General features: G+C 43.6%; 42 protein-coding genes and 1 tRNA gene. 9 read left to right on the forward strand and 34 right to left on the reverse strand.

Translation table 11 applies throughout. The features are described 5' to 3' along the window. Window positions 1-155: 155 nt before the first annotated feature. The 23 genes from rlmH to J2S25_RS16535 form a co-directional block, all read right to left on the reverse strand. Entirely contained in the window at window positions 156-635 is a 480-nt protein-coding gene (gene rlmH, locus J2S25_RS16425; protein WP_307192418.1) for a 23S rRNA (pseudouridine(1915)-N(3))-methyltransferase RlmH, read from the reverse strand. Window positions 636-735: 100 nt separating this feature from the next. After that, window positions 736-897, reverse strand: coding sequence for a CxxH/CxxC protein (locus J2S25_RS16430; protein ID WP_307192419.1), 162 nt, complete (start codon window positions 895-897; stop codon window positions 736-738). Between the two features lie 126 nt (window positions 898-1,023). After that, the gene (locus J2S25_RS16435; RefSeq protein ID WP_307192420.1) at window positions 1,024-2,256 is read right to left on the reverse strand and encodes a S1C family serine protease; all 1,233 of its coding nucleotides are present in this window, start codon (window positions 2,254-2,256) and stop codon (window positions 1,024-1,026) included. A 163-nt stretch (window positions 2,257-2,419) separates the two neighbouring features. Further along, window positions 2,420-3,214 (reverse strand): exodeoxyribonuclease YycJ, encoded by a 795-nt coding sequence (yycJ, locus tag J2S25_RS16440; RefSeq protein WP_307192421.1) that lies wholly within the window; start codon window positions 3,212-3,214, stop codon window positions 2,420-2,422. Between the two features lie 6 nt (window positions 3,215-3,220). Next, entirely contained in the window at window positions 3,221-4,015 is a 795-nt protein-coding gene (locus J2S25_RS16445; protein WP_307192422.1) for a two-component system regulatory protein YycI, read from the reverse strand. After that, window positions 4,002-5,315 carry a YycH family regulatory protein gene (locus J2S25_RS16450; protein WP_307192423.1) on the reverse strand — a complete coding sequence of 438 codons (1,314 nt, stop codon included), beginning with the start codon at window positions 5,313-5,315 and terminating at the stop codon, window positions 4,002-4,004. Before J2S25_RS16450 ends, J2S25_RS16445 begins: the two co-directional genes overlap by 14 nt. Continuing rightward, complete coding sequence (gene walK, locus J2S25_RS16455) at window positions 5,312-7,141, reverse strand: cell wall metabolism sensor histidine kinase WalK (protein ID WP_307192424.1); 1,830 nt, start codon at window positions 7,139-7,141, stop codon at window positions 5,312-5,314. The genes J2S25_RS16450 and walK overlap by 4 nt, the downstream gene beginning before the upstream one ends. Before the next feature lie 8 nt (window positions 7,142-7,149). Then, on the reverse strand, window positions 7,150-7,860 hold the full coding sequence (gene yycF, locus J2S25_RS16460; protein ID WP_044392015.1) for a response regulator YycF: 711 nt from the start codon (window positions 7,858-7,860) through the stop codon (window positions 7,150-7,152). Between the two features lie 205 nt (window positions 7,861-8,065). Continuing rightward, window positions 8,066-9,556 (reverse strand): M23 family metallopeptidase, encoded by a 1,491-nt coding sequence (locus tag J2S25_RS16465; RefSeq protein WP_307192425.1) that lies wholly within the window; start codon window positions 9,554-9,556, stop codon window positions 8,066-8,068. 383 nt (window positions 9,557-9,939) lie between these two features. After that, window positions 9,940-10,012, reverse strand: a tRNA-Phe gene (locus J2S25_RS16470). Then, window positions 9,978-10,178 (reverse strand): hypothetical protein, encoded by a 201-nt coding sequence (locus tag J2S25_RS16475; RefSeq protein WP_307192426.1) that lies wholly within the window; start codon window positions 10,176-10,178, stop codon window positions 9,978-9,980. Before J2S25_RS16475 ends, J2S25_RS16470 begins: the two co-directional genes overlap by 35 nt. 44 nt (window positions 10,179-10,222) lie before the next feature. Next, complete coding sequence (locus J2S25_RS16480; protein WP_044392017.1) at window positions 10,223-11,512, reverse strand: adenylosuccinate synthase; 1,290 nt, start codon at window positions 11,510-11,512, stop codon at window positions 10,223-10,225. Between the two features lie 188 nt (window positions 11,513-11,700). Next, entirely contained in the window at window positions 11,701-13,068 is a 1,368-nt protein-coding gene (dnaB, locus tag J2S25_RS16485) for a replicative DNA helicase (RefSeq protein ID WP_044392018.1), read from the reverse strand. A 112-nt stretch (window positions 13,069-13,180) separates the two neighbouring features. Then, window positions 13,181-13,630, reverse strand: a complete 450-nt coding sequence (gene rplI / locus J2S25_RS16490; protein ID WP_307192427.1) for a 50S ribosomal protein L9 — start codon at window positions 13,628-13,630, stop codon at window positions 13,181-13,183. After that, window positions 13,627-15,600, reverse strand: a complete 1,974-nt coding sequence (locus tag J2S25_RS16495) for a DHH family phosphoesterase (RefSeq protein WP_307192428.1) — start codon at window positions 15,598-15,600, stop codon at window positions 13,627-13,629. The genes rplI and J2S25_RS16495 overlap by 4 nt, the downstream gene beginning before the upstream one ends. A gap of 30 nt (window positions 15,601-15,630) precedes the next feature. Next, a complete protein-coding gene (locus J2S25_RS16500; RefSeq protein WP_307192429.1) occupies window positions 15,631-16,572 on the reverse strand; it encodes a YybS family protein in 942 nt (313 codons plus the stop codon). A gap of 212 nt (window positions 16,573-16,784) precedes the next feature. Beyond that, a complete protein-coding gene (rpsR, locus tag J2S25_RS16505; protein ID WP_044392053.1) occupies window positions 16,785-17,021 on the reverse strand; it encodes a 30S ribosomal protein S18 in 237 nt (78 codons plus the stop codon). Window positions 17,022-17,075: 54 nt separating this feature from the next. Continuing rightward, entirely contained in the window at window positions 17,076-17,567 is a 492-nt protein-coding gene (gene ssb, locus J2S25_RS16510; RefSeq protein ID WP_044392022.1) for a single-stranded DNA-binding protein, read from the reverse strand. 77 nt (window positions 17,568-17,644) lie between these two features. Further along, window positions 17,645-17,932, reverse strand: coding sequence for a 30S ribosomal protein S6 (rpsF, locus tag J2S25_RS16515; protein WP_044392023.1), 288 nt, complete (start codon window positions 17,930-17,932; stop codon window positions 17,645-17,647). A 184-nt stretch (window positions 17,933-18,116) separates the two neighbouring features. Further along, complete coding sequence (gene ychF / locus J2S25_RS16520) at window positions 18,117-19,217, reverse strand: redox-regulated ATPase YchF (protein WP_307192430.1); 1,101 nt, start codon at window positions 19,215-19,217, stop codon at window positions 18,117-18,119. Between the two features lie 375 nt (window positions 19,218-19,592). Beyond that, on the reverse strand, window positions 19,593-21,593 hold the full coding sequence (locus J2S25_RS16525) for a molybdopterin-dependent oxidoreductase (protein ID WP_307192431.1): 2,001 nt from the start codon (window positions 21,591-21,593) through the stop codon (window positions 19,593-19,595). 14 nt (window positions 21,594-21,607) lie between these two features. Continuing rightward, window positions 21,608-21,817 carry a DUF951 domain-containing protein gene (locus J2S25_RS16530; RefSeq protein ID WP_044392026.1) on the reverse strand — a complete coding sequence of 70 codons (210 nt, stop codon included), beginning with the start codon at window positions 21,815-21,817 and terminating at the stop codon, window positions 21,608-21,610. Window positions 21,818-21,834: 17 nt separating this feature from the next. Continuing rightward, window positions 21,835-22,743, reverse strand: a complete 909-nt coding sequence (locus J2S25_RS16535) for a mechanosensitive ion channel family protein (RefSeq protein WP_044392028.1) — start codon at window positions 22,741-22,743, stop codon at window positions 21,835-21,837. A gap of 221 nt (window positions 22,744-22,964) precedes the next feature. Here J2S25_RS16535 and yyaC point away from each other — a divergent pair, with 221 nt between their 5' ends. Then, the gene (gene yyaC / locus J2S25_RS16540; protein WP_044392029.1) at window positions 22,965-23,597 is read left to right on the forward strand and encodes a spore protease YyaC; all 633 of its coding nucleotides are present in this window, start codon (window positions 22,965-22,967) and stop codon (window positions 23,595-23,597) included. A gap of 43 nt (window positions 23,598-23,640) precedes the next feature. Here yyaC and J2S25_RS16545 read toward each other — a convergent pair whose 3' ends face one another. The 11 genes from J2S25_RS16545 to rpmH all read right to left on the reverse strand — a co-directional run bounded on the left by J2S25_RS16545 (window position 23,641) and on the right by rpmH (window position 34,017). Beyond that, on the reverse strand, window positions 23,641-24,351 hold the full coding sequence (locus tag J2S25_RS16545) for a DUF554 domain-containing protein (protein ID WP_307192432.1): 711 nt from the start codon (window positions 24,349-24,351) through the stop codon (window positions 23,641-23,643). 76 nt (window positions 24,352-24,427) lie between these two features. Continuing rightward, window positions 24,428-25,276 (reverse strand): ParB/RepB/Spo0J family partition protein, encoded by an 849-nt coding sequence (locus tag J2S25_RS16550; protein WP_044392033.1) that lies wholly within the window; start codon window positions 25,274-25,276, stop codon window positions 24,428-24,430. After that, window positions 25,269-26,030 carry a ParA family protein gene (locus J2S25_RS16555; RefSeq protein WP_307192433.1) on the reverse strand — a complete coding sequence of 254 codons (762 nt, stop codon included), beginning with the start codon at window positions 26,028-26,030 and terminating at the stop codon, window positions 25,269-25,271. The genes J2S25_RS16550 and J2S25_RS16555 overlap by 8 nt, the downstream gene beginning before the upstream one ends. Before the next feature lie 235 nt (window positions 26,031-26,265). Then, window positions 26,266-27,162 carry a nucleoid occlusion protein gene (gene noc / locus J2S25_RS16560; protein ID WP_307192434.1) on the reverse strand — a complete coding sequence of 299 codons (897 nt, stop codon included), beginning with the start codon at window positions 27,160-27,162 and terminating at the stop codon, window positions 26,266-26,268. 189 nt (window positions 27,163-27,351) lie between these two features. Then, the gene (gene rsmG, locus J2S25_RS16565) at window positions 27,352-28,068 is read right to left on the reverse strand and encodes a 16S rRNA (guanine(527)-N(7))-methyltransferase RsmG (protein ID WP_307192435.1); all 717 of its coding nucleotides are present in this window, start codon (window positions 28,066-28,068) and stop codon (window positions 27,352-27,354) included. Window positions 28,069-28,090: 22 nt separating this feature from the next. Continuing rightward, window positions 28,091-29,974, reverse strand: coding sequence for a tRNA uridine-5-carboxymethylaminomethyl(34) synthesis enzyme MnmG (gene mnmG / locus J2S25_RS16570; protein WP_307192436.1), 1,884 nt, complete (start codon window positions 29,972-29,974; stop codon window positions 28,091-28,093). A 35-nt stretch (window positions 29,975-30,009) separates the two neighbouring features. Continuing rightward, window positions 30,010-31,395 (reverse strand): tRNA uridine-5-carboxymethylaminomethyl(34) synthesis GTPase MnmE, encoded by a 1,386-nt coding sequence (gene mnmE / locus J2S25_RS16575; RefSeq protein ID WP_307192437.1) that lies wholly within the window; start codon window positions 31,393-31,395, stop codon window positions 30,010-30,012. Between the two features lie 420 nt (window positions 31,396-31,815). Further along, window positions 31,816-32,436 carry an RNA-binding cell elongation regulator Jag/EloR gene (jag, locus tag J2S25_RS16580; protein ID WP_044392042.1) on the reverse strand — a complete coding sequence of 207 codons (621 nt, stop codon included), beginning with the start codon at window positions 32,434-32,436 and terminating at the stop codon, window positions 31,816-31,818. Then, a complete protein-coding gene (gene spoIIIJ / locus J2S25_RS16585; RefSeq protein ID WP_307192438.1) occupies window positions 32,433-33,209 on the reverse strand; it encodes a YidC family membrane integrase SpoIIIJ in 777 nt (258 codons plus the stop codon). Before spoIIIJ ends, jag begins: the two co-directional genes overlap by 4 nt. Window positions 33,210-33,371: 162 nt before the next feature. Beyond that, a complete protein-coding gene (gene rnpA / locus J2S25_RS16590; RefSeq protein ID WP_044392044.1) occupies window positions 33,372-33,734 on the reverse strand; it encodes a ribonuclease P protein component in 363 nt (120 codons plus the stop codon). Window positions 33,735-33,882: 148 nt separating this feature from the next. Then, the gene (gene rpmH, locus J2S25_RS16595; RefSeq protein WP_013059930.1) at window positions 33,883-34,017 is read right to left on the reverse strand and encodes a 50S ribosomal protein L34; all 135 of its coding nucleotides are present in this window, start codon (window positions 34,015-34,017) and stop codon (window positions 33,883-33,885) included. 694 nt (window positions 34,018-34,711) lie between these two features. On the opposite strand from rpmH, the gene dnaA reads away from it, so the two are divergent. The 8 genes from dnaA to J2S25_RS16635 all read left to right on the forward strand — a co-directional run bounded on the left by dnaA (window position 34,712) and on the right by J2S25_RS16635 (window position 45,061). Beyond that, window positions 34,712-36,058, forward strand: a complete 1,347-nt coding sequence (gene dnaA / locus J2S25_RS16600; RefSeq protein ID WP_307192439.1) for a chromosomal replication initiator protein DnaA — start codon at window positions 34,712-34,714, stop codon at window positions 36,056-36,058. Between the two features lie 180 nt (window positions 36,059-36,238). Then, window positions 36,239-37,375, forward strand: a complete 1,137-nt coding sequence (gene dnaN / locus J2S25_RS16605; RefSeq protein ID WP_307192440.1) for a DNA polymerase III subunit beta — start codon at window positions 36,239-36,241, stop codon at window positions 37,373-37,375. Window positions 37,376-37,573: 198 nt separating this feature from the next. Beyond that, window positions 37,574-37,789: a S4 domain-containing protein YaaA gene (yaaA, locus tag J2S25_RS16610; protein ID WP_044392048.1), complete on the forward strand. Its 216-nt coding sequence runs from the start codon at window positions 37,574-37,576 to the stop codon at window positions 37,787-37,789. Window positions 37,790-37,808: 19 nt separating this feature from the next. Further along, window positions 37,809-38,927 (forward strand): DNA replication/repair protein RecF, encoded by a 1,119-nt coding sequence (gene recF / locus J2S25_RS16615; protein ID WP_307192441.1) that lies wholly within the window; start codon window positions 37,809-37,811, stop codon window positions 38,925-38,927. Window positions 38,928-38,938: 11 nt separating this feature from the next. Continuing rightward, window positions 38,939-39,187, forward strand: coding sequence for an extracellular matrix regulator RemB (gene remB, locus J2S25_RS16620; RefSeq protein ID WP_307192442.1), 249 nt, complete (start codon window positions 38,939-38,941; stop codon window positions 39,185-39,187). A 145-nt stretch (window positions 39,188-39,332) separates the two neighbouring features. Then, entirely contained in the window at window positions 39,333-41,264 is a 1,932-nt protein-coding gene (gyrB, locus tag J2S25_RS16625; RefSeq protein ID WP_431305963.1) for a DNA topoisomerase (ATP-hydrolyzing) subunit B, read from the forward strand. 84 nt (window positions 41,265-41,348) lie between these two features. After that, window positions 41,349-43,892 carry a DNA gyrase subunit A gene (gyrA, locus tag J2S25_RS16630; protein WP_307192443.1) on the forward strand — a complete coding sequence of 848 codons (2,544 nt, stop codon included), beginning with the start codon at window positions 41,349-41,351 and terminating at the stop codon, window positions 43,890-43,892. Window positions 43,893-43,984: 92 nt separating this feature from the next. Continuing rightward, entirely contained in the window at window positions 43,985-45,061 is a 1,077-nt protein-coding gene (locus J2S25_RS16635) for an HD-GYP domain-containing protein (protein ID WP_198528166.1), read from the forward strand. Window positions 45,062-45,395 lie beyond the last annotated feature (334 nt).

Genomic DNA, 45,395 nt, shown 5'->3' on the forward strand with positions numbered 1-45,395 from the left:
CAGGGACTTCTTGATGAATTTGACATCATTGAGTGTTTTGAACAACCAGGTGCTCAGATCCGCATAGGAGAAGTAACTAAACGTCAAAAGGCACTTTACGAGAATATCGGCATTTCGCCACCAACCTCGTTACAGTAGCTTCGGGAATGCAGGATTTACTTATGATACGGTTCACCCCGATTTATCCTAAAAGCCCGATAAATTTGTTCTATGAGGATCAAGCGCATTAGTTGGTGCGGGAATGTCATTTTTGAGAAGGATAGTTGTTCATCTGCTCTTTTTAAAACTTCTTCGCTGAGTCCTAGTGATCCGCCGATGATAAAGGCAATTTTGCTTTTTCCGTAGGTGGCTAGCTTATCGAGATTGTCTGCGAGTTCTTCGGATGATCTTTGTTTGCCGTTGATGGCCAGGGCGATGACGTGGGTATCTTGGCCAATTTTGGCTAGGATTCGCTCGCCTTCTTTTTGCTTGACTTGGTTTTTTTCGATTTCGCTTAATTCTTCGGGTGCCTTTTCGTCTGGGAGTTCGATCACTTCTACTTTTGCGTAGCTTCCAAGCCGCTTTATGTATTCCGCGATTCCTTGTTTGAGATATTTTTCTTTCAGTTTTCCTACCGTTATGATTGAGATATTCACAGGCATCCTCACTTTACAAACAGTTTACAAACAGTTTACAAACAATCTATTAACAATAGTTATCCACATATTCACAGCACTATCCACATTTAGTAGGAGATCATTCGTTCGCCACAATATATATTGCAGGTTGTCCACAGTATCCACAGGGAAACATTGACTTATCAACAGCCTCCAGTTTCGTTAATCGGGGTGCTAATTCAAATTCATCTACTGCTTCATCCAGTGCTAACTCGACATGATCCGCGCAGCAATACTTCATATTCCTCATCCTTTCCGTTTATTTTCTCTATCCTTATCATTTGTTAATTCTGATTTTTAATGATCGACAAAGACTATTTTAGCACAAAAACAGGAAGCGTCTGCCTCCTGTTTATCATCACAACAGCTATAATGTTTCTCCACCCAGCTTCATAGTTGTTTCTTGCAGCTTGCCATTTCGGTAGTATTTAACCTGCATATCGTCGCCGACCTTCTTTTTGTTATACAGATGCTTGCGCAAATCGACAACGTCGCGGATTTCTTCTCCATCCATTTCAATGATGACGTCCAATTCCTTCATACCTGCCTTGTCTGCCGGAGAATTCGGCTCTACGGCTCTGATCGCGACGCCAAAATTGACTTCCTTAGGAAGCTTCAAAGTGTTCTGTTGGTGATAGGCTGAAATTTCATTAACAGAGGCGAGTTCGACGCCCATGAATGGCCTTTTCACTTCCCCGGTCTTCTCAAGGTCATCAATGATAGGAGCTGCATAATTGATGGGAATGGACAATCCAATTCCTTCTACAGCACTCTGGGCAATTTTCATCGAGTTAATTCCAATTACCTGACCCTCAATATTGATTAAAGCACCACCACTATTGCCCGGATTGATGGCTGCATCTGTCTGGAGCACCTCAGCTTGCCAGTCAGGTGTTCCGTCCTGATTTACATCCACTGGGATGGCTCGTTCCAATCCGGAGATAATTCCTTGGGTAACCGATCCTGAGAAGGTAAGTCCAAGCGGGTTTCCGATTGCAATCACTGGTTCACCAGGCTTTAGCTTTTCGGAATTCCCAAACTCAGCTACGACCTTGATTTGCTCAGCTGGCACCTCCAACACCGCCAGATCCGTCCAAATATCGCTTCCTAAAAGTTTTGCCGGGATTTTTGTCCCGTCGCTAAGGCTGACCTCAAGCTCTGAAGCATCTGCCACAACATGGTGATTCGTGACTATATAGGCTTTATCTCCGGCCTTTTTGTAAACAACACCCGATCCTGTTCCGCCTGACTCCTGTGCTTGTCCCCAGAAGCTCGTACTTTCTTGGATATTCGTAATCCCGACAACCGCATCCCCGGCCTTGTCAACCGCATCGGTAATTTTGGTCGTAACATCGATCGAAACTGTTTTTTTCGCGGTGATGTCTTCATTATTGTCCTGCGGCTGTTCTATTACAGCTGATTGATTATTTGGTTCAATTTTATAGGGCAGCACATCCAAATTCGATAACAAGGGGATGGAGAAAATCACCATTAACGCCCCAATCACTGCGCCTGCGAGGCTAGCCCAGAAGAAGCCGCCTTTCCTGCTGTTTTGCGGTTTATACCGACCTTGATAATCTTGATCATCGTAATATCCCATAGTTCACCAACCCTTTCATTAACCAATAGCTACAATTGTTTTGTATACCATATATTATACAACCAGACAGGATAATTTCTAAAAATAAGCTCTTTTTTACAATCGAAAAAGGAGTATGGTTGTACCTTACTCCTTTCCCTGAAAATCTATTTTTCTAAACGCGTTAAATGGCGGTCAAAGGGGTTGGAGTTTTTGGATCCGTGTCCATCAAATCGAACTGTTCTCCTACCATGATTCCCTGGCCCTCCAATGTTTGCGTGACTGCCATTCTTGCAAGGTCCTTCATATTGTTATCCTTGCTCAAATGGGCAAGGTAAATCCGTTTGGTTTGATCTCCTGCGACTTCGCTCATTGCCACTGCAGCATCCTCGTTTGAGACATGGCCGTAATCGCTTAAGATACGGCGTTTCACGCTCCACGGATATCTACCCATCCTCAGCATCTGCACGTCATGATTGCTTTCAAATACGTACGCGTCCGCATTTGAAATGATTCCCTTCATCCTGTCACTGACGTAACCTGTGTCCGTTACAAGCGCCAGTTTTTTCCCTTCTTTATGGAATACATAAAACATCGGCTCAGCAGCGTCATGTGAAACGCCGAAGGATTCAATATCCAATCCGCCAAAGGTTTTCACCGTCTCCATCGCAAAAGAAAACTTTTGGTCTAACGGAATTTCGCCAATTAATCCGTCCATTGCTTTCCATGTCTTTTCATTCGCATAGATTGGCAGTTTATATTTACGGGCAACGATTCCTATGCCTTTTATATGATCGCTATGTTCATGCGTCACTAATATTCCAGAGAGGTCTTTCATTTCACGGCCGATTTCTTTGAATAAACCCTCCATCTGTTTGCCGCTCAATCCGGCATCCACTAAAAAGGATTGGCCCTCCGTCTCCACATAGATCGCATTTCCCGTACTCCCGCTGGCGAGAACACTAAAATGCAAACTCATTTCTCTTCACTCCGTTGTATTATTTTCTCCGTCTGTCAACGGGATGACCCGACCTTCGAATGCATGTACAAACATGTTTTCCTTGCCATTGACTTCAATCCTCCACGTTGGTGTCACCACATGGGAAGCTGTCAGGGAAACGAGTGTGGAATACCCCAACTCAAAGTCTGTAATTTTACTCTTTGGTTTTAATAACCCTTTTTTATAGAGCGTGTCCACAGCCCTGAGCGGAGGAAGCAATTCCTCTGCCTCGGAAAGCTCGTCCACGATCTCCAAATATGTCTGTCGGTACGAAGTCACTTCCTGGTCTTCATTTAAAAAGAAGGTCAACTTTGCATTACTGTTATAGTAAAACGTTTTATTTTCGTATTCCTGATAATACGTAATGGTCCCAGCTTCATCGTTTTTACTCCAGAACTTATACTGGTCTCCCGCAAAAATATTCGCCTTCAGAAAGGCAGAAAGATCAGCAGGCTCGAAGTTGCCCGTTAATTGCAACCGCTTATCGAGTTTAGCCTCAATCGATGTGCCATCCCCAAGACTGATGGACTGTCCCTTGAACTTTTCCATGTCTTCAGCGGTGAATACCTTTGCTCTTACACTAAGGTATTGTTCTTTATTTTTTGCCTCAGGAACTTCCACATAGCTGATATCATCATTCTTCAGTTTTTCTTCCAGTGTCGTTTCCTTTGGAATTTCATATTGGGCAGCATCCCTCGTATTGATGAACTGGTATACGAGGTATACATCGAGGACGAGGAAAGTCAGAATAAAGATTGTCTTGATTCTACTCCAATCCATTATTCAATTCCTCCTCCCAGATCAGCTGACGCCACTCCTGGTCGTACAGGTAAAACCAGCCTGGCTCCAGCAAGATCACTGAATTCTCTGTTCCTTGAGTCAGATAATATCCCGGCATCATATTTTCCAGAAGTTCCGGTTTGAAATCCTTTTTATGCTGCAAATATTCCACCGCCTCTTGTCCCGAAGGCAATGTCTTTGTTTCCACATCCGGATTCAATGGAAGCTCCAGATGAAATCCTGGCCGTACATAGCGGCTGATTTCTGACTGCCGCCATTGCTGATAAATTTCAGACATCCCCATTTGGTTAAATACGGGGTATCCTTCCTTGCTGTAAAGACGGAAAAGGACATTCTGATTAAAATCATCCTTATACACGTATCGGTACGATTCCGTCCAGCCGCCATGCCCATTGACAAATTCAATGCTCTTTTGCAGGACATTTGTGGTTCCAATGACCGAATCCCGATTGCGGACCGGATTTACATAATTGATCATATTTGTTTCTGTATCCACGATCATTTTGCTTGCATCATCGGTATACTCCTCAACCCCTTCTCCTACACTGCGCTGCACAAAGCTTGGATCCGTGAACAGCGCATCCTTAAACTGGTCTGAATCTAACGGATTTTGATAATAGGTATGCATGACCATGTCGACTTTTTCGGTTGGCAGATAGATTTTCTTAGTATCAGAAACAGGATATAGGAAATAGGGAGTCAGTTTTTTAGCAGAATCATAGTATTTGTCCGTAAAATCATTGATATAGGTTGGACTGACATTGCTGACATAGACTTCCTGGTTTTTTTGCGAGTAAAAATAAACAATGCCCTCCTGCTTTTGCTGTGTCTCCGAATTGATGATGATCCGGTCGAAATCAAATTTCGGAATATCCTTTTCGCTAATATTCAATACCCTTTTATAAAGATCAATCGGCACTTCATCCGGGAAAATTATTTCCGTGTTGTGTCCTTGGTTGATTTCCTCGGTAAAATCGGCGACCCGGCCAGGATACTTTCCGACATCAAAGTACTTCCATTTGGTGATGACCCCAATAATCCCATCGATATAGGCATTATCCACCGACCCAAATTGCTTGCCGTCTACTTGATAAATGATCTGATGCGGCTTGACGATCTTCTTGAGATCCTTCTGGGTTGCAATATTTACTTCTTCCACCGTTTTGTGATTAGTAACTAATTCATAGTCCGGCTGGTAGGTCCATATATTCCAGGTTAAAATCCCACTCAATACTACCAGAAAGGTTAACATACCAGATTTTATATTTTCATATGTCATGACCAATCATCCTCTGCATTTCGGTCATAAGGTAGAGTGAATTGAACGGTTGTTCCCTTGCCTTCCACACTTTCCGCCCAAATTCTTCCCCCATGGGCATTGACCATTTCTTTGGCAATCGCCAGTCCAAGTCCGGTTCCGCCAAGTTTTCGCGTTCTGGCTTTATCGACGCGGTAGAAACGGTCAAAAATTTTCTCGAGATTATCCTTAGGAATCCCGACACCTTCATCTGAGATACTTGCAACAATCTGCTCCTCCAATTCCTTCACCTCGAAAGTAATCGTCCCGCCTTCAGGTGAATATTTCATTGCATTGGAGATGATATTATCCAGCACTTGAGTGATTTTGTCTTCGTCTATTTCTACAAAAATAGCACCGCTAGGTATGTTTCTTTTGAAAGATACATTTTGTTCCTTCGTCATTTCAAACCGGTCAATGATCCGGTTAAAAAACACCGGGAAGTCAACCCATTCTTTAGTAAGACGGTAATCCACACTGTCCAGCTTAGACAGCTGCAGCAAATCGTTGACAAGCCGGATCATTCGCTCCGTTTCTCCTCTGGTTGTCTCCAGGAAGTTAGGGGCAATTTCTTCATCGCGCCAGGCGCCATCCGCCAAGGCTTCCAGATAACTGCGCATTGTAGTCAACGGGGTGCGTAATTCATGGGATACATTTGCTACGAATTCGCGTCTTTCCATATCAATTTTTTCCTGTTCGGTAATATCATAAAGGACCGCAATTAATCCATTTACAAAGCCGCTCTCCTTCTGGATAACCGAAAAATTCGCACGGAGGATGAACGGCTTGCTTTTCGTACTGTAATCCAAAATGATGGATTCCTTCTCCTGCAGCAGATCCTCAAAGCTATAGTTTTCATCTAGACCAAGAATCGAAACCAATGGTTGTGAAAGGACTGTTTCACGTGAAACACCTAGCATTTGTGCAGCTGGATCATTGATCAGGATGATTCGCCCTTTCCGATCGGTTGAAAGGACACCATCCGTCATATAGGAAATAACGGAGCTGAGCTTTCTTTTCTCCCCTTCAGTAGTTGCCTGTGCTTCCTGCAGCTTTTTCGTCAGGTTGTTAAAAGTGATCGCCAGCTGACCAATTTCATCATAGCCATACACTTTTACCTTTCTGGAAAAATTGCCGCGCGTCATCGCCAGCGCCTGTTTGCGCATATCGGAAATCGGCCTGGTAATCGTCTGTGCTAGCAGCACACCTAAAATAGCTGTAAAAATAAGGGCAATAGCTGTCCCTGTAGCAAGGATTTTATTAATGTCATTCATTTGGTTAAAAATGTCATCAATTCTAGCTACAAGATAGACAGCGCCGATCGCTTCACTGTTATGCATGATTGGAGTAGACAGCACCCAAACTCTTTTCCCTGTTTTCGGATCCAGTTGGATGACGTCTTCATCTGCTTCAAAGATGATCGACCGTTTTATGTTTACATCAGGAGTTCTCTGCCCTACCAACCCGCTATTGCTAGAGCTGGATGTTCCCAATATTTTAAAACTGCTTCCATCAATCACGCGAATTTCCGAGATATCGGACGCCTTGTTATAGTCTTGCAATACCTGTCTAATTGCTTCCTCTTTCGTCGGGTCTTCCTTCCCGCGTTCCTTGACCATTTCTTCCTGAATATCATACACCAGCAGGTCCACACGGGATTTCACGGAATCTTGGTAATTGGTCATTAGTGTCGTCTCAAGCTGTCGGACAAAGTAAACACCAATAATCTGCATCGCTACGAGAATAAGCAGCACATATATAAGCACAAATTTCAGGTGGATCGAGCGAAAAAAGCCTACTTTTTTCATCCCTATTCTTACTCCTGCTCAGAGTTTCTTAAATAATAGCCAACTCCTCGTCTGGTCACGATCCACATCGGATGACTAGGATTATCTTCGATTTTTTCGCGAAGTCGTCTAACAGTTACATCCACTGTCCGCACATCTCCGTAATAATCATAGCCCCAAACGGTTTGCAGCAAATGCTCTCTCGTCATGACTTGTCCAATATGCTTGGCAAGATAATGGAGCAATTCAAATTCACGGTGTGTCAATTCAATTGTTTCTCCCCGCTTCGAGACAACATAAGCATCGGGATGGATGGTCAAAGAACCGACGCTAATTTCATTTGATTCTTCCTGCTCATTTTCTTTTACGGCATTCGCTTGATGGCGGCGCAGGTTTGCTTTTACCCTGGCAATCAATTCCCTCGTGCTGAACGGCTTCGTAACATAATCATCTGCACCAAGCTCTAAGCCGAGAACTTTATCGATTTCGGAATCCTTAGCCGTCAGCATGATGATCGGCATTTCAAATTTCTTGCGGACTTCACGGCAGACTTCCATGCCATCAAGCATCGGAAGCATAATATCAAGCAGAATCAAATCAGGCTGAATCTCCTCTACCATCTCCACTGCTTGATTCCCATCGTATGCACAGTAAACATCATAACCCTCTTTTTTTAAATTGAACTGCAGGATGTCTGCAATTGGCTTCTCATCATCAACAACCAGAATTTTCTTCTCCATACGACATTCTCCTTTTTCCACCAAATTATCATTCTTATATAAAAGCGCTTCTCTTTTTTTAAAATTGTTATCTTTTCTATTTTACTGTAAATCAGCGAAAAACGATATTTTTTCTATTATACGATTTTTCTGCTTCTCTTCCCAATCGCACCAATCTTCCCCAAAAAAAAAGTCTCTAGATTTGGCTAGAGACTTTTTTAAAATTTTAATTTCGATTTACTTTGGATAACGGGTCAATGATCTTCCCGTTTTGATGTACTTCAAAATGAAGATGGATACCAGTTGAATTGCCTGTTCTGCCCATGACCCCGATTTTCGAACCGCGCGAAACTGTCTGGCCTACATTTACCGAGATCGATGCAAGGTGAGCATACAAGGTGCGATAGCCGTTATTATGATCGACGATGATTTTATTGCCATATCCATCGCCGCTATTGCCAGCATAAACGACTGTTCCATTATCTGCTGCCTTAATGGTGTAATTGCTAGGCCTAGCGATATCAATTCCTTTGTGCAGCCTGCTCCATCGGTAGCCTTGACGGCTAGAAATATAACCACCATTTGTCGGCCATGCAAAAGTTCCATCTCCACGAGAAGGGATAACCTTCGTTCCCTTCCTAATGATTTCAGTCACAGGTTCCTCAAGGACTGTTTCTTTGAGGACTTCCTTCTTGATTGTCTTGCCATTTTGTTCTGTCAGCGAGTAGGTCATACCCTTGATTCCCACCTTGCCCTCCTGCTTCTTCTTCGTGTCACCCTTAGGCATGGTAGGATCTTCTATGACCTCTTTTTTAAAAGCTATTTCTTCCTTAGCATATACTTGACGATGGACGACAACATCAACGAAAGGCTTTAAAACTGTTACATTTATTTCTTGACCAGGCTTGAGAATGGAATTTTCGTTCAACCCTTTATTTAAGGAAAGCAATTGGGCAAGCTTTAGATTATGGTCACTTGCAATGGTTCCCAATACATCTCCTTCTTGAACCTGATACTTCTGTTCTTTAAGCGTCCCTTTTTTAAGAAGTTCAACAGCTTTCTCGATAGGGAGGATCTTCTCAGGAGCAATTTTTTCTGCTGACTGTGAAACTTCCTTAGAGAAATTAACGTCTACTATACGAGTTTCCTTTTCTTTTCCATCGGGTAATGGGAGAGTAGGAGCAGTTTCTCTGCTCTTTACTGCTGCTAATTCTTCTTCCGTAATGTATTCAAGCAGTAAAGTATCGAGAACTTTTTCAGCTGCTGCCTTGTCTTTTAAATAAGCAACTGGTTTGTTATCGATCATGACAGCCGAAGCTTCGGCCTGGACATGGATCTGATTCTTAAGTTCTGTGACTACGTCATTTGTGTTGGTATTCGTGTCAGAACTAAACACCTGCTCAGGAATATACGAGACATTCATCCCTAGATCGACTACCAGGTTCGCATAATTCTTCTTAGCAGCTGCTAATTCGGCTTCTACCAAGTTTTCGACTTGAGTTTTGTCTGCTACCATTCCTACAAAGCTATCATTTACATACACATAAAATATGGTCTTTGTTGTTAATTTCGTTTCTGCCGCGTGTGCTGCATTTCCCGCACTAAATGACAATGCAGCTATAGTAACCCCAGCCATGATCGACTTTTTTATTGCCGGCTTCATCCCATTAGATGTTTTGCCGGCAAGATTGGACAGCCTATGTTTTAAATTTCTCATCCTGATCCTCCTACAACGGTCAAACACTATTAATCTAGTTCTATATAACTATTTTCTGATAATTGCACCTTTATACTTTACCATATTATGTATCGCTAGAGTGACAAGTCTTCAATATGTAACAAAATTGTATAATAGCTGACATTTTATTACGTTTTTTGTCAGACAAATTCCATTCGATATCGATCTATTTTCCTATTTTCTAGTCGAATAACAAGCCGGAAATCTAGCGATAACAATATATCCCCCTACTTCTGGGTAATAATCCATGCAGCCACCTATTCAATCCATCATAGCCAAGTTAAAAATAAGAAAATTACAGAGTTTATTACAAATAGATTACAAAAAAGAGAGCATGTCATTAGACACGCTCCCTTTTTTAATGGCTCAGGACGGAATCGAACCGCCGACACAAGGATTTTCAGTCCTTTGCTCTACCGACTGAGCTACTGAGCCAAAATTTATTAAAATCATCGTTTTTTGTCGAATAAGTGACAACATTGCTTATAATACCATAGCAGTTTGTCGCTTGTACATATTTTTTTGCTAAAAGTTGCATTTTTTTGTACCAAATCAGCTTGCTGGCCATGCTGCGACTAGGATTTAGCTGTACTTCGTTCACAAATAAGCCCCCGACTGCATGGCCAGGGGCTGTATCTCGTTAAATTAAGATCTCCAAGGGCTACGCACAGTATTTGTCTGGGTGCGGTCTGGGCCGACGGAAAAGATAGATAGCGGAATCCCAGTCAGCTGAGAGATTCGTTCAAGATAATGCCTTGCATTTTCCGGGAGTTCATCGAGTGATTTCACACTAGTGATGTCTTCAGTCCAGCCCGGAAGTTCTTCATAGACAGGATCACACTCAGCAAGTGCTTTTAGGCTTGCAGGAAATTCTTCGATCAATTCCCCTTTATAACGATAAGCTACACAAATTTTCAGCGTTTCAATTCCAGTCAGAACATCGATGGAGTTTAAAGATAAATCTGTTATTCCGCTGACACGGCGAGCGTGGCGGACGACGACACTGTCAAACCAGCCAACACGGCGCGGTCGTCCAGTAGTTGTTCCGTATTCACGGCCTACTTCTCGAATCCGATTCCCAATTTCATTGTCCAGTTCGGTTGGGAAAGGGCCATCGCCAACGCGCGTCGTATATGCCTTTGACACCCCAACAATATGGGTGATTTTCGTTGGTCCCACTCCAGACCCAATTGTCACACCGCCAGCAACGGGATTGGAAGATGTAACGAAAGGATAGGTACCCTGGTCGATATCAAGCATTACCCCCTGTGCACCTTCAAACAGCACTCGGCGGCCTTCATCCAAGGCGTCATTTAACACGACAGATGTGTCGACAACATAATGCTTTATTTGCTGGCCATATTCGTAATACTCTTCCAGAATGTCTTCCAGCTTGAAGCCTTCCGTTTCATAAATGCGTTCAAACAGGCGATTTTTTTCTTCAAGATTTCGGGTAAGTTTTTCTTCGAATACTTCACGGTCTAACAAGTCAGCAATCCTGATTCCGATACGGGCAGCCTTGTCCATATAAGCTGGGCCAATTCCTTTTTTTGTAGTGCCGATCTTATTGGCACCCTTGCTTGCCTCTTCCACTTCATCCAGCTTCAAATGGTAAGGCAGAATAACATGGGCACGATTGCTGATCCGGAGATTGTCAGTGGACACTGCTTTCTCGTGAAGATAGGCAAGTTCCTGAACTAGTGCTTTCGGATCGACAACCATTCCGTTCCCGATCACGCTGATTTTCTCTTTATAAAAAATTCCGGATGGAATCAAATGCAGCTTATATGTTTCCCCATTGAACTTGATCGTATGGCCTGCGTTGTTTCCTCCCTGGTAACGGGCAATTACTTCGGCATTTTCTGAAAGGAAATCTGTGATTTTTCCCTTTCCTTCATCTCCCCATTGTGTTCCAACTACTACTACTGATGTCATATAAAAAGCACCTCCAAAGGTAATATGGTATTTTCGGTTTCAAACATATAAAGTTTACCAGTAATTCCGGGAAAAAGTCAATAAAACACGAACATTAATTTTAAACTATCTTTCATTTGTTCGTATAAATTTTTACCTAAGTAAAATCTCCATCTAAAAAAAGAGAATCAACCAAATCTGGTCCATTCTCATTTTCCCCCTGGGGGAGCATACGATTCGTCATATCGGTTCTCTATATTGACGAATTTATTATATTCTTTTACAAAGGCGAGCTTTACCGTTCCAACTGGGCCGTTACGCTGCTTGGCAATAATGATTTCAATAATATTCTTATCCTCAGATTCTTTGTCATAGTAATCATCCCGATACAGAAAGGCAACGATATCGGCATCCTGCTCAATCGATCCGGATTCACGAATATCGGACATCATCGGCCGCTTGTCCTGGCGTTGTTCCACGCCACGGGACAGCTGAGACAACGCGATCACAGGTACTTGTAGTTCGCGGGCAAGCTGCTTGAGGGAACGGGAGATTTCCGATACTTCCTGCTGGCGGTTTTCGCCGGCTCGACCGCTGCCAAGGATCAGTTGCAGGTAATCGATCAGGATCATGCCAAGTCCCTGCTCTTGCTTAAGACGGCGGCATTTAGAACGGATATCCGCAATTCTGAGTGATGGACTGTCATCAATGAAAATCCCTACATTCGACAGACTGCCCATTGCCATCGTCAGCTTGCCCCAATCTTCATCATTCAGGGAACCGGTCCGCAGCCTCTGCGCATCAATATTTCCTTCCGCACAAAGTACACGCATGACAAGCTGTTCCGCCCCCATCTCCAAACTAAAAATTGCCACATTCTCGCCTGTTTTTTTGGCAACATTCTGGGCAACATTCAGGGCGAACGCCGTCTTCCCGACAGAAGGACGAGCACCGACGATGATTAGGTCATTCCGCTGAAAACCAGCGGTCATTCGATCAAGCTCCGTAAAACCCGTTTCCAGACCGGTGATATCCCCTTTGCGATTATGCATTTCTTCGATATTATCGTACGTTCTGACTAGGACATCTTTTATATTGTGAAAGGAGCCTCCGCCCTTGCGCTGGGCAACCTCCATAATGTTCTTTTCCGCTTCGGCCAACAAGGCTTCGACTTCATCTTCCCGCATATAGCCATCTTCGGCAATCCCTGAAGCGGTACGAATCAGCCTTCTCAACAGCGATTTTTCTTCTACGATTCTAGCATAATACTCTATGTTTGCTGCCGTCGGGACGGATGCCGCCAATTCACTGAGATAGCTTACCCCTCCGACATCCTCAATCAATTTGGAAGATGCTAGGTTTTCCGTAACAGTTACGAGGTCGATTGCTTTTCCTTTATCGTTTAAATCCAGCATGACGCTGAATATTTTCTGGTGTGCCACTCGGTAAAAATCTTCGGGTAACAGCATTTCTGAAGCAAGAGTTAAAGCTGATGGCTCTAAAAAGATTGCACCAATTACGGCTTGTTCCGCTTCTATATTTTGCGGCGGAAGTCGATCCGCGAATAATTCACTCATCTGCCAGCCCCCTTACAAATTACTCAAACGGAAAAAAGTGATCAGCAAAACCGATCACCTATTTCTGTAACTATATTAGTTTATCATGTTTCGGTCGATATGGAACTGTCAATTATTTTCCTTCTGTTACATGGACATTCAATGTTGCTTGAACTTCCTTGTGAAGCTTTACAGGAACCTTTGTATAACCAAGTGTGCGGATGGCATCCTGCATTTCCATTTTACGTTTATCAAGCTTAATGCTGTGGGCCTTTTGCAATTCATCAGCAATTTGCTTGTTTGTAATGGAGCCGAAAAGACGGCCGTCTTCGCCAGACTTCGCCGTTAGTTCAACCGTTACTTTTTCCAGCTTTTCCTTCAATTCCTTCGCATCCTCAAGCTCCTGCTGCGCCTGCTTCTCTTCTTTCTTCGCTTGGGCGTTAAGGGAACTCATAGCAGCCTGATTGGCTTCGACAGCCAGTCCCTGCTTGATTAGGAAGTTATGAGCATAGCCGTCCGCCACGTTTTTGATTTCGCCTTTTTTCCCTTTTCCTTTCACGTCTTTCAAAAATATTACTTTCATTCTTTTTGTCCCCCTTCTAAATAATCATCTATCGCATGTTGTAAAAGTGATTCTGCCTCGTCGGTTGAAAGATCTGCTAATTGCGTAGCAGCATTGCTCAAATGCCCGCCGCCATCCAGACTTTCCATGATAATCTGGACATTGACTTCCCCTAATGATCTGGCGCTGATGCCAATCGTGTCTTCGACTCTGCGGGATAAAACGAAGGACGCCTGTACCCCCTCCATCGTCAAAAGGATGTCTGCTGCTTGGGCAATTAGAACATGATCAGATCGAATATCATCTGAGCCTTTTGCAATCACAATTCCATCACGGTAAAAATAAACATTTTCAATAATTCTTGCTCTTTTAATATAAGTACGGATATCTTCTTTTAAAAACTTTTGCACGAGAATCGTATCTGCTCCATGGCTGCGCAAATAGGAAGCAGCATCAAATGTCCGCGCTCCCGTCCTTAAGGTGAAGCTTTTCGTATCTACGATAATCCCAGCCAGCAAAGCCGTTGCTTCAAGCATCTGGATTCTTCCATTCTTCGGCTGGTATTCAAGCAATTCTGTAACGAGCTCTGCTGTCGAGGAAGCATAAGGCTCCATGTAGACAAGCAGCGGATTTTTGATGAACTCCTCGCCCCTGCGATGGTGGTCGATGACAATGACATTCTCTATCTGGTTCAATAGCTTCTCATCTATCACCATTGACGGCTTATGAGTATCGACAACGACAAGCAATGTGTCATCCGTGACGATTTCATATGCCTGTTCCGGCGAGATGAAACGAGAGTAAAGCTCCTCGTTCTGTTTAATCTCATCCATCAGGCGCTGGACCCCTGTATCCATTTCATTTTTATTATAAATGATAAACCCTTCATGGTTGTTCATTTGTGCTACTTTAAGAATCCCAATTGCCGAACCAATTGCATCCATATCTGGATTCTTGTGGCCCATTATCAAGACTTTGTCGCTTTCGATAACCAATTCCTTCAGCGCATGGGAAATGACTCGTGCCCTTACCCTCGTGCGCTTCTCAACTGGATTGGTCTTGCCTCCATAAAATTTGACCTTCCCATTAGGTTGTTTAATTGCCACCTGGTCTCCGCCACGACCTAGAGCTAGGTCTAAACTGGATTGTGCCTGTGAACCAAGTTCAGGAAGGGAGGAATAGCCAGTGCCGACACCAATACTAAGGGTTAACGGAACATTTTGCTTTGCTGTCGTCTCCCTTACCTCATCCAGGATGGTGAATTTGCCCTTTTCCAACAGCCGGAGGATATGTTCATTAAACACGGCAATAAAACGCTCCGACGAAACCCTTTTGAGAAAAACACCATTATTGGTCGCCCACTTATTTAAAATAGAGGTAACCACGCTGTTTAGACTGCTTTTTGTCTGATCATCCATCCCCTGGGTCACTTCATCATAATTATCTAAATAGATAATCGAAATGACCGTCCGCTCATCATGATACAGTTTTTCGATTTCTGCCTGTTCGGTCACATCAAAAAAATAGAGCAGCCGTTCCTCCGGCTTATGAATGATCTTGAATTTCCGATCATGCAGGGAGATGATCTCCGTTTCCACCTCTTGCTTAATCAAGGGAATAACGGCATCTGCTACATCATACAAGGACTTTCCGACTAGCGAATCTTCGTGGAAACAAGAAGCGATGAAAGGATTGGTCCACTCGATATAATAGTCATCATTAATCAGCATAATCCCAATCGGCATTTCCATCAAAGCTTCTTCGCCGACTTTTTTGACGCGGTAAGATAGGGTAGAAATATATTCCTCTGTTTCTTCCTTTATTTTATGGTTCACTTGAAAAATCAAATATACAAACAGGCCAGTGAGAATGAACCCTGCAGCCCCTATAATCCAGTTATAGAAAGACAGAAATCCAATTAGCACCAGTGTTACGGCCATCAATCCATACAATGGATAACGTATTTGCCGCCTCTCTAAATAAGAAGGCATGTGCTCAGCTCCTAAAGCGTTAGTTTCTGATTACTTCTTCTCTCCTAGACGTTTTCTTAAATCAAAACCTAAGTCCATTATACCTAATATCCTCACAATATAAAGAACAAACGGAAGGAGGAACACAAGGACAACTACGATAATCGGAACGGCTCTCGGATACCCTTTTATCTGTGTGAAATAAAAAATGAAGGCAATCCCCTGAAGGACCATCAGCATTTGCAAAATGAACGTTAGATTGGAAATCACCCAGAACCAATAGCTTCCTTGTACAGGCTGCATTACCAGTGCAACGATCATCGTAATCAAATAATACCATAGAATACTTTTTGGAAGATTTAACTCCCGTAACGGCCGCCATCCGGGCACCTTAATGCCAAACCGTTTCATGAACGGAAAGGAAGCAAGCTGCAGCAGAAATACGATTAAAAAGGAGGACAGCACGAACATGCTTGGCATAAGTACTTCTATCATATCAACCATTGAGTCGAATTGGTTTATCAGTTTCTCATCTGGTGTCTGATTCATTTGTTCCAGCATTTTCACCGCCTGGTCCACAGACGAACGGAATACTGTCACCATTTCATCAATAAAATTTATATTAAATAAAACAATCGACAAAGCATATTGTGCTACTAAATTGACAAGAAACACAATGGATCCAGCGATATAAACAGCAAATCTGCTTTTCCCTTCCCTCACCAAGTACCCCATGACGGCGCCTGTCGTACCATATGCCAACGCGAGCGGGATCGCCAGAAACGAACCAAGAATCATCGATAGCAAAACAGCCGCAAGCGTAAAGACAGCCGTGCTTTTCCAGTCATGCTTTGATGCGAACATCAGAAACGGCAAGGCAAGAAAGAAATTGACGATCATCCCCAAGCCAGGAATATACAAAGTAATTAACAACAAAACAGCAAAAATTGCTAACAGGATGGCTCCCTCTGTCAGCTTGTATGTATTTTTCATGTTTCACCTCATCTAATTAAGAAAAGCATTCTAGTCTGCTTTGACAGTACTCAAGCGATCTCAAAAGAATCACCAGGCTGAACCGAGCAAGACCATTAACCGATAAGAACTATTGTAGCCTGTAAAGGACAGACAAGCAAACGATACGCCATATAACGGGAACGGTATTAGAAAAGGCAGTGGGAAGCCCCACTGCCTTTAAAATCCGCTCTTTATTCACCTGAAACATATGGAAGTAAAGCCATTTGACGAGCGCGTTTGATAGCCACTGTCAATTTACGCTGATATTTAGCGCTTGTTCCTGTTACACGGCGTGGTAAAATTTTGCCGCGCTCAGAGATGAATTTTTTAAGAAGATCGGTATCTTTGTAATCAATCTTAGTGATTCCGTTTGCTGTGAAGTAGCAAACTTTACGGCGCTTTGCACGTCCGCCTCTGCGTCCACCCATTGCCATGGTTATTTCCCTCCTTCTCCATTGTAATATAGTTCACGTCCGCATTATTTAAAACGGAAGATCGTCATCTGAAATGTCGATTTGGCCGCCACCTGCAAATGGATCTTCATCTACTTTTGTATAACTTTGGTTTTGGCGTTGATTCTGATTCCCATACGGAGAATCTTGATCATTTTGACGGGGATAACTGCCACTGCTGGTCCCTTTATCTGAGGACTGTCCTTTTGGCTCAAGGAACTGAACACTCTCAGCCTGAACTTCTGTAACGTATACACGCTTACCATCTTGTCCTTCATAGCTGCGCGTCTGAATGCGACCGTCTACACCTGCAAGATTGCCCTTCTTTAAGAAGTTGGCAACATTTTCAGCTGGACGGCGCCATACTACACATTGAATAAAGTCTGCTTCCCTCTCCCCCTGCTGGTTGGTAAATGAACGATTTACCGCAAGCGTGAAAGTAGCAACTGCAACTCCATTTGGTGTGAAACGTAATTCAGGATCCTTGGTCAAACGGCCGACAAGAACGACACGATTCATCATCAGAATCAACTCCTTCCCCCAGCTTGGATGTTCCACGTGAAACATTTTCTGCTGAAAGTTTTATATTAAAAACATTTTTATTCTTCTTCTTTAATAACGATATGGCGAATGATATCTTCATTGATTTTAGCAAGACGGGAGAATTCCTCCACTGCTGCCGGAGTAGCACTTACCTTAACAAGCTGGTAGTAGCCATCACGGAAATCATTGATTTCATAAGCTAGACGGCGTTTGCCCCATTCCTTAGCTTCTGCAATCTCCGCACCATTGTCTGTAAGGATTGTGCTGAAACGCTCGGTAAGAGCCTTTTTAGCTTCCTCTTCAATGCTTGGGCGGATGATGTACATAATTTCGTACTTTCTCATCACTGTCACCTCCTTTTGGTCTAAACGGCCCCATGACAGGGCAAGGAGTAATTGTTTAATTACTCACAAGATGGAATTATAGCACAGAACCTATTCAAAAGCAATGCAATAGGAAAAGAATCCTATAATCAAATACTAACATATGTTCGTTTTTTTGTCCAAACTATTTTTCGCTATTGTGATTTTATACATTGAAGCGGAAGTGGATGATATCTCCATCTTTTACTTCATATTCTTTGCCTTCAAGACGAACCTTGCCTGCTTCCTTAGCAGCATTCATCGATCCAGCTGCAAGAAGGTCATCATAATGGACGGTTTCGGCACGGATGAATCCTCGCTCGAAGTCTGAGTGAATAACGCCGGCGCACTGAGGTGCTTTCATGCCGCGTCGGAAAGTCCATGCGCGCACTTCTTGGACGCCGGCTGTGAAATAGGTAGCCAACCCAAGTAGACTGTATGCTTTCCGGATCAGCTGGTCAAGACCAGATTCTTCGATGCCAAGCTCTTCAAGAAACATTTTCTTTTCTTCGCCTTCTAGCTCAGCAATTTCTTCCTCAATCCGCGCACTGATGACAATTACTTCCGCATTGTCCTTTTCTGCGAACTCACGAACCTGTTGAACATACTTATTGCCACTAGGATTGGCGAGATCTTCTTCGCCGACGTTGGCAACATAAAGCATTGGCTTAATTGTTAATAGATGAAGGTGCTTAACCACTTTCATTTCTTCTTCGGTAAATTCTATCGCACGAGCTGGCTGTTCTGCTTCAAAAGCTTCACGCAGACGTGTCAAAATCGGAAATTCAATAGCCGCTTCCTTATCCTTTTGCTTAGCCAATTTCTCGACTCGGCTGATTCTTTTTTCGACAGATTCCATGTCAGCCAGGATCAATTCCAAGTTGATGACTTCTATATCGGATAAAGGGTCTACTTTCCCTGCAACGTGAGTGATATTGTCATCCGCAAAGCAGCGGACAACCTGACAAATCGCATCTACCTGGCGGATATGTGAAAGGAATTTATTCCCAAGCCCTTCCCCCTTGCTCGCTCCTTTTACGATACCGGCGATATCAGTGAATTCAAAAGCAGTCGGCACGGTCTTTTTCGGCTGAACCAATTCAGTTAATTTCGTTAAACGATGATCAGGAACCTCAACGATTCCAACATTCGGGTCGATTGTACAGAACGGGTAGTTGGCTGATTCAGCACCAGCCTGTGTAATTGCATTGAACAATGTTGACTTGCCGACGTTAGGAAGTCCAACAATACCTGCTGTTAAAGCCATCCATGTCACTCCTCTATTTTAAAAATGTATCTATTCAAGTAATAATCACCTAAACGATTTTTTCCTCCCACAATTATAGAGATTACAGGGGGAAAAAACAAGCTTGTAAGAAAGCACTGAAGCCCCACATCGTGTGGGCTGCCTTAGTGTCGTGCAATTGGCTTTTTGACTTTTGGCCTGAATGATACCCTTATAGCGGAGCAAAGGCCTTCATAAGGGCATCTTTCACCATGAATAGTACCCTTATAGCGGAGCAAAGGCCTGCATAAGGGCACATTTCCGCGTTTAGGATCCCTTTCCAGCTTTTTTTAAATGGGCATTATCTTATTCTCTCGAAAAGAAACGCCGCACTCACAAAGTGCGGCAGTACAGTCATCACTCTTTTTCCACTTTTTCAATCGTAACAAGGCAATCATATAGGCTGCTTCCAAGTCCATTGTCTGATACCCTGCTTGATGTTAGCTGGTTGGCGGTTCCGCCGAATCGGGCGCTCAAGCCTTCGTCAATATTGATCGTCCCTGGATGGGCTGTTTTGAGGATCGACACCGTACCGTGGATTTCGCCTCTATCATTCCAAACTCGAACATAGTCCTGATCCTTCAACCCCTTTTCAGCAGCCACACTTTTAGCAATCTCCACTTTCACATAAGGTTCTGGCTGAAATAGCTGGAAATGCTGCGAGTGGTTGGAACGGAGCGGATGGATCGTCAGCAAGCTGTAGGGATATTTTCCCGCCAGCTCCGGTTTGGTCCATTTTGTTTCCGCTGGCAGCGACAGCTTGATCCGGCCGTCAGGAACGGCAGATGAAGTGAATTCATATTTGCCGCTTGGCGTCTTGAATTTACGATTGGCCCACGGAACCTCCTCGATAGGCAGTTCGGCAAATTTATCCGCACGAATTTTCTCGAGCGTAACTCCCTTCTTCGACAAGGAAACGAGTCCCATTTTCAAGAATTCTTCTCTTGTAAAATCAAATTCCACACCGAAGCCCAATCTTGTGGCCAGTTCCGCCCAAATCCAGGCGTCCGGCTTTGCTTCTCCAGGTGGTTCAACAAGCTTCGGACCGTGATTCACATACTGATGGTACATCGATGAAAAGAAAACATCTTCTGCTTCAAAGGCAGTGGCAGCTGGCAAAACATAATCGGCAAGTTCTGCCGTATCGGTCCTAAACTGGTCGATAACTACTAGCGTTTCTAATGACTCAAAGGCTTGTCGTACTCTATTTGTGTCTGGCACCTGTGTCAGCGGATTTCCGCAAGTGACGATTCCCATTTTTATTGGAGGATCCATAGCGGTCAGAATCTCCTCTGCCTGCCTCATCATTGTAAAAGTGCGGGCCGAACTTTTTCGCTCTGGTATAGTCAAGTTCTGATAGTCAAAATTTTGCCCAACCTGCTTGTTCGCATAGTTGGCTCCACCGCCGGGAATGCCTATGTTGCCGCTGACTGCAACGAGAGCGTCGATCAGCCTGATTGTATTGCCTCCATTTTCATACCGCTGCATCCCAAGCCCGATGATCGTTGAAACCGGACGGTCTGCATATACTTCTGCAAGCTGAGTGATCAACGCAATCGGCACTTCAGTCACTTCACTAATATAGTCCAGTGATACACTATCGAGCAATGTCTTTACATCCTCGAAGCCAACTGTATGAGCTGCCAAAAACTTCTCATCATGTCCTTCCATCCTCAGCAATTCTTTCATAATACCAGCAGCTAAAAATCCATCAAATCCCGGTTTGATTGAGATATATTCATTCGCAATCTTCGCAGTTGCGTTAAAAATCGGGTCAATTACATAAATTTTGGCGCCTTGCTTTTTCACAGACTGCAAGCTTTGAAAAAGATGCATATTCGTACGAGCAATATTCCTGCCCCAAATGACGATATGCTTGCTGTTCGACAAATCTTCTGGTGCATGGCTGTGGGAATCGCCAAAATCCCAATTCTGGGCTTCAATTCCGGCTCCCCAGCAAATGGAGCCAGTCAATTCCGTTACACCGCCATAAAGATGAAAAAAGCGGCTGTCAAGATTGGAGAGCAAACCACTGTTAGCATAATCATGGCTATGCAGAACGGAAGTGGTTCCAAAGCTTTCTTTATAATAAGCCAATTTTTCTGCAATTTCATCCAATGCCTGCTCCCAGGAAATCTGTTGGAAATTGCCGTCGATTTTTTTCAGTGGATAAAGCAAGCGATCTGCTGAATTCGCCCTGTTCTCCAGCATCCTGCCGCGCCCGCATATTTTCCCCTGAGTAATCGGGTGGTCCGGATTGCCCTCGACCTTTGTTACTTTGCCGTCTTCCACGGTAACAAGGAATCCGCAGCTGTCCCAGCAATTCAATGGACATGCTGAATGATGAATTTGTGCCATTTTCTCATCCCCCACTATTTCTCTTCTCGATCATCTCCCGGCGTTGATAACACCTTTTTCACTTTACGCGCGAACTCTTTTCTTGGAATTAAGACACTGTGCTCGCAGCCTTCACATTTAATGCGGATATCCATGCCAAGCCGGATGATTTTCCATTTGTTAGTTCCACATGGATGTGGTTTCTTCATTTCAACAACATCATTCAGCTGAAATTCATGCTCCAATAGTAAAACCTCCTTGTTTAGTTGCCGATTTCTTTTTCCCCTCCGCCTTCCTGACGTGAATACATAACCATCCGTGGGAATGGGATCTCAATTCCATGTTCGTCAAGAAGCAGCTTGATGTCCTTGCGCAGCTGTCTAGCGATATACCAATGCTTCATTGGCAAGGTTTCTGCGACAATTCGCAGTACTACCTCAGAGGCTGCAAATTGCTGGATTCCTAAAAGTTCTGGTGTATTGACGAGTTCAGGATATTTCTCTAACGTTGTATTCAAATAATCCTGCAGGACGTTTTCTGCATATTGAATATCTCCTTCATAGGAAATCCCAATATCAAGAACTGCCACACTATTGTAAAGAGAGAAATTAGTGACTTCTACGATGCTGCCATTCGGAAGGATATTGATTTCCCCTGTAAAGCTTTTAATCTTCGTCGTCCGCAGTCCGATTTCCTCCACTGTTCCCTCAAACTGACCTATTCTTACATAATCCCCTACTGAAAATTGATCTTCAAAAATAATGAAGAAACCGGTAATGATGTCCTTCACCAGACTTTGCGCCCCAAAGCCGACTGCCAAACCGACAATCCCAGCACCAGCTAGCATCCCCTGGACATTGATGGTCAAGGCGGAAAAAATCATCATGATCGCAATGAAGTACACGACATAGGTAAGAACATTTTCAAGCAGCTTCAACAGCGTTGCTTCCCGTCGTTCTGTTATACGGAGCGGGCCCCTTGTCTTTACCTTAAAAAAGTTGCGGATTGCAATTTTGCCAATGCGGATCAATAAGCCAGTAAGAATCAAAATCACAATAATTTTTAATACACTTACCCCAATGGCGAACCAAAGTTGCTCATCCAATAGTTTTTGACTGATTGTATCAAAAATCGCTTGTGTTCTAGTTAAACTTTCTTCCGTTTTTGTCAATTTTCCCACCTGCTCATTTCATTTCATTGATTCTATCAAACGTTATGTAACAAAATAGAAGTTTTCATACAAACACTTTTATTTTAACAAGATTTATAATGTAGGGAAAGCAGGCTGTTTGCCCGATGGAAAAGTTAGTTTAAATCTTTCTGTTTACAGGTATGTATAGATTACACCGAAAGTCCGTATACTGATAGTACGAATTTTAAGGAGTTGATCCAATGAATCTCAAAACCCATTTTTTCGAGCGGAAAAACAGTGTGGCGAAAATCAATCATGAAGAGGAAATGGCAGCCGAAAAGCTGGCTTCAGAAATCTTGGACTTACTTCCTCCTTTCAGCACAAGGCCCATTGTTTTTGTCTGCATTGGAACGGACCGCTCTACCGGTGATTCATTGGGTCCGCTGATCGGCACACTGCTTGAAGAAAAAGATATTGCTCCCTTTCAAGTGTACGGGACGCTCGATGATCCAATCCATGCTGTTAATTTGGAGGCCAAACTAACGGAAATCCAGCAAAAACACTTCAATCCATACATTATTGGCATCGACGCCTGTCTTGGCCGTTTGAAAAGCGTCGGATCGATCCAGGTTGGCAACGGGCCAGTCAAGCCAGGCGCCGGTGTGAACAAGGAATTGCCCGAAGTCGGCGATATGCACATAACAGGAATTGTCAATGTCAGCGGTTTTATGGAGTTCTTCGTGTTACAGAACACAAGATTGAACCTCGTGTTAAAAATGGCAAAAACAATTGCAAATGGTATTTACAAGAGCAGCCAGCAGCGTTCAGCGAAACAGGATTGGCCAAAGGTAAACTGGGACCTTGAAGCCGCCCAGCCTACAATTGTTGAATAATGAATATAAATAACGCCGGGAATTTGCCTACCGACGTTATTGCTTATATTCCGATCATATAGTGTGAAATGGTCACCAGGACAGCCGTCACCAGTATGCCAGGAAGAAGATTCGCTACCCTGATTTTTGTCAGACCAATCATATTCAAGCCGATGGCAAATATCATGACGCCGCCTGTTGCAGTCAGCTCAAGAATGAAGCTGTCCATCAAACTCTGTGGAATCAGCTTATCAATTTGCGTGGCAAATAAGGCGATGAGTCCCTGGTAAATAACGACAGGGATTGCAGAAAAAATCACTCCGATCCCAAGTGTTGTGGTCAGGATTAATGCCGTGAAGCCATCAATGATCGCTTTCGTATATAAAACATCATGATCCCCACGAATGCCGCTATCGAGTGCCCCGATAATAGCCATTGCCCCGATCACAAAGAGCAAAGTTGCAGTAACAAATCCTTGAGATATGCTGCTCTCACCATTTGAGCCAATCTTCTTCTCCAGCCAGTCCCCGACTGCATTCAGCTTTTCCTCGAGCTTCCATGCTTCCCCTAGCACAGCACCGATCACCAAACTCAAGATGACGATCAGATAATTTGCGCTCTTAAAGCCCATTTGCAGGCCAAGCACGATAACGGCGAGCGCAATGCCATGCATAACGGTTACCTTCATATTTTCCGGTATTTTTGTTAGCAACCTTCCCAATAATGTTCCAATGATAATCAATAATCCATTCACCATGGTGCCAAGTAGAAACATTTCACTCACCCATTTTCCGTATTAGTTGGCTTGCACAAAAGCCAATGTAAAAAAATTAAGCCATCAAAATGATAGCTTAGGAATTTTGATTGTCTAATAGTTCAAGAATCCGTTCCAGATCATCTTTTGAAAAAAATTCAATTTCAATTTTTCCTTTGTTTTTGGATTGCTTGATGGAAACTGTAGTTCCAAAGCGTTCACGAAGCGAGGTTTCCCGCTCCTTGATGAATAGGTCCTTCGTCTCTTTTTTTCTTTTTGTTTCACGTGGAACAAGCCTATTCATATCCTGGATGAGTTGTTCCAGCTGGCGAACATTCATGCCATCCTTAAGGATTTTATCGACCAGGACAGACAGCTTGTCTTTCTTTCTTAAGCCAAGGAGTGCGCGGCCGTGTCCCATAGAGATTTTTCCTTCTGAAATAAGTTGCTGAATTTTTGGTGGCAGCGACAGCAACCGGATATGGTTTGCCAGATGCGGCCGGCTTTTGCCAAGTCTTTTCGCCAATTCTTCCTGTGTCAGCTTGAGTTTCTCGATCAACGTTTGATAGGCAATTCCTTCTTCGATCGGATTCAAGTCTTCACGCTGTAGGTTTTCGAGCACGGCAAGCTCCATCATTTGCTGTTCAGTCAGATCACGGACAACTGCGGGGACGGTTTCCAAACCGGCTTCTTTTGCAGCCCGATACCGTCTTTCCCCTACTACGATTTCATAGCCTTTAATCGTTTTCCTTAAAATGATTGGCTGTAAGATTCCATGCTCCTGGATCGAAAGCTGCAATTCCTTGATTGCAGCCGGATCAAAAACTTTTCGTGGTTGGTATGGATTTGGTCTAATTTCCTTGATGCTTATTTCCTGGACCTTTTCTTCCCTTTCCGCTTCCATGTTGAAAAATGCATCTAATCCCTTCCCTAAGCCTCTAGCCATTTGCAACCACTTCCTTTGCAAGATCTAAATAAACCTCTGCTCCGCGGGATTTCGGATCATAAATGATAATCGGCTCTCCATGGCTTGGTGCTTCACTTAGACGGACATTCCTAGGAATGATCGTCTGGTAAACCTTATCCTGGAAATACTTCTTCACTTCCTCAATCACTTGCAGACCGAGATTTGTACGTGCGTCCAGCATCGTCAGCAGGACCCCTTCTATTTTCAAATCCTGGTTCAAATGCTTCTGCACAAGCCGAACCGTATTCAGAAGCTGGCTCAGTCCTTCAAGCGCATAATATTCGCATTGGACCGGAATGATCACTGAATCCGAAGCCGTCAATGCATTCAGAGTCAATAGTCCAAGTGATGGTGGACAATCGATAATAATATAATCAAAACGGTCCTTCACTTCCTCGAGCGCCCGCTTCAGGCGAACCTCTCTCGAAATGGTAGGAACAAGTTCAATTTCCGCCCCAGCCAGCTGGATGGTCGCAGGCACTGTATAAAGATTCTCAACTGCAGTAGGAAGGATCACCTTACCCGCCTCTACATCATCTACCAGCACATCATAAATGCATTGTTCAACATCTGCTTTTTCTATGCCTACTCCGCTCGTCGCATTCCCTTGAGGATCTGTATCGACAAGCAACACCTTTTTCCCAATGTATGCCAAGCATGCACCAAGATTCACTGATGTCGTCGTCTTGCCAACGCCACCCTTTTGATTCGCAATCGCAAGGATTTTTCCCACCTTGTCACCTTCTTTCAAACCAGTAAAAATTCTATTCAGCTTTCCCAAGCATAGATCCATTCATAAAATACGCTTTTTTCCGCAAAGTCCCGGAAAAAAGCGATCATGTTCTTTATTTTATCATGAAAACAGGTACTTGATCGAATTTTTGTAAAAAAGAAATCACCCTGTGAAAAGAATACAAAAAAACACCTATAGGGGAACATTCGAGCGTCCTGCCTATAGGTGACATTCTTTATTTTTTTGTTTTTGGAATCCGAATCGTGAATTGATAAAATTCTTCAAATTCCTCTTCCTCTGAGTCGAGACGGATGCCGCTGTCGGAAACCATCGTCAGCGATTGACGGATTGTATTGACGGCAATCCTCATATCATTGCTGAATGCTTTTCGCTTCGGTTTTGGCTTTTCCTCCCCGAGACTCAGGAGCTTGACGACACGTTCTTCTGTTTGTTTAACATTAAGCGATTTTTCGATGACCTCTGCGAGCACCTGCACCTGTAATTCCGGGTTTTTCAATGGAATAAGCGAACGTGCATGGCGCTCTGTAATCCATTTATTTAAAAGGGCTTCCTGGACTTCTTGTGGGAGCTTTAGCAGCCTAAGCTTATTTGCCACTGTCGATTGCCCTTTTCCAAGCCTTTGTGCCAGCGCTTCCTGTGTGAGATTGTGCAACTCTAGCAATTTCCCATAGGCCATTGCTTCTTCAATCGGTGACAGCTCCTCCCGCTGAAGATTTTCAATCAAGGCCACAGAAGCTGTTTCAGAATCAGACAAGTTTTTCACGATTGCCGGAACTTCTATCCATTCAAGCTTTTTCATAGCCCGCCAGCGGCGTTCGCCAGCAATGATTTCAAATCGATCCTGCTCGTATTCCCGTACAACGATTGGCTGGATCACTCCATGTATGTGAATGGTACGGGCCAATTCTTCAATCTTTTCCTCATCAAAAACCGTTCTTGGCTGGTATCTATTTGGAATAATATGGTCAATCGGAATTTTTTTTATTTCTTCATTTTCTATGATGTCAATATCCTCGACCGTTTGAGCTTCTATTTGGTTCGGTTCTTCCAACTGGTTCCGTTCTTTTTCCTTTTCCCCAATGCCAAAAAAGCGCGAAAAAGAAGGCTTCATCACCCTACACCACCTTTATGAACTCCCTATTCATACATTCTCTATAAAAATGACAAGTTCCTGCCTATTGACTCTATTATAAACTAAATTCATTTTTAAAAATAGGACTAAAAGCGCAACCGCAAAAGCGTAGAAATTCCGGTCTCTTCCAGTCTTTTACCAGAGGCTCGGTTCACGTATGGAAAGCCGTTACTCAATCGGTGTTTTATTAGGAGTCCCTGGTTTTCTAGGGTACTTTTTAGGTGTCGGCTTTTGTTTGTTTATGATGAAAAGAGTGCGTTCACTTTCTTCGACTGGCAAGGTGAAAGAGTGCGAGGATTCCAGTTTTCCTCCAAGTATCGTGATCGCTTTTTCGCCAGCAAGCAGTTCTTCTCCCGCCTGATTGCCTTTCATGGCGATGAAGGTTCCGCCGACCTTCACAAGAGGGAGACAAAGTTCACTCAAAACAGACATTCTTGCTACCGCTCTCGCAATGACTACTTGATATTTTTCGCGATATCCCGGGTTTTGTCCGAATGTTTCAGCGCGGTCATGGATGAAGGTTGTCCCTTCAAGACCGAGCGTCTTCGAAAGCTGTTCCAGGAATGTAATCCGCTTGTTCAGCGAATCGACGATCGTGACCTTGATTTCCGGAAAAGCAATTTTAATTGGAATACTCGGGAAGCCGGCTCCAGCGCCAACATCGCACAAATCTAGCGGCTTATGGAAATCAAAATAGAATGCAGCTGAAACGGAATCATAAAAATGCTTCAAGTACACATCCGGCTTTTCCGTAATCGCAGTTAAATTCATTTTTTCATTCCACTCAACGAGCAGGTGGTAATAAATTTCATATTGCTCCATTTGCCTCTGGGAAAGCTCAATCCCCTTTTCAGCGAGCAATGCTTTAAATTGATCCGTATTCATAAGCCAACCCTTTCTGTGCTTGCTACTTGATTCGTGCAATTCGTCCCTGTTCCAGATACACGAGCAGAATGGAAAGATCGGCAGGGTTCACACCTGAGATTCTTGATGCCTGTGCTAACGTCAATGGCTGGACCTCTCTCAATTTTTGGCGCGCTTCCGTTGCCAGTCCAGAAATCGCATCATAGTTGATATTTTCCGGGATTTTCTTATCTTCCATCTTCTTCAGCTTCTCCACCTGCTGAAGCGATTTTTCAATATATCCCTCATATTTAATTTGGATTTCTGTTTGTTCTTCTATTTCAAACTCGAGCTCTCCATCCGCAGGTGCGAGCTGTTTAATATGCTCATAGGAAACTTCGGGGCGTTTCAGAAGGTCTGAAGCACGGATTCCATCCTTCAATTCACTGCCGCCAAGCGTACGGATCCATTCCTGAACCTCAGCTGACGGTTTGATGATGATGGACTGCAGCCGTTTCTTCTCCGCTTCGATTGCCTTTTTTTTCACCAGAAATTTCTGGTAGCGTTCCTCTGTGATCAGACCGATTTCATATCCTTTTTCCGTTAAGCGCAGGTCAGCATTGTCATGGCGCAGCAACAGGCGGTATTCCGCTCTTGACGTCAGCAGGCGGTATGGTTCATTTGTTCCCTTTGTCACAAGATCATCAATCAGGACGCCAATATAGGCGTCGGCACGGCTAAGGATGACTTCTTCCTTGTCCAGAGCCTTTCTGCCGGCATTAATCCCAGCCATGATCCCTTGTCCTGCCGCCTCTTCGTAACCTGAAGTCCCATTGATTTGACCAGCAGTATACAAATTCTTAACCAGCTTTGTTTCCAATGTCGGCCATAGCTGTGTCGGCACCATCGCATCATACTCAATCGCATAGCCAGCACGCATCATCTGAACTTTTTCAAGCCCAGGGATCGTCTGAAGAATCTTGTGTTGGACATCCTCTGGCAAGCTGGTAGACAGCCCCTGCACATATACTTCTTGAGTGTTCCTTCCTTCTGGCTCGAGGAAAATCTGATGGCGCGGCTTGTCATGGAAACGGACAACCTTATCCTCAATCGATGGGCAATAACGTGGGCCTGTCCCCTTGATCATGCCGGAATACATCGGTGAGCGATGCAAATTGTCATCTATCAGCTGATGTGTCTGCTCATTCGTATACGTCAGCCAACAAGGAAGCTGATCCGTAATATAGTTCGTCGTTTCATAGGAAAAGGCTCGGTGAACATCATCGCCAGGCTGTATTTCTGTTTTCGAATAATCAATTGAGTCACTGTGTACTCGCGGCGGGGTCCCCGTTTTAAAGCGAACAAGGTCAAAGCCAAGCTCTTCCAAATGCTCTGAAAGCTTAATCGATGGCTGCTGGTTATTCGGTCCGCTAGAGTATTTCAACTCACCGAGGATGATTTCCCCGCGCATATACGTCCCCGTCGTGATCACGACCGTTTTCGCACGATAAATGGCTCCGGTTTTCGTAATGACCCCTTTGCATTCCCCGTCTTCGACAATCAATCGCTCTACCATGCCCTGAATTAAGGAAAGGTTGTTTTGATTTTCGAGCGTCTTTTTCATTTCATTCTGATAAGCGAATTTATCAGCTTGAGCCCGCAAGGCACGTACTGCTGGGCCCTTGCCGGTGTTTAGCATTCTCATTTGGATATAGGTTTTATCGATATTGCGGCCCATTTCGCCGCCAAGAGCGTCAATTTCGCGCACAACGATTCCTTTGGCAGGTCCGCCAATTGACGGATTGCAAGGCATAAACGCAATCATATCCAGGTTAATGGTAATCATCGCAGTTTTGGCACCCATTCGTGCCGGCGCAAGTGCTGCCTCCACACCCGCATGGCCAGCACCCACTACCACTACATCAAAATTCCCGGCTTCATACCCCATCCTGTTGCCTCCTTTTATGCTGTTTAATCATATGATTATTTTCCTAAACAGAACTGGGAAAATAACTGGTCAATCAAGCTTTCATGAACACTTTCCCCAATGATTTCCCCAAGTAGCTCCCACGAACGAGTCAAGTCAATCTGAACAATATCGATTGGCGTTCCGATTTCAACGCCGCTGATTGCTTCGTCAATGGCATGAGCAGCCTGGCTGAGCAAGGCAATATGGCGACTGTTCGAAACATACGTCAAATCCCCTGATTCAATCGCTCCGGAGAAGAACAGACTGGAAATCGCTTCTTCCAGCTGATCCACACCCTTGTCTTCCAATAATGAGATTGTCACGAGGGAATAATCGTTCGCAAGCTCCCTCACTTCCTCCAAATTGATGTTTTGCGGCAGATCGGTTTTGTTGACAATCACGATCACATCCATGCCTTCGACCGCTCTGAAGATGTTCCGATCCTCTTCTGAGAGCTCTTCCGAATAGTTCAGAACGAGCAAAATTAAATCCGCTTCCTTCAGAACTTTTCTTGACCGCTCGACCCCGATTCGTTCAACAATATCCTCCGTCTCTCGGATTCCCGCTGTATCAAGAAGCCGTAACGGAACGCCGCGAACATTGACATATTCTTCAATGACATCCCGTGTCGTTCCCGGAATATCGGTAACAATTGCTTTATTTTCATGAACAAGGCTATTCAATAACGATGATTTTCCGACATTCGGACGTCCTACAATGACAGTGGAAAGTCCTTCCCTGAGGATTTTTCCCTGCTGCGAGGTTCGCAAAAGCTGTTCGAGCTCTCCCTTTACATACTTCGCCTTTTCCAACAGCATTTGATGCGTCATTTCCTCGACATCTTCATATTCCGGATAATCGATATTCACCTCAACATGTGCGAGTATCTCAAGAATTTCCTGACGCAGCTTTTGGATCAGTCTCGATAAGCGGCCCTCCATCTGGCCAAGTGCCATATTCATCGCACGATCGGTCTTCGCTCTGATCAAATCAATGACTGCCTCTGCCTGCGAAAGGTCGATCCGTCCATTTAAAAAAGCTCGTTTTGTAAATTCCCCTGGCTCCGCAAGTCTCGCCCCCTGATTCAGGACAAGCTGGAGCACACGGTTTACCGAAACAAGCCCCCCATGGCAGTTGATTTCGATTACGTCTTCTTTCGTGAACGTTTTCGGACCCTTCATGACCGAGACCATCACCTCTTCAGCAACTTGTCCAGTTTTCGGGTCGATCAGATGGCCATAATGAATCGTGTGCGTAGCCGCCTCGCGAAGCCGCTTGCTGCCGACACCTTTGAACAAGCTGTCAGCAATCTCAACAGCCTGATCCCCGCTTAACCGCACAATCGCTATCGCCCCTTCTCCCATCGGCGTAGAAATAGCCGCAATCGTATCAAATTCCACATGCTTCACCCCGCTTTTTTAAAAAAAATATATATAAAGTTTGATTTCTGCAAATTACTAGAATACCACATTTGTTTAGCGAAAAAAAGAAAGGCATCTTCTCCGTCAACATTATCCACAGTGCATAAAATAAACTGTATTCATTTTAACTTATCCACATGTGAATAACAATAAAACCAAATGAGGAAATTTTAGGATGTGGAAAACTATCTTGCCGATTTGTGTAGGGGATCTGATGATGAATTGGAAAAAAACTAAGAAAATTTTCAAGTCGCCAATAAACAAAGATGCGGATTATTATCAGCCAAAATCATGCTCTGAATTTGCTATTTCTAATCGAAATTTCGCTGGCCAGGTCCATTTTTTCTAAAAATAACAACAAAAAACCCGATCCTGTGATGAGGTTCGGGTTGAAATTCTTTATTTGGACGGCGAAATCACGATATGCCTGTGTGGCTCGGTGCCATCGGAATAAGTTTTGATTTTTTTATTTGACATCAAGGCAGTATGAATTACTTTGCGTTCATAGGAGGGCATTGGTTCCAGCGCGACGTTTTGCCCGGTTCTTACTGCTTTTTGTGCCAGGCGTTCCGCAAGCTGAATGAGGGTGTCATTTCGGCGTTGACGGTAGTCTTCCGCATCAAGCAATACAGTAGCGTACTGATCAGAATATCGATTGACTACAAGCTGCGTTAAAAACTGCAGGGAATTCAAGGTTTGTCCTCTTTTTCCAATTAGCAAAGCAATTTTTTCACCTGACATCGTCAATAAGACGATTTTTCCGTCTTTTTTTACATCTACGTTAATAGATGCTCCCATTTTTTCACTAACCGATTTCAAATAAGTTACGGCTTCCTCCACAGCATCGATCTTGACCGTTACTTTGACGACAGCCGGACGTGTGCCAAAAATTCCGAAAATCCCCTTTTTGCCTTCATCAATTACATCAATTTCTGTGCGGTCTTTCGTTGTCTTTAATTGAGCTAAAGCGGATTCTACTGCTTCGTCGACATTTTGTCCTGTAGCAGTTACCTGTTTCACTTTTTTGCTCCTCCCGCATTGCCGGCAGCCTTCGTTTTTTTCAGATCCGGCCCTTTTATAAAGTATGTTTGACCAATCATAAATAAGTTACCTACTACCCAGTATAAGGAAAGAGCTGCTGGGAAGTTGATTGCGAATACAACGATCATGATAGGCATTAACCAAAGCATCATCGCCATTTGCGGATTGCCTTCCTGACCAGCCATCATCATTTTTTGCTGAATGAAAGTAGTGATACCTGCAACAACTGGCAGAATATAATACGGATCCGGTGCGCCAAGGTCGAACCATAAGAAATTATGCTCGGCAATCTCTCTCGTTCTTGAAATCGCATGGTAGAAACCAATCAAAATCGGCATCTGGACAATCAGCGGAAAACAGCCTGAAAGCGGATTAACACCATGTTGCTGAAAAAGTGCCATCGTTTCTTGCTGCAGCTTTTGCTGTGTCTTTTGGTCCTTTGAACTGTATTTTTCCTTCAGTTTCTGCATTTCCGGCTGCAACGCCTGCATTGCTTTAGAGCTTTTCGTTTGCTTAATCATTAGCGGCAGAATCGCAAAACGGATCAGCAACGTAACCGCGATTATGGATAATCCAAAACTGCCTCCGAGCCATTCAGCCATTTTCACGATCAGCATAGATAATGGATAGACTATGTACTCGTTCCAGAAACCCTTGCTATCTGGAGTAATTGGCTGGTTGTACTCTGTACAGCCCGTCAGCAATGACACCACTAGCACCAAGCCCAATATCAATAAGATTCTTTTTTTCAAGCTTCTTTTCCTCCTAACTTCCCAATACGCTCCATTTATTTTCAAAAGTTGTCCCAAATTTACTGTGCATTATCCCTTGGCTGCAACATGCAATCAAAAGTATTTTACCATCTTTTATCGGGAAGCGCTTTTAAAAAATGCAATTCGGCAAATATTTTTTCCTCAACTATTCTCTCCAGGTTTCAGTATCTTCAAAACCTTTCCGACCTTCAAAACATGCTCTAAGCTTTTCTTAACCTCATGCATGTTCATTTCGGCAGTAGGCTTCCGGGCGATGATGATGTAATCATTGCCAGTTTGGACCTGGTCGTGTAATTCATGGAAAGATTGCCGGATATACCGTTTAATCTGGTTGCGCATGACGGCGTTGCCGATTTTTTTGCTGACTGACAGGCCGATGCGGAATTTTTCCTGCTCCGGTTTTTTCAAAATATAAACGACAAATTGCCGGTTAGCAACCGACCTTCCCTTTTTAAAAGCCTCTTGGAATTCTTTATTTTTTTTCACACTGTATTCTTTTTTCATTCAATCACCTTCATCTCTCTATGGATCGGGAACTTATATCAGTCGGATTCTTTTTGCAACCAATCCGTTAAAGCTCATTCACCAGTAGATCCAGTTCCCTGACTTGTAAATGCCAAAAGAGAAAAAAGACCACTGACATTTCAGTGGCCTAGGCTGATAAAACTTTTCTTCCTTTGCGACGACGACGAGCAAGAACCTTACGGCCATTTGCACTGCTCATGCGAGCACGAAATCCGTGAACTTTGCTGTGTTTACGTTTATTAGGTTGATAAGTACGTTTCATATATGTTACACCTCCCTGAGGAATAGCTGTTACAGACAGTCTTTGTAATTATAAGGAAGCCCGTATTATTTGTCAAGTGGCGATCTACGCTTCGTAAAACAACTTCACCGATTCGGCTCTCCGAGGTAAAGGACGTGCTGACCCGCCAGCCAAAGGACGTGGCGTTTTGGCGAGCAGCGCTTGTCGGGGCTGACCAAGGCGCTTCCGCTTTTCAACCTGTGGACAAAAAACGACAGCTTTTTTATTATCCACAACCCATTTAAACAGCTTTTACACAAGTTAGCTGGCTGTGGACAATTTCGCTCCACAGATTGGGTCCATTGTGGATAATTATTGAATAAGCGTTGCACCATGCTGGATTATCTGCTATTATATTTGTGTTTTCACTCTTAATTTTTTGATGACCAAAATACACTTATCCACAAAGTGTGGATAAGCTGTGGATAGGTTATTCAGGGCTGTTGTAAAAGTTTGTCCACAGATAGTGAATTTTGTCGAAAAGCTTCTTACCTTCCTTATTATATATTTTTCCACAATCATAGTTTCGTATATCTTCTTAATCAGAGGTTGTACTGCGTGTATAACCTTTCGATTTATGCTTTTCGATGCTGATGGTCTAACGGCCCTTGTGAAAAACAATCTGCACATGAAGCCAAACATAGAGAGAAAAATGACAGAAAAGGAGGGGAAATTATTGGAGAATATTGCAGATCTCTGGAATAATGCTCTCATGAAAATTGAGAAAAAGATCAGCAAGCCAAGTTATGATACATGGTTAAAATCAACAAAAGCCCATTCGCTCCAAGGAGATGTCCTTACGATTACAGCACCGAATGAGTTTGCACGCGATTGGCTGGAAGAACGCTATTCCCAGCTCATTAGCGGAATTTTATACGAAATAACGGGTGAAGAGCTCGCTGTTAAATTCATTATTCCCCAAAACCAAAATCAAGAAGATCTTGATATACACTTGCCGCCAAAAAGGGTCAAGAGGGATGAGGAAGCTCCGGATTTACCAGTCAGCATGCTGAACCCGAAGTATACATTCGATACTTTTGTCATTGGTTCAGGCAATCGTTTCGCCCACGCAGCATCGCTTGCAGTAGCTGAGGCACCGGCAAAAGCTTACAATCCATTATTCATTTATGGGGGAGTCGGACTTGGAAAAACCCATTTGATGCATGCAATTGGGCACTATGTTCAAGATCATAATCAGAATGCGAAAGTGGTTTATTTGTCATCTGAAAAATTCACGAATGAATTCATTAATTCAATCAGGGACAACAGAGCAGGGGATTTCCGCGATAAATATCGCAATGTTGATGTCCTGCTAATTGATGATATTCAGTTTTTGGCTGGGAAAGAACAAACACAAGAGGAATTTTTCCATACCTTCAATACCTTACATGAGGAAAGCAAGCAGATAGTCATTTCAAGTGACCGTCCACCAAAAGAAATTCCAACTCTTGAGGACAGGTTGAGATCCCGTTTCGAATGGGGCTTAATCACCGATATTACGCCGCCTGACTTAGAGACACGAATCGCGATCCTCCGCAAAAAGGCAAAAGCAGAGGGATTGGATATTCCGAATGAAGTCATGCTATATATCGCCAATCAGATTGACTCCAACATCCGTGAACTAGAAGGAGCCTTGATCCGAGTTGTCGCATATTCTTCACTCATTAATAAAGATATTAACGCAGACCTGGCAGCCGAGGCTTTAAAAGACATTATTCCGAGCTCGAAGCCTAAAGTGATTACAATTCTGGATATTCAACGGGTTGTAGGACAGCATTTTAATATTAAGCTCGAGGATTTTAAAGCAAAGAAACGAACTAAATCTGTCGCTTATCCAAGGCAAATCGCCATGTACCTATCAAGAGAATTGACGGATTTCTCGCTTCCGAAAATTGGCGAAGAATTTGGTGGCCGTGATCATACAACGGTCATCCATGCCCATGAGAAAATTTCCAGGTTGATCACAACCGATCCAAATCTGCAAAGGCAAATTAAAGATATCAATCAACAATTAAGGGTTTAGGATAATGTGAATAACTCATCCCTGGTTGCACACAGCCTATCCACATGTGGATAGGCTGTGTTTCCTTTGCTAAGCTCACTTATCCACAAATCCACAGGCCCTACTAGTACTTCTATTACTTTTTTAAACATATTAATATATGCATAAACAACAAAAAGATACCAAAATGGAGGGGAAAAAATGAAATTTATAATCCAGCGGGATTATCTTCTGCAAAGCGTCCAGGATGTCATGAAGGCAGTAACAAGCAGAACAACCATTCCGATACTGACTGGCATTAAAATTGTTGCACATGAAGAAGGTGTCACACTTACAGGCAGCGATTCCGATATTTCGATCGAATCTTTTATTCAAAAAGAACTAGAAGGTGATGAAATCGTTGAAATCAAACAGCGAGGATCGATTGTTCTGCAGGCGCGTTTCTTTAGCGAAATCATTAAAAAACTTCCTACAGACATTGTAGAAATAGAAGTCCAAACAAATCTCCAAACCGTCATCCGATCCGGCAAATCTGAATTCAAACTTAACGGACTTGATGCAGATGAATATCCACATCTCCCGCAAATTTCGGAAGAACATATTTTTAAGATTCCGACAAACTTATTAAAAGGGTTGATTCGCCAGACTGTCTTTTCAGTGTCCACGTCAGAAACACGCCCAATCTTGACAGGTGTCAACTGGAAGGTCGAAAACAATGAACTGATCTGTATTGCAACAGATAGCCACAGATTGGCATTGCGAAAAGCTGAGATTGAAGCTGGGAATACTGAAAGCTACAACGTGGTGATCCCGGGCAAAAGCTTGAATGAATTAATCAAAATCCTGGATGACAGCTCCGATTCAGTCGATATTGTCATTACAGAAAACCAGGTTTTATTTAAAACCAAACACCTGTTATTCTTCTCCAGATTGCTAGAAGGAAACTATCCTGACACAGGAAGACTGATTCCGAATGAAAGCAAAACGGAGGTTGTCGTGGTTACAAAACAATTTCTCAATGCCATTGATCGTGCGTCTTTGCTTGCGAGAGAAGGACGGAACAATGTCGTCAAGCTTGCGACAATGGAAGGCGGAGCAATTGAAATTTCTTCGATCACACCGGAAATTGGAACGGTTGTCGAAGAAATTCCTAGCCAGTCCATCGCCGGAGAAGAACTGAAAATTTCTTTCAGCGCAAAATATATGATGGACGCGCTAAAAGCATTAGAGGGTTCAGAAATCCAGATCAGCTTTACAGGCGCGATGAGGCCATTCGTCATTCGCCCGCTGCATGATGACTCTATCCTGCAGCTGATTCTGCCGGTAAGAACTTACTAATTCCAGACCACCACCAGTTATTGCTGGTGGTTTTTTAAACAGAAAAGAAAGGATAAATTACTTTGAGAATTGTCCAGCTCCAGCGCTTGTCGGGGCTGACCAAGGCGCTTGCGCTTTTCTTATAAGATCATTTGTTTCTATGGGATATATTTAGTAAAATAAAGTATTGATTCCTTTTGGAAGAAAAGGGTGCGAATCGTGAATGAGGAAATAAAAATTGATACGGAATATATTACGCTTGGCCAGTTCCTTAAATTAGCCGATGTGATTCCATCAGGTGGAATGGCGAAGTGGTTTTTAAGTGAACACGATGTTTTTATCAATGGTGAACAAGATCAGCGAAGAGGCAGAAAGCTTCGTGCCGGAGACAGGGTATCGATTCCGGGTATGGGCGAGTTCAGCATAACGCAATAATCCAGAGGATGAACTGTTCATGTATATAGAGCAACTGCAATTAAGGAATTACCGCAACTATCAAGGATTAGAGGCAATATTTGAAAACAAGGTCAATGTCATCCTCGGCGAAAACGCCCAAGGGAAGACAAATGTGATGGAATCGATCTATGTATTGGCAATGGCAAAATCACATCGAACCTCCAATGATAAAGATTTGATTCACTGGGACGAAGAATATGCTAAAATAGAGGGACGGATTAAAAAAAACAACGGATCGCTGCCAATGCAGCTTGTCATTTCCAAAAAAGGCAAAAAAGCGAAAGTCAATCATCTGGAACAGCGCAAGCTTAGCCAGTATGTTGGCAACATGAATGTCGTCATGTTTGCACCAGAGGATTTGAACCTTGTAAAGGGAAGTCCACAGGTAAGAAGACGATTTGTCGATATGGAAATAGGACAGGTTTCGGCAGTCTATTTGCATGACATCAGCCAGTACAATAAAATCCTTCTGCAGCGGAATCATTTGCTTAGGCAGCTGCAAATTAAAAAAACGACTGACCACACGATGCTGGAAATCCTGACCGAACAATTTATCCAGGCTGCTTCAAGAATCATAGTAAAACGGTTTGAATTTCTGAATTTGCTTGAACAATGGGCAGTGCCGATCCACCAGGGAATTTCAAGAGGACTGGAAGAATTGAAAATCATCTATAAACCATCTGCGGACGTATCAGAAGGGGATGATTTGTCGAAAATGATAGCAGTGTATGAAGAAAAATTTGCTAAAATAAAGACGAGAGAGATTGACCGGGGAACGACAATGTTCGGTCCGCACCGGGACGATCTGCAATTTGTTGTCAATGGCCGAGATGTCCAGACCTTTGGATCCCAAGGACAGCAGCGAACAACCGCGCTTTCGGTGAAATTGGCCGAAATCGAATTAATTCACGCTGAGATCGGGGAGTATCCGATTCTCCTGCTGGACGATGTCCTGTCAGAGTTGGATGATTATCGCCAATCCCATTTATTAAATACCATCCAGGGGAAAGTTCAAACCTTTGTCACCACCACCAGTGTGGATGGGATTGACCATAAGACATTAAGAGAAGCGGCCACTTATAACGTGAAGACCGGGGAAATGTCAAGAATCCAATGAGGTGGAATTTGATGTATATGCATGTTGGGGAAGAGGTCCTTGTCAGGACGAAAGATATTATTGCAATTATCGCGATGGAAAGTGTCAGTTTCTCCATGTTCATGGAAGAATTCATCGCAAAGCAGGACAGGGAGATTGTCCAACTGACTAAAGGGTCCATCAAATCCATCATCGTTACAGACAACCAAATTTATTATTCCCCGCTGGCGTCAGGGACTTTGAAGAAACGCTCACAAAAATCATCCGTTCAGGAGTTTTAATAGATCGGCGTTTTGCAAAAAAAATGTCGAAAAACAATGCAAAATGGCCCATGGATTTTCAGTTTAGTGTCCCAGGTTACATTCCTGTGGAACAGCACTATTTTTATAAAAATGATGAGGTAACTGGAAAGTGTAGGTGATCGATATGGCAATGGAGGAACAAAAATCTATGCAGGGACAAGCGTATGATGAAAGTCAGATACAAGTGCTTGAAGGCCTTGAAGCAGTACGCAAACGTCCAGGGATGTATATTGGGTCAACGAGTGGAAAAGGCTTGCACCATCTTGTCTGGGAAATCGTCGATAATAGTATAGACGAAGCGCTTGCTGGCTTTTGTGATGAAATAAACGTCATTATCGAAGAAGATAACAGTATTACTGTCAAGGATAATGGCCGCGGGATTCCAGTCGGTATTCATGAAAAAATGGGAAGGCCAGCGGTGGAGGTTATCATGACGATTCTTCATGCCGGCGGCAAGTTCGGCGGCGGAGGGTATAAGGTATCTGGCGGGCTGCACGGTGTTGGTGCCTCCGTTGTCAATGCCCTGTCTATGTATTTGGAGGTATTTGTCCATCGTGATGGCAAAATTCATTATCAAAAATTCGAACGAGGCGCTGTTGGGGAACCTCTGAAGGTCATTGGCGAAACGGATTATACAGGCACAACAACCCATTTTAAGCCCGACCCACAGATTTTCACCGAAACGCTGGAATTTGAGTATGATATTCTCGCAACCCGTTTGCGTGAGCTTGCCTTTCTGAATAAGGCCCTTAAGATTACCATTGAGGACAAACGCGGCGAAGGCAGACGGAATGAGTACTACTATGAAGGTGGAATTAAATCATATGTTGAGCATTTAAACCGCACGAGAGAAGTACTCCATGAAGAACCAATCTTTATTGAGGGTGAAAAGGATGGAATCACGATCGAGGTCGCTCTCCAATATAACGATAGCTACACTGGAAATATTTATTCTTTTGCGAATAATATTCACACCTATGAGGGTGGAACACACGAATTTGGTTTTAAAACTGCATTGACTCGTGTGATCAATGATTATGCCCGTAAGCAAGGCGTTTTTAAAGATAATGACTCCAACCTTTCAGGAGATGATGTTCGGGAGGGCATAACAGCAATCGTGTCTGTTAAGCATCCAGATCCTCAATTTGAAGGCCAGACGAAAACAAAACTAGGAAATTCCGAAGTACGGACTGTGACTGACACCCTGTTTTCCGAGCACTTTGAAAAGTTCATGCTGGAAAATCCTGCGGTTGCCCGTAAAATCGTCGAAAAAGGGCTTATGGCGGCAAGAGCCAGACTCGCGGCAAAAAAAGCGCGTGAGTTGACGAGAAGAAAGAGTGCGCTTGAGATCTCCAGTCTGCCAGGAAAGCTTGCGGACTGCTCTTCAAAGGACCCAGCAATCAGTGAAATATATGTCGTAGAAGGGGACTCCGCGGGCGGTTCCGCCAAGCAGGGACGAGACCGTCACTTCCAGGCAATCCTGCCATTGCGAGGGAAAATCTTGAACGTCGAAAAGTCGCGTTTAGATAAAATCCTGTCCAATAACGAAGTAAGAGCAATCATTACAGCAATTGGAACAGGAATTGGCGAAGACTTCGACCTTTCTAAAGCTCGATATCATAAAATTGTAATCATGACTGATGCTGATGTGGATGGCGCCCATATCCGTACTTTATTATTGACGTTTTTCTACCGGTATATGAGAAAAATTCTCGAAGCTGGTTACATTTATATTGCTCAGCCCCCATTATACAAAATTCAGCAGGGCAAAAAAATTGAGTATGCTTATAACGACAAACAGCTTGAACAGATTCTCGCAGAGCTTCCGCAGCATCCGAAACCAGGCATGCAGCGCTATAAGGGTCTCGGCGAGATGAACCCAGAGCAGCTTTGGGATACGACAATGAACCCTGAGACACGGACATTGCTCCAGGTAAGCCTTGAAGACGCGATCGAATCAGATGAGACCTTTGAAATCCTCATGGGTGATAAGGTAGAACCGCGCCGCAATTTCATTGAGCAAAATGCTCGTTATGTAAAAAACCTGGACATATAAAAAAGTTTTGAAAACTAAATTAGTGTTTAGCATTGGCGCCTATTCAGGCGCTTGTGCTTTTCGACTAAAGGAGGTTTCTCTTAAATGGCTGAGACACCAAACGATCGTGTAAAAGAAATTAATATTAGCCAGGAAATGCGTTCATCCTTTCTGGATTATGCCATGAGTGTCATCGTAGCTCGTGCGCTTCCAGATGTCCGTGACGGCTTAAAGCCAGTACATAGAAGGATTCTATATGCGATGCATGATCTCGGCATGCACTCAGACAAAGCGTATAAAAAATCGGCGCGGATCGTTGGAGAAGTCATCGGTAAATACCACCCGCATGGTGACTCTGCTGTATACGATACGATGGTCCGTATGGCCCAGAATTTCAACTACCGCTACATGCTAGTCGATGGCCATGGGAATTTTGGTTCTGTCGATGGCGACGCCGCGGCTGCAATGCGTTATACAGAAGCACGGATGTCAAAGATCTCGATGGAGCTGTTGCGTGATATCAACAAAGATACCATTGATTATCAGGACAATTATGACGGTTCTGAAAGAGAGCCAATGGTCATGCCATCGAGGTTCCCAAACCTGCTCGTCAATGGTACTTCTGGGATTGCGGTCGGAATGGCGACGAACATCCCCCCTCACCAGCTCGGCGAAGTAATAGATGGAGTACTGGCAATTAGCAAGGATCCTGATATGAGCATCATGGAATTGATGGAAATCATCACTGGACCCGATTTCCCGACAGCAGGCTTGATTTTAGGTCGCAGCGGAATTCGGAAAGCTTATGAAACCGGCCGCGGGTCGATTACCTTGCGGGCGAAGGTTGAAATGGAACAAAAATCAAACGGCAAGGAAGTCATTATCGTCAGGGAACTGCCCTACCAGGTTAATAAAGCAAAGCTAATTGAGAAAATTGCTGAATTAGTCCGCGATAAAAGGCTAGACGGCATCACTGACTTGCGGGATGAATCGGACCGTAAAGGAATGAGGGTTGTCATTGAAGTTCGCAAGGATGCGAATGCCAATGTCCTTTTAAATAATCTGTATAAACAAACCGCCATGCAGACAAGCTTTGGGATCAACCTGCTTGCTTTAGTCGATGGACAGCCAAAGGTTCTGAACTTGAAGCAATGTTTAACCTATTATCTGGATCACCAGGTTGTCGTCATTCGCCGACGCACAGAATTTGAACTTCGGAAGGCGGAAGCGCGTGCCCATATTCTCGAAGGGCTGCGAATCGCACTTGATAATCTTGATGCGGTCATCAGGCTGATTAGAAGCTCGCGCACGACGGATATTGCCAGAGAAGGCTTGATGACACAGTTTACTCTATCGGAAAAGCAAGCTCAGGCCATTCTTGATATGCGATTGCAGAGACTAACAGGTTTGGAACGCGAAAAGATTGAGGAAGAATTTCAGAACCTTATGCAGTTGATTATCGAACTAAAAGCGATCCTGGCCGACAATGAAAAGGTGCTCGAAATCATTCGGGAAGAGCTTACGGAAATCAAAGAGCGCTTCAAAGATGAGCGCCGCACGGAGATTGTCTCAGGCGGTCTTGAAATGATTGAGGACGAGGATTTGATCCCTCGTGAAAACATTGTCATTACCCTCACCCATAATGGGTACGTGAAACGCCTACCTGTTTCGACATATAGGGCGCAGCGCCGCGGAGGTCGCGGAATCCAGGGGATGGGAACGAATGATGATGATTTCGTCGAGCATTTAATTACTACCTCGACTCACGATACCATTCTTTTCTTTTCAAACAAGGGAAAGGTTTATCGTTCAAAGGGGTATGAGATACCGGAATTTAGCCGGACAGCGAAAGGAATCCCGATCATTAATCTGTTGGAAGTCGAAAAGGGTGAGTGGGTCAATGCCATCATCCCTGTGTCAGAATTCGTGGACGACTGGTATCTGTTCTTCACAACGAAAGAAGGAATTTCGAAACGTTCTCCACTTACCTCCTTCGCGAATATACGCAATAACGGGCTGATTGCTTTGAACCTGCGTGAAGGGGATGAATTGATCTCTGTTCGCCTGACAGACGGAACCAAGGAAATGATCATCGGCACCAAAGCTGGCTTGCTGATCCGCTTCCCTGAAACAGATGTCCGTTCCATGGGCCGTACTGCCACAGGAGTGAAAGGGATCCGTCTTTCCGCCGGTGATGAAGTCGTCGGTATGGAAGTCCTTGAAGAAAGTGCCGAAATCCTCGTCGTTACCAAGAACGGTTACGGTAAACGGACACCTTCCGAAGAATACAGAAGGCAAGGACGAGGCGGAAAAGGAATCAAGACTTGCAATATCACTGAAAAGAATGGGGATCTTGTAACGATGAAAGTCGTGACAGGAGAGGAAGACCTGATGCTAATCACTACAGGAGGTGTGCTGATCCGTATTCCGGTAAGCTCTATCTCGATGACAGGCCGTAATACACAAGGTGTGAAACTCATCAATCTCAACAAAGCAGAAAATGAGTACGTTTCGACAGTTGCGAAAGTTGACAAGGAAGAAGATAAGCCGGAAGAACTGGAAGAGGAAGAGAACGCGGAAGCAATCGTTACCCCAGATGAGGATAGCAGTGAAGCAGTAGAAACAACGAATGATCCAGAAGAAGAATAAACTTTTTAGGGGAGCACAAAAATGTGTTCCCCTTTTTTGGTAAAATAAAGTAAAATATTTGTAAGAGATGAAAAATTCCGGAGGGGATGGCCTTGCGCGTACTAGTAGATAACTTAAGAGAGGGCAGTATCCTCACTGAAGATGTTCTAAGTAAAACGAATAGACCCATCATGAGCAAGAACACTGTTTTATCAGAGCATCTAATCAATATTTTGAAAATTTTCCTGGTGAAAGAAGTGAATGTAGAGAAAACACTTGTAAATGGAATGCCGTACTCAACTCCAACAACCGGAAAAGATAGTGTGGATGACGACAAGCCTGATCGAACGTTTGTTGGTTTGTTTTTACAGGCCAAGCAGGAATTTAAGAAAGAATTCATTTCTTGGCAATCAGGGATGCCAATTAATATTGCCAAACTAAGATCGATCGTTTTGCCGCTTATTGAGCAAACTGATATGAATTCGGCGGATATATTCCATCTGCATCATTATACCAGCAAGACGGAATATCTGTATGATCACCCTTTGGCGGTAGGAATCATCAGTGCGTTCATCGCAAAAAAAATCAATTACAGCAAAGGAGAAGTGGCTCAAATCGCGCTTGCTGGATGTTTATCGGATTGCGGCATGGCGAAAATCAGTCCAAGCCTTCTGAACAAAAGCACCGCTTTAACAGTGGAGGAATTTGAGGAAATCAAAAAACATCCAACCTTCAGTTATCAGATGGTCAAAAACAGCCCGTTGCTGAAGGATACTTCCAAGCTTGCCATTTTGCATCATCATGAAAGGATGGATGGTAGCGGCTATCCTTTCGGCGAAAAGGCAAGCAGAATCCACCCATATGCGAAAGTTCTTGCAGTGGCTGATTCCTTTCACGCAATGACTTCTGAAAGAATTTACAAGCCAAAGCATTCCCCGTTTAAAGTGCTGGAAACGATCAATGAAGATTTGTTCGGAGAGTTTGATATTACCGTTTTGAAGGCATTAAGTACAGCGATCATGAATTATTCGGTTGGCACGAAAATCCGCCTCTCTAACGGACAATCGGCAGAAATTATTTTTGTAGACGAAAAAAATCCAGCAAGGCCACTAGTAAAATTGCTAGAGTCAAAGCAAATTCTTGCTTTAGAAAAACACAGATATTTACATATCGAGGAGATCATCCATTAAAAGCTGGCTATGTATGCCCAGCTTTTTTAAAATTTAATAGAGAATAGGTATTGCTTTCTAGATATTTTCCTGCTATAATTTTCAAAGTCAGTGACAAAACAACCATGTCCATGAAATTCTTCTTAAAAAAAGTTATTGACATAAATAGAATGAAAATGTTATATTTATAAAGTCGCTTCTGAGCGGCGCACACAAAATTGTTCTTTGAAAACTAAACAAACAAGCGTCAACAAACAATCAATTATCATGGCTTCTATTATAGAAGCTCATGAGCCAACGTTTTAACTTATGAGCTAAACTCATACTCTTTTTTGGAGAGTTTGATCCTGGCTCA

It is taken from the genome of Mesobacillus stamsii (assembly GCF_030814065.1).
Taxonomy (GTDB): Bacteria; Bacillota; Bacilli; order Bacillales; family Cytobacillaceae; genus Mesobacillus; species Mesobacillus stamsii.

What these genes read in the sequence shown, in the direction of transcription:
- ychF (WP_307192430.1), bottom strand. Translation starts at nt 19,217, where the DNA reads ATGGCTTTAACAGCAGGTATTGTTGGACTTCCTAACGTCGGCAAGTCA.
- rplI (WP_307192427.1), bottom strand. Translation starts at nt 13,630, where the DNA reads ATGAAAGTAATATTTTTGAAAGACGTGAAAGGAAAAGGGAAAAAAGGC.
- yyaC (WP_044392029.1), top strand. Translation starts at nt 22,965, where the DNA reads ATGAATCTCAAAACCCATTTTTTCGAGCGGAAAAACAGTGTGGCGAAA.
- J2S25_RS16445 (WP_307192422.1), bottom strand. Translation starts at nt 4,015, where the DNA reads ATGGATTGGAGTAGAATCAAGACAATCTTTATTCTGACTTTCCTCGTC.
- J2S25_RS16435 (WP_307192420.1), bottom strand. Translation starts at nt 2,256, where the DNA reads ATGGGATATTACGATGATCAAGATTATCAAGGTCGGTATAAACCGCAA.
- J2S25_RS16450 (WP_307192423.1), bottom strand. Translation starts at nt 5,315, where the DNA reads ATGACATATGAAAATATAAAATCTGGTATGTTAACCTTTCTGGTAGTA.
- J2S25_RS16545 (WP_307192432.1), bottom strand. Translation starts at nt 24,351, where the DNA reads ATGTTTCTACTTGGCACCATGGTGAATGGATTATTGATTATCATTGGA.
- ssb (WP_044392022.1), bottom strand. Translation starts at nt 17,567, where the DNA reads ATGATGAATCGTGTCGTTCTTGTCGGCCGTTTGACCAAGGATCCTGAA.
- J2S25_RS16480 (WP_044392017.1), bottom strand. Translation starts at nt 11,512, where the DNA reads ATGACATCAGTAGTAGTAGTTGGAACACAATGGGGAGATGAAGGAAAG.
- gyrA (WP_307192443.1), top strand. Translation starts at nt 41,349, where the DNA reads ATGGCTGAGACACCAAACGATCGTGTAAAAGAAATTAATATTAGCCAG.
- J2S25_RS16525 (WP_307192431.1), bottom strand. Translation starts at nt 21,593, where the DNA reads ATGGCACAAATTCATCATTCAGCATGTCCATTGAATTGCTGGGACAGC.
- noc (WP_307192434.1), bottom strand. Translation starts at nt 27,162, where the DNA reads ATGAAGCCTTCTTTTTCGCGCTTTTTTGGCATTGGGGAAAAGGAAAAA.
- rpmH (WP_013059930.1), bottom strand. Translation starts at nt 34,017, where the DNA reads ATGAAACGTACTTATCAACCTAATAAACGTAAACACAGCAAAGTTCAC.
- yycJ (WP_307192421.1), bottom strand. Translation starts at nt 3,214, where the DNA reads ATGAGTTTGCATTTTAGTGTTCTCGCCAGCGGGAGTACGGGAAATGCG.
- J2S25_RS16550 (WP_044392033.1), bottom strand. Translation starts at nt 25,276, where the DNA reads ATGGCTAGAGGCTTAGGGAAGGGATTAGATGCATTTTTCAACATGGAA.
- rpsF (WP_044392023.1), bottom strand. Translation starts at nt 17,932, where the DNA reads ATGAGAAAGTACGAAATTATGTACATCATCCGCCCAAGCATTGAAGAG.
- recF (WP_307192441.1), top strand. Translation starts at nt 37,809, where the DNA reads ATGTATATAGAGCAACTGCAATTAAGGAATTACCGCAACTATCAAGGA.
- J2S25_RS16500 (WP_307192429.1), bottom strand. Translation starts at nt 16,572, where the DNA reads ATGAAAAATACATACAAGCTGACAGAGGGAGCCATCCTGTTAGCAATT.
- J2S25_RS16465 (WP_307192425.1), bottom strand. Translation starts at nt 9,556, where the DNA reads ATGAGAAATTTAAAACATAGGCTGTCCAATCTTGCCGGCAAAACATCT.
- J2S25_RS16430 (WP_307192419.1), bottom strand. Translation starts at nt 897, where the DNA reads ATGAAGTATTGCTGCGCGGATCATGTCGAGTTAGCACTGGATGAAGCA.
- J2S25_RS16495 (WP_307192428.1), bottom strand. Translation starts at nt 15,600, where the DNA reads ATGCCTTCTTATTTAGAGAGGCGGCAAATACGTTATCCATTGTATGGA.
- yycF (WP_044392015.1), bottom strand. Translation starts at nt 7,860, where the DNA reads ATGGAGAAGAAAATTCTGGTTGTTGATGATGAGAAGCCAATTGCAGAC.
- rsmG (WP_307192435.1), bottom strand. Translation starts at nt 28,068, where the DNA reads ATGAATACGGATCAATTTAAAGCATTGCTCGCTGAAAAGGGGATTGAG.
- dnaB (WP_044392018.1), bottom strand. Translation starts at nt 13,068, where the DNA reads ATGAGTGAATTATTCGCGGATCGACTTCCGCCGCAAAATATAGAAGCG.
- remB (WP_307192442.1), top strand. Translation starts at nt 38,939, where the DNA reads ATGTATATGCATGTTGGGGAAGAGGTCCTTGTCAGGACGAAAGATATT.
- walK (WP_307192424.1), bottom strand. Translation starts at nt 7,141, where the DNA reads ATGAAAAAAGTAGGCTTTTTTCGCTCGATCCACCTGAAATTTGTGCTT.
- rpsR (WP_044392053.1), bottom strand. Translation starts at nt 17,021, where the DNA reads ATGGGTGGACGCAGAGGCGGACGTGCAAAGCGCCGTAAAGTTTGCTAC.
- gyrB (WP_431305963.1), top strand. Translation starts at nt 39,333, where the DNA reads ATGGCAATGGAGGAACAAAAATCTATGCAGGGACAAGCGTATGATGAA.
- mnmG (WP_307192436.1), bottom strand. Translation starts at nt 29,974, where the DNA reads ATGGGGTATGAAGCCGGGAATTTTGATGTAGTGGTAGTGGGTGCTGGC.
- dnaN (WP_307192440.1), top strand. Translation starts at nt 36,239, where the DNA reads ATGAAATTTATAATCCAGCGGGATTATCTTCTGCAAAGCGTCCAGGAT.
- rnpA (WP_044392044.1), bottom strand. Translation starts at nt 33,734, where the DNA reads ATGAAAAAAGAATACAGTGTGAAAAAAAATAAAGAATTCCAAGAGGCT.